The 57671-nt window shown below is 56.9% G+C and carries 53 protein-coding genes (1 of these 53 running past the window's edge); 18 read left to right on the top strand and 35 right to left on the bottom strand.

What is annotated here, in order from left to right:
• A protein-coding gene (locus HRQ60_RS07185) for an outer membrane protein assembly factor BamB family protein (RefSeq protein ID WP_172194977.1) crosses the window boundary here: on the top strand, positions 1–1271 show its 3' portion. Its footprint begins 1120 nt before the window's first position; only the last 1271 of its 2391 coding nucleotides appear in the window; the start codon falls outside the window, past its left edge; the stop codon is at positions 1269–1271.
• Positions 1272–1412: 141 nt separating this feature from the next.
• Here HRQ60_RS07185 and HRQ60_RS07180 read toward each other — a convergent pair whose 3' ends face one another.
• Positions 1413–2279: an MBL fold metallo-hydrolase gene (locus tag HRQ60_RS07180; protein WP_172194976.1), complete on the bottom strand. Its 867-nt coding sequence runs from the start codon at positions 2277–2279 to the stop codon at positions 1413–1415.
• A 270-nt stretch (positions 2280–2549) separates the two neighbouring features.
• On the opposite strand from HRQ60_RS07180, the gene HRQ60_RS07175 reads away from it, so the two are divergent.
• From HRQ60_RS07175 to HRQ60_RS07165, 3 genes are all read left to right on the top strand, one after another.
• Positions 2550–3635, top strand: coding sequence for a PQQ-dependent sugar dehydrogenase (locus HRQ60_RS07175; RefSeq protein ID WP_172194975.1), 1086 nt, complete (start codon positions 2550–2552; stop codon positions 3633–3635).
• Positions 3636–3723: 88 nt separating this feature from the next.
• Positions 3724–4911, top strand: a complete 1188-nt coding sequence (locus HRQ60_RS07170; RefSeq protein WP_172194974.1) for a PQQ-dependent sugar dehydrogenase — start codon at positions 3724–3726, stop codon at positions 4909–4911.
• A gap of 134 nt (positions 4912–5045) precedes the next feature.
• Complete coding sequence (locus tag HRQ60_RS07165) at positions 5046–6134, top strand: undecaprenyldiphospho-muramoylpentapeptide beta-N-acetylglucosaminyltransferase (protein ID WP_172194973.1); 1089 nt, start codon at positions 5046–5048, stop codon at positions 6132–6134.
• 139 nt (positions 6135–6273) lie between these two features.
• Here HRQ60_RS07165 and HRQ60_RS07160 read toward each other — a convergent pair whose 3' ends face one another.
• Both HRQ60_RS07160 and HRQ60_RS07155 read right to left on the bottom strand, forming a co-directional pair.
• Positions 6274–7245 carry an ADP-ribosylglycohydrolase family protein gene (locus tag HRQ60_RS07160; RefSeq protein WP_172194972.1) on the bottom strand — a complete coding sequence of 324 codons (972 nt, stop codon included), beginning with the start codon at positions 7243–7245 and terminating at the stop codon, positions 6274–6276.
• 60 nt (positions 7246–7305) lie between these two features.
• The gene (locus HRQ60_RS07155) at positions 7306–7785 is read right to left on the bottom strand and encodes a YfbM family protein (RefSeq protein WP_172194971.1); all 480 of its coding nucleotides are present in this window, start codon (positions 7783–7785) and stop codon (positions 7306–7308) included.
• A gap of 399 nt (positions 7786–8184) precedes the next feature.
• Here HRQ60_RS07155 and HRQ60_RS07150 point away from each other — a divergent pair, with 399 nt between their 5' ends.
• On the top strand, positions 8185–9495 hold the full coding sequence (locus HRQ60_RS07150; RefSeq protein WP_172194970.1) for an aminotransferase class I/II-fold pyridoxal phosphate-dependent enzyme: 1311 nt from the start codon (positions 8185–8187) through the stop codon (positions 9493–9495).
• 81 nt (positions 9496–9576) lie between these two features.
• Here HRQ60_RS07150 and HRQ60_RS07145 read toward each other — a convergent pair whose 3' ends face one another.
• The 10 genes from HRQ60_RS07145 to HRQ60_RS07100 form a co-directional block, all read right to left on the bottom strand.
• Entirely contained in the window at positions 9577–9906 is a 330-nt protein-coding gene (locus HRQ60_RS07145) for a hypothetical protein (protein WP_172194969.1), read from the bottom strand.
• A 49-nt stretch (positions 9907–9955) separates the two neighbouring features.
• Positions 9956–11299, bottom strand: a complete 1344-nt coding sequence (locus HRQ60_RS07140) for an ABC transporter permease (RefSeq protein ID WP_172194968.1) — start codon at positions 11297–11299, stop codon at positions 9956–9958.
• Entirely contained in the window at positions 11296–12057 is a 762-nt protein-coding gene (locus HRQ60_RS07135) for an ABC transporter ATP-binding protein (protein ID WP_172194967.1), read from the bottom strand. Before HRQ60_RS07135 ends, HRQ60_RS07140 begins: the two co-directional genes overlap by 4 nt.
• 101 nt (positions 12058–12158) lie before the next feature.
• Positions 12159–13604 carry a DEAD/DEAH box helicase gene (locus tag HRQ60_RS07130; RefSeq protein WP_172194966.1) on the bottom strand — a complete coding sequence of 482 codons (1446 nt, stop codon included), beginning with the start codon at positions 13602–13604 and terminating at the stop codon, positions 12159–12161.
• A gap of 150 nt (positions 13605–13754) precedes the next feature.
• Positions 13755–14174, bottom strand: coding sequence for a universal stress protein (locus HRQ60_RS07125; RefSeq protein ID WP_172194965.1), 420 nt, complete (start codon positions 14172–14174; stop codon positions 13755–13757).
• Positions 14175–14242: 68 nt separating this feature from the next.
• Positions 14243–15463, bottom strand: a complete 1221-nt coding sequence (locus HRQ60_RS07120) for an MFS transporter (RefSeq protein WP_172195105.1) — start codon at positions 15461–15463, stop codon at positions 14243–14245.
• A gap of 11 nt (positions 15464–15474) precedes the next feature.
• Positions 15475–15948: a MerR family transcriptional regulator gene (locus HRQ60_RS07115; protein WP_172194964.1), complete on the bottom strand. Its 474-nt coding sequence runs from the start codon at positions 15946–15948 to the stop codon at positions 15475–15477.
• Positions 15949–16133: 185 nt separating this feature from the next.
• Entirely contained in the window at positions 16134–16445 is a 312-nt protein-coding gene (locus HRQ60_RS07110) for a hypothetical protein (RefSeq protein WP_172194963.1), read from the bottom strand.
• 167 nt (positions 16446–16612) lie between these two features.
• Positions 16613–17386 carry an SDR family NAD(P)-dependent oxidoreductase gene (locus HRQ60_RS07105; protein ID WP_172194962.1) on the bottom strand — a complete coding sequence of 258 codons (774 nt, stop codon included), beginning with the start codon at positions 17384–17386 and terminating at the stop codon, positions 16613–16615.
• Positions 17387–17470: 84 nt separating this feature from the next.
• A complete protein-coding gene (locus HRQ60_RS07100; protein WP_172194961.1) occupies positions 17471–17929 on the bottom strand; it encodes a chemotaxis protein CheX in 459 nt (152 codons plus the stop codon).
• Between the two features lie 611 nt (positions 17930–18540).
• Here HRQ60_RS07100 and HRQ60_RS07095 point away from each other — a divergent pair.
• Together HRQ60_RS07095 and HRQ60_RS07090 are read left to right on the top strand one after the other, a co-directional pair.
• A complete protein-coding gene (locus HRQ60_RS07095; RefSeq protein WP_172194960.1) occupies positions 18541–19443 on the top strand; it encodes a LysR family transcriptional regulator in 903 nt (300 codons plus the stop codon).
• Positions 19444–19481: 38 nt separating this feature from the next.
• Positions 19482–20291: a histidinol-phosphatase gene (locus tag HRQ60_RS07090; RefSeq protein WP_172194959.1), complete on the top strand. Its 810-nt coding sequence runs from the start codon at positions 19482–19484 to the stop codon at positions 20289–20291.
• 291 nt (positions 20292–20582) lie between these two features.
• Here the strand turns inward: HRQ60_RS07090 and HRQ60_RS07085 are convergent, their stop codons facing one another.
• From HRQ60_RS07085 to HRQ60_RS07055, 7 genes are all read right to left on the bottom strand, one after another.
• On the bottom strand, positions 20583–21173 hold the full coding sequence (locus HRQ60_RS07085; RefSeq protein WP_172194958.1) for a GNAT family N-acetyltransferase: 591 nt from the start codon (positions 21171–21173) through the stop codon (positions 20583–20585).
• A gap of 27 nt (positions 21174–21200) precedes the next feature.
• On the bottom strand, positions 21201–21998 hold the full coding sequence (locus HRQ60_RS07080) for an AAC(3) family N-acetyltransferase (RefSeq protein WP_172194957.1): 798 nt from the start codon (positions 21996–21998) through the stop codon (positions 21201–21203).
• 110 nt (positions 21999–22108) lie between these two features.
• A complete protein-coding gene (gene sdhB, locus HRQ60_RS07075; RefSeq protein WP_172194956.1) occupies positions 22109–22897 on the bottom strand; it encodes a succinate dehydrogenase iron-sulfur subunit in 789 nt (262 codons plus the stop codon).
• Between the two features lie 343 nt (positions 22898–23240).
• Complete coding sequence (gene sdhA / locus HRQ60_RS07070) at positions 23241–24986, bottom strand: succinate dehydrogenase flavoprotein subunit (RefSeq protein ID WP_172194955.1); 1746 nt, start codon at positions 24984–24986, stop codon at positions 23241–23243.
• A 17-nt stretch (positions 24987–25003) separates the two neighbouring features.
• Positions 25004–25672, bottom strand: a complete 669-nt coding sequence (locus HRQ60_RS07065; RefSeq protein ID WP_172194954.1) for a succinate dehydrogenase cytochrome b558 subunit — start codon at positions 25670–25672, stop codon at positions 25004–25006.
• Positions 25673–26168: 496 nt separating this feature from the next.
• Positions 26169–26840, bottom strand: coding sequence for a potassium channel family protein (locus HRQ60_RS07060; RefSeq protein ID WP_172194953.1), 672 nt, complete (start codon positions 26838–26840; stop codon positions 26169–26171).
• Positions 26841–26855: 15 nt separating this feature from the next.
• Entirely contained in the window at positions 26856–28196 is a 1341-nt protein-coding gene (locus HRQ60_RS07055) for a TrkH family potassium uptake protein (RefSeq protein WP_172194952.1), read from the bottom strand.
• Positions 28197–28394: 198 nt separating this feature from the next.
• On the opposite strand from HRQ60_RS07055, the gene HRQ60_RS07050 reads away from it, so the two are divergent.
• Positions 28395–30182 carry a CPBP family intramembrane glutamic endopeptidase gene (locus HRQ60_RS07050; RefSeq protein ID WP_172194951.1) on the top strand — a complete coding sequence of 596 codons (1788 nt, stop codon included), beginning with the start codon at positions 28395–28397 and terminating at the stop codon, positions 30180–30182.
• 96 nt (positions 30183–30278) lie between these two features.
• Here HRQ60_RS07050 and mnhG read toward each other — a convergent pair whose 3' ends face one another.
• The 11 genes from mnhG to HRQ60_RS06995 form a co-directional block, all read right to left on the bottom strand.
• Positions 30279–30677, bottom strand: a complete 399-nt coding sequence (gene mnhG / locus HRQ60_RS07045) for a monovalent cation/H(+) antiporter subunit G (protein ID WP_172194950.1) — start codon at positions 30675–30677, stop codon at positions 30279–30281.
• Complete coding sequence (locus HRQ60_RS07040; protein ID WP_172194949.1) at positions 30661–30945, bottom strand: Na(+)/H(+) antiporter subunit F1; 285 nt, start codon at positions 30943–30945, stop codon at positions 30661–30663. The genes mnhG and HRQ60_RS07040 overlap by 17 nt, the downstream gene beginning before the upstream one ends.
• Positions 30942–31421 (bottom strand): Na+/H+ antiporter subunit E, encoded by a 480-nt coding sequence (locus HRQ60_RS07035; RefSeq protein WP_172194948.1) that lies wholly within the window; start codon positions 31419–31421, stop codon positions 30942–30944. The genes HRQ60_RS07040 and HRQ60_RS07035 overlap by 4 nt, the downstream gene beginning before the upstream one ends.
• Positions 31422–31427: 6 nt before the next feature.
• Complete coding sequence (locus HRQ60_RS07030; protein ID WP_172194947.1) at positions 31428–32915, bottom strand: Na+/H+ antiporter subunit D; 1488 nt, start codon at positions 32913–32915, stop codon at positions 31428–31430.
• Entirely contained in the window at positions 32912–33262 is a 351-nt protein-coding gene (locus tag HRQ60_RS07025) for a Na(+)/H(+) antiporter subunit C (protein WP_172194946.1), read from the bottom strand. The genes HRQ60_RS07030 and HRQ60_RS07025 overlap by 4 nt, the downstream gene beginning before the upstream one ends.
• A gap of 1 nt (position 33263) precedes the next feature.
• Positions 33264–36125 carry a Na+/H+ antiporter subunit A gene (locus HRQ60_RS07020; protein ID WP_172194945.1) on the bottom strand — a complete coding sequence of 954 codons (2862 nt, stop codon included), beginning with the start codon at positions 36123–36125 and terminating at the stop codon, positions 33264–33266.
• Between the two features lie 34 nt (positions 36126–36159).
• Positions 36160–36798 carry a universal stress protein gene (locus HRQ60_RS07015; protein WP_216671505.1) on the bottom strand — a complete coding sequence of 213 codons (639 nt, stop codon included), beginning with the start codon at positions 36796–36798 and terminating at the stop codon, positions 36160–36162.
• A 188-nt stretch (positions 36799–36986) separates the two neighbouring features.
• Positions 36987–39200 carry an excinuclease ABC subunit UvrC gene (gene uvrC, locus HRQ60_RS07010; protein WP_172194943.1) on the bottom strand — a complete coding sequence of 738 codons (2214 nt, stop codon included), beginning with the start codon at positions 39198–39200 and terminating at the stop codon, positions 36987–36989.
• Positions 39201–39429: 229 nt separating this feature from the next.
• Positions 39430–39750, bottom strand: coding sequence for a thioredoxin (gene trxA / locus HRQ60_RS07005; RefSeq protein WP_172194942.1), 321 nt, complete (start codon positions 39748–39750; stop codon positions 39430–39432).
• 210 nt (positions 39751–39960) lie between these two features.
• Complete coding sequence (gene dnaI / locus HRQ60_RS07000) at positions 39961–40908, bottom strand: primosomal protein DnaI (protein WP_172195104.1); 948 nt, start codon at positions 40906–40908, stop codon at positions 39961–39963.
• A 316-nt stretch (positions 40909–41224) separates the two neighbouring features.
• Entirely contained in the window at positions 41225–42733 is a 1509-nt protein-coding gene (locus HRQ60_RS06995; RefSeq protein ID WP_172194941.1) for a replication initiation and membrane attachment family protein, read from the bottom strand.
• Between the two features lie 442 nt (positions 42734–43175).
• Between HRQ60_RS06995 and hemQ the strand changes: the two genes are divergently transcribed.
• A complete protein-coding gene (gene hemQ / locus HRQ60_RS06990) occupies positions 43176–43922 on the top strand; it encodes a hydrogen peroxide-dependent heme synthase (RefSeq protein ID WP_172194940.1) in 747 nt (248 codons plus the stop codon).
• A 599-nt stretch (positions 43923–44521) separates the two neighbouring features.
• On the opposite strand, the gene HRQ60_RS06985 is transcribed toward hemQ, so the two are convergent.
• Complete coding sequence (locus HRQ60_RS06985) at positions 44522–45712, bottom strand: NAD(P)/FAD-dependent oxidoreductase (protein WP_172194939.1); 1191 nt, start codon at positions 45710–45712, stop codon at positions 44522–44524.
• A 448-nt stretch (positions 45713–46160) separates the two neighbouring features.
• On the opposite strand from HRQ60_RS06985, the gene HRQ60_RS06980 reads away from it, so the two are divergent.
• From HRQ60_RS06980 to HRQ60_RS06950, 7 genes are all read left to right on the top strand, one after another.
• On the top strand, positions 46161–47162 hold the full coding sequence (locus tag HRQ60_RS06980) for an FAD-dependent oxidoreductase (RefSeq protein WP_172194938.1): 1002 nt from the start codon (positions 46161–46163) through the stop codon (positions 47160–47162).
• Positions 47163–47480: 318 nt separating this feature from the next.
• Positions 47481–47681: a hypothetical protein gene (locus HRQ60_RS06975; RefSeq protein WP_172194937.1), complete on the top strand. Its 201-nt coding sequence runs from the start codon at positions 47481–47483 to the stop codon at positions 47679–47681.
• 21 nt (positions 47682–47702) lie between these two features.
• Positions 47703–48389 carry a TraX family protein gene (locus HRQ60_RS06970; protein ID WP_172194936.1) on the top strand — a complete coding sequence of 229 codons (687 nt, stop codon included), beginning with the start codon at positions 47703–47705 and terminating at the stop codon, positions 48387–48389.
• Between the two features lie 145 nt (positions 48390–48534).
• Positions 48535–48819, top strand: a complete 285-nt coding sequence (locus HRQ60_RS06965) for a hypothetical protein (RefSeq protein ID WP_172194935.1) — start codon at positions 48535–48537, stop codon at positions 48817–48819.
• 313 nt (positions 48820–49132) lie between these two features.
• A complete protein-coding gene (locus tag HRQ60_RS06960; RefSeq protein ID WP_172194934.1) occupies positions 49133–50170 on the top strand; it encodes an ABC transporter substrate-binding protein in 1038 nt (345 codons plus the stop codon).
• A gap of 277 nt (positions 50171–50447) precedes the next feature.
• Positions 50448–51368: an ABC transporter permease gene (locus HRQ60_RS06955; protein WP_172194933.1), complete on the top strand. Its 921-nt coding sequence runs from the start codon at positions 50448–50450 to the stop codon at positions 51366–51368.
• Entirely contained in the window at positions 51368–52162 is a 795-nt protein-coding gene (locus HRQ60_RS06950) for an ABC transporter ATP-binding protein (RefSeq protein WP_172194932.1), read from the top strand. Before HRQ60_RS06955 ends, HRQ60_RS06950 begins: the two co-directional genes overlap by 1 nt.
• A 102-nt stretch (positions 52163–52264) precedes the next feature.
• Here the strand turns inward: HRQ60_RS06950 and HRQ60_RS06945 are convergent, their stop codons facing one another.
• The 3 genes from HRQ60_RS06945 to HRQ60_RS06935 all read right to left on the bottom strand — a co-directional run bounded on the left by HRQ60_RS06945 (position 52265) and on the right by HRQ60_RS06935 (position 54630).
• Positions 52265–52915 carry a DUF421 domain-containing protein gene (locus HRQ60_RS06945; RefSeq protein ID WP_172194931.1) on the bottom strand — a complete coding sequence of 217 codons (651 nt, stop codon included), beginning with the start codon at positions 52913–52915 and terminating at the stop codon, positions 52265–52267.
• A 219-nt stretch (positions 52916–53134) separates the two neighbouring features.
• On the bottom strand, positions 53135–54049 hold the full coding sequence (hprK, locus tag HRQ60_RS06940) for an HPr(Ser) kinase/phosphatase (protein WP_172194930.1): 915 nt from the start codon (positions 54047–54049) through the stop codon (positions 53135–53137).
• Positions 54050–54267: 218 nt separating this feature from the next.
• A complete protein-coding gene (locus HRQ60_RS06935; protein WP_172194929.1) occupies positions 54268–54630 on the bottom strand; it encodes a HesB/IscA family protein in 363 nt (120 codons plus the stop codon).
• A gap of 405 nt (positions 54631–55035) precedes the next feature.
• Between HRQ60_RS06935 and mqnE the strand changes: the two genes are divergently transcribed.
• Positions 55036–56142 (top strand): aminofutalosine synthase MqnE, encoded by a 1107-nt coding sequence (gene mqnE, locus HRQ60_RS06930; protein WP_172194928.1) that lies wholly within the window; start codon positions 55036–55038, stop codon positions 56140–56142.
• A gap of 49 nt (positions 56143–56191) precedes the next feature.
• The gene (locus tag HRQ60_RS06925) at positions 56192–57256 is read left to right on the top strand and encodes an NAD(P)/FAD-dependent oxidoreductase (RefSeq protein WP_172194927.1); all 1065 of its coding nucleotides are present in this window, start codon (positions 56192–56194) and stop codon (positions 57254–57256) included.
• The last annotated feature ends 415 nt before the right edge of the window (positions 57257–57671 follow it).

The raw sequence follows: 57671 nt of genomic DNA, 5'->3' as shown, positions 1-57671 counted from the left end.
CCCTCCTGTATGCGCTGGACCGCCGTGACGGAAGCCTACTGTGGAAAAAAGACTTCGGCAAAGAGACCGTTCCCGGAGTGTCCGGTTCGGACGACGGAACGCTGACGCTGAACAGCACCGGGTCGGATCCGACTTCGCCGGAAGCCGCCCCCGGCATCTATACGCATATACGCGCCGCAGACGGACAGACCCTGTGGACGTATGCCTGGCCGGGTCTATCGGCACCCCGGTCTTATAAGGCGGGAGACGCGGTTATTCTGTCGGGCGAAGCGGCTTCGAATCGAGATACCGGCGCTTTGATCGCACTGGACGAGAAATCCGGCCAACAAAGATGGAAGCAGCAGGTCCGCGAACCGTTCGACGTGCTCAACGAAGGTTCCGGCGATCCCTATGTGCTGCTGGCGCAGGAAAAAACGCTCAGAGCACTCGATCCGGCCGACGGCCGGACGCTCTGGAGCGCCTCGGCCGAATCGGGCATAATCGATGTAGGCGAATCGCGAGCGTACGATCCGGCGGCCGTGCACCCGTTTGCCGAACCGGACGGTACGCGCTGGATCAAATTCGACGGCGAAGGCTGGCGCAAAATCGACCTGGAAAACGGCCGAACGCTCGCCCGTTACGCCATGCCCGATGAGCTGGCAAGCGGATCGTTCGAAGACCTCGGCAGCAATCGTCTGCTGGCGGTCCGCGCGAATCCCGATGCCGGAAACAGTCGGACCGAAGCCCGCAGTTTCGAAACGGTGCTGCTGGATGCTTCGGACGGAACGGTACTCTGGAGCCTCCCCGACAGAATCGAGCATGGCCGCATCGACAGCGGCACGCTGTATGCCGTCGTGAACGGAATTCCGGCGGCGCTGTCGCTGGAAGACGGACGCACGATCTGGCAGGTGCGAACCAACGGGATGGATCCCAACCTGAACTTCACGTACGGCGCGGGACACTTCACCGTGCTCGGCGATTACCTGCTGCTGCCGTACGATACGGACCTGTTGCCTTTTCACAAAAAAACCGGACGCCTGCTCGGGCGGATCGACGGATTCCGTTTCGGCTATCCCGAAATGCACGGCTCCTTGGTCCGCGATTCGCTGCTGAACGAGCACAACGGCAAACTTTACGTCGGCTCGGCTTCGCGTTCTTTCTCGGTACTGGATACGGAGAAGTTGATCCGTCTGCTGGATCAAGCTTTGGCGGACGGATCCGGTATCGAAGGCGTAACTCCGGCCGACCGGGAAGCGGAAGCGGCCGCATGGTATCCGGCCGAACCTTATTGAACCGGAAACCGCGGAACTGCCTGTGAACCTCGACTCCTTCGGGTATACGGCCTGTCCGATCGTGCCCGCACCAAAAAGGCTTTACCCGGCGCTGTCCGCCCTGGGTAAAGCCTTTTTTTGAATTCGTGCCCGCAAGCCCGCTTATTTGACCAGTCCGTTCATGAAATAACCGGCCGCTTCCGTCAAATCTTCCGGCAGCTCTTCTTCCGCGGCCATCCCCAGATCGGCGCGCAGATCGCGCAGAACCGCTTCCCGGTCGCGGCCGTGGCGAAGCACCTGGCGTGCCAGCAGCTCATACCGCCGCACATCGTTGTAGAAATCTTCGCGGGAGACCGGACGGCCGTGGGATTCGACCAGCACGTCCGCCCCGTAGGCAAAGACCGTGTCGAGCAGCGCCAGGAATTTGCCTGTCGTGTATTTCATCGGACCGCCGTACACGGAAGGAGCAAGCGCATCGCCGAGGAACAGCGTCCCTTCTTCTTTGACATAGACGACGCATGAATCCGCCGAATGATCGCCGCCGACATAGCGGATCTCGCAGGTCAAGTCGCCCAGATGCACATCGATGAAACGTTCGAATACGATATTGGGCTCTTCGACCCGAATCAGGCCCAGATCGCTGCCGTATTCGGCCCGCATATCGTTTCGGGTCTGTTCGCTGACGACGCCTTCCGCGATCAGCCGCGACAGCGTCTCCTCGTTCCACTCAAGCCCCGCGAAACCGCGCAGAATATCGGCCGTCTGCCGCTGCGCGATCGCCGGAAGGCTCCATTCGGCCACGCCGAAAGAGTGATCCCAGTGATGATGCGTCAGCACCATCACATCCGGCTTGCGCACGCCTTCTCGTTCCAGATACTCGCGAAAAGCCGCCGCATGCGCCGAAGAATTGCCGCCGTCGATCAGCAGCGTACGGCTGCTTCCGGCCACGGCCGCGAGCAGCGGACGATCCGTTTCGCGTTCGGCGTGCATCACATAAATATGTTCACTGATCCGTTCAAATTCGGACATCTTTTTAACCCCCAACCTACGAATTGACTGATGAAGGCGTTCCCTAACCAGACCCCGTTTGGTATACGCCACGCTTCATTTTACCATTTTCCGGGTCTTCCTCCAAACGGTCCGCCCCACAAAAATATCGGGTTCCGCGCGTTCGGGAGAGCCGAAGGCGATTTGGATTCCGCTCCGTACGGGTAAGGTCCCGTAAGCGGAATCACACCCCAAAAAACGGAATGCCCGGAGGCCCAGCCTCCGAAGCGCAAACTGAAAAAGGAGGAAGCTATGCCTCTCTCATGGAACAGAAAAGCCGCCGCTCTGCTGCTGATGCTGCCGATCGCGGCCTGCTCGGGACAAACCGGCGCACCTCCCGGATTGCTTCCCGCCGAGGAAAAGCCCGCACAGGCGCTGCAGGTCCTCGCCGATAATCTCGATACCCCGTGGGAAATCCAGTTTGATGGAGACACCGTCTATCTCACCCTGCGCGGCGGTTCGATCGTCAAGCTGGCCGACGGTCGACAAACGCTGCAGCCGGTCGCCCTGAATCCCGGCGTGCTTGAAGAAGGCGAAGGCGGACTGCTCGGCTTGGCCTTGGCGCCGGACTTCGCGGATTCGCGCGCGGCCTATGTCTACCACACGTACGGCAAAGGCGACGAAATGCGTAATCGCGTCATCCGGATCGAGGAAGAACCTTCCGGGGAAAGCTGGACCGAGACGGCGACGGTGCTCGACGATATTCCGGGCGCACGCGTCCATGACGGCGGACGGATCGCGTTTGGTCCGGACGGGATGCTCTATGTGACGACCGGCGACGCGCAGGACGACAGCTCCGCGCAGGATACCGAAAGCGTGGCGGGCAAGATCCTGCGCATGACGCCCGAAGGCGAAGTGCCAAGCGACAATCCGATCGAAGGGTCTTACGTTTATTCGTACGGCCACCGCAACTCGCAGGGCATCGACTGGCTGGAAGACGGAACGATGTACGCGTCCGAACACGGACCCAGCGGCAGCCCCGGCGGCCATGACGAAATGAACGAGATCAAGCCCGGTGCCAATTACGGCTGGCCAGACGTCATAGGCGGCGAGACGGGAGACGGCCTGACCCCTCCGCTGTACCACACGGGCGAAGACGCGCTCGCGCCTTCGGGCATTGCGGCCACGCTGGACGGTACGCTGCTGGTCGCCAACCTCCGGGGCGAGAGCTTGACGGAGTTCGACCCCGCCACCGGAGAAATGCGCGAAGTCTGGAGCGGCGGAGGCCGCATCCGCGACGCAGCGATTCATGAAGGGAAAATCTATATTCTTACGAACAATACCGACGGCCGCGGATCTCCGCAGGGCGATGATGATAAACTGCTTATTTTGCAATAGGCTATAAAAAAACGGAGCTTAAGCTTCGATTCCGATTGATCCTGCTCTTTCCGGGTAAAAATGGAAAAGAAAGAAGGAGGGATTCTTCGTGTCCATACTGAATACGAAAACCAAAACGCTGACGGCGGCCCTGCTGCTTGCCGTGCCGATCTCCGTGTATGCAGCCGACCAGCGCGAGACCGAGCAGACAGCCGGCTCGTCGATTCAGGCGGCTGCGGCCGCCCCTGTCAAAACGGCTGCTGTCGGCGCGGCGGCAAGTCCGGCCGGCGTTTCCCCGGTCGACTCGCTCAAAGGCGGGTACGAGGTGGCGGCATCCAAACTGAAAGTCCCTTGGTCGATCCAGTTTGCCGGTGAGACCGTGTACATCACCCAACGCGGCGGCGGCATTGTCGAAGTGAAAAACGGCAAACAGACCGTGCAGGAAGTCCGGACCAAGAAAAAGCTTCGGGTCGTCGGCGAAGCGGGGCTGACCGGGTTCGTGCTCGATCCGAAATTCTCGAAGAACAAGTACGCCTATATCTATCATGCCTATGAAGAAAAAGGCGAAGCGCTGAACCGGATCGTCAAGGTCAAACTCGTAAATGGCGTCTGGCGCGAGCAAAAAGAACTGCTGAGCGGCATTCCGGGGGGCCGTATCCATGAAGGAGGACGCTTGGCGATCGGTCCGGACGGCATGCTATACAGCACGGCCGGCGACACGAACCGGCGCGAATTGTCCCAGGACCTCTCAAGTCCCGGAGGCAAAGTGCTGCGCATGACGACCAGCGGCAAAGTGCCCGCGGACAATCCGTTCAAGAACTCGTACGTCTACGCGTACGGACTGCGCAATTCCCAGGGCCTCGCCTGGACGCCGGACGGCACCCTGTACGCTTCCGACCATGGTCCAAGCGGCGCACCGATTCCGGGCGGAGGCACCGATCTTACCGGACTCGACGAAATTAACGTGATCAAGCGCGGAGCCAATTACGGTTGGCCGAAGGTTCAGGGAACCGAGACCGCTCCCGGCCTGACCGCGCCTGTATATGTAGCCGGCGACCGGGCGATCGCCCCTTCCGGCATCGCGGCCGCGCCGGACAACAAAGTGCTTGTCGCCACGCTGGCAGGCCAGAGCCTGAAGCTGTTCGATCCTAAGACGCGCACGATGACCGACGTGCTGACCGGCGAAGGACGGATCAGGGACGTAGCCCTGCATGGCGGGAAAATCTACGTGCTGACGAACAATACATCGGGCGGGTCGCCGGGTGCGGACGACGACCGGCTGCTCATTTTGAAATAAAAGCCGGGATCTGTCGATTGGGCGGTTCCAGGAACGCGCCTTGGCTTTTGCTTCGGTGAAACGTACAATAGAGCTTGCGCATAATGAAGCTTGCGCAAGACGGAATCACCCGAAGCAAAGGAGAATCTAACGCAATGACTTCCCATTCCAATTCAAATAAACGCATCGTTCTGACAGGGGGCGGATCGGCCGGGCATGTCTCGGTCAATCTCGCCCTTATTCCTGTGCTCCGGGGGCAGGGTTGGACGATCGACTATATCGGATCGGAGACCGGCATCGAAAAAGAACTGATCGAAGGACTGCCCGGCGTTTCGTATCATGCGATCGCCACCGGCAAGCTGCGCCGCTATTTCTCGCTGCGAAATTTCACCGATCCGCTGCGCATCCTCAAAGGCGTCGGGCAATCCCGGCGCCTGATCCGCCGCCTGAAGCCGAAAGTCGTCTTCTCCAAAGGCGGATTCGTGTCCGTGCCGGTCGTGCTCGGCGCCTGGATGAACCGCGTGCCCGCCCTGATCCACGAATCGGATTATTCGCCGGGCCTCGCCAACAAGTTGGCTCTGCCGTTCGCTTCGGCGCTCTGCACGACGTTCCCCGAGACGGCCGCTTCGGTCAAGTCCGGCAAAGCCGTGCAGATCGGCTCGGTGGTCCGGCCCGAACTGAAGAACGGACAAGCGGCGCGCGGACTCGAATTTCTGGGCTTTGACGGAGTCAAGCCCGTGCTGCTGGCCGCCGGAGGCAGCCTCGGCTCCCGCGCGCTGAACGGCAACCTGCGGCGCAACCTGGACGAACTTGTGCGGCGTTTCGACGTGGTGCATCTGTGCGGGCGGGGAGGCCTGGATCCTCAGCTTGAAGGCCGAGCGGGCTACCGCCAGTTCGAATACGTGAACGAACCGCTGCCGGATGTGCTGGCGGCGGCCGATCTCGTATTCAGCCGTGCCGGCTCGAACGCGATCTTCGAGTTCCTGTCGCTGGGCAAGCCGATGCTGCTCTGCCCGCTTGGCCGCAAGCAGAGCCGCGGCGACCAACTGCTGAATGCGGATTCGTTCGTTCGCGCGGGTTATGCCGAACGCCTGGACGAAGACTCGTGGAGCGACGAAGCTTTCCTCGCCAAGCTGGATCTGCTGCACCGTGAGCGCAAGCCGTACAGCGCCCGGATGAGCCAAGCCGAAGCCGGCGATCCGCTGGATCTGCTGCTGCGGCGAATCAAGGATGCGGCAGGTTGAGCTTTGGATGCCGGAATGGGTATGACCTAGCGGCATACAAATGCTCGATATACGCCGACGACTAAAAGAGCGGGACCGCTTCAGCGATCCCGCTCTTTTTCCCATTCCTTTTTCGTGACGCTTATCTCCTGGCCTGGCTTTACTCCCGTTCCGCAAGCATGGACGAGAACCGTCCGCCAAGCGCCCGCAGCTCATTCAGCTTCGCCAGCTGCGAGATCCACTCGGCCGGAATACCGGCTTCGCCGTACAAGATCCCTGCCAGCCCGCCGACGACGGCTCCTGTCGTATCGGTGTCTTCGCCGAGATTGACCGCCTTAAGCGCCGCTTCGCGGTAGCTGCTTGTCGTCAGCAGACACCACAGCGCCGCTTCGAGCGTATCGACCACATAACCGCTGGAACGGATGTCTTCGCGCTTCAATGCCGCCAGACTCCCGTTCCATACCCGTTCGAACGTTTCCAATTCGGGATGGTCCGCATGGCGCTCCCGAACGGCCGCAGCCGCTTCGAGGCAGGCCTGCCCGGCCGAGCGGCCGTCCAGCAGCCGCAGGGCGATCTCCACATAGATCTGGCAGGCCAGAATAGAGCGGGGATGCCGGTGGGTGATCGACGAGACTTCGGCCACCAGCCGTTCGCGCTCGGCCGCTTCCATTCCCCGCACGTAAAAAGCCATCGGGAGGATGCGCATCAGCGATCCGTTGCCGTTGGAGCTTTCCCGCTCAAGACCGGCGAATCTCGCCCAGACCGCTTCCGTCCGGTAGCGTTCCAGCGCTTCGCGCGTCGCATTGCCGATATCGAACAGCTCCCCGTGCGGGGTCATATAACCGGATGTCAGCCAGCGCACGAAGCGTCCGGCCATGTCTTCGGTATCGCACTCTTTTTGCAGCGCCAGACTCTCCACCGTGCACCACATCATGGTACTGTCGTCCGACCAGGTGCCCGGAGGCTGGTTGTACGTGCCGTAGCCGAACATGTCCGTAACCGGATTGGCATCCAGATACGTTCGCGGACGGAACTCTACCGGCACGCCCAGCGCGTCCGCGGCGGTAAGTCCGAGCAGAGCGCCGTTCAGCCGGGATTGCGGTCCGTTCGCCGTATGGAGCTTATCTTGCATCGTCCGTTCCTCCTTGCCGGATCTCTGGCTTCCGGTCTTCCTTATTCCTGCTGACGCGGCTTACGAAACGTAGAGCAGCATGCCTTCGCCCGCCGCGGCCGCCGCCCGATAATGTTCGCGCATTGGCTCGTAATAGCCCAGCAGATAATCCAGTTCGCCTTCCTCGTTCCAATCGGGAGACGGATATACGCCCGCTTCGTTCATATCGTCTGGCTCGAATCCTTTGGCCAGCTCCGCAGGTCCCACGCTCTCCAGCGCCGACGCTACGTTGCGCACTTCATCCGGTGTCAGATAGCGCACGATGATTTCGCTCTCCTCTTCCGGATTAAGCGGTTTACCGCCCATTATGGCATCAAACAGCGGACCTTCTCCGCCGTAAGGGTCTCCGCACAGCAGATAATGCAGACCCTGCCAGGCTTTGTCGAGATCCAGCTCTTCGCCTTGTTCTCCGTGAATGTACGCGTACAGGTCCTGGCCCCCGTGAATCAGGGAAGACAGCGCCTGTTCCGTTACGCGTTTCAGATAACCGATCATGCCCATAACCAAATTCCTCCTCGGATTAAAAAAGAATACGTCAGCATGCGCTGCTTGGCCTTCATTTTCCATTGTACACATTTTTCCGTACGATTGAACCGTTGTCCACCCTCGGAAGACGCTCGATGGGACACTGCTCTGTGGGAAGACGAGGGAATGCTTCTTCAACGTGTACCCACAACCCGACAATCCATGACCCTTCCCGTTCCGCACAAAAACTTGACAAGGACACCCGAACATCCGGGAATTTTGATCGTGCGCAGGCCGGGGACATCTTTCGACTTTTCCGTTCACAAAGCGGGCAAGCAGGCGGGAAAAGCTGAAAAATCCTTGCTTTTCCCGTGACGGTTCGAGGGGAGAATGCTATAATTGACGCAATTCAGTTTGGAAGGATGACGACTCGCAATGAACCCAATGGCTGAACAATGGAATGACAAGATCAAAACCGCAAATGCGCATGTCTACGACATGCTGTCGGCACTTGGCCGGGAAATCTATTTCCCGAAAGAAGGCATCTTGAGCCAATCCGCCGAAGCGACCACGCACGCCAAGAAATATAACGCTACGATCGGGATCGCAACCGAGAATGGCGGACCGATGCACCTGAACGTGATCCAGGATAAACTTTCGGCGTACAGCCCGAAAGATCTGTACGGTTATGCGCCTCCTGCGGGCAAGCCGGAACTGCGCGCCGTCTGGCGCGAGAAAATGATCCGCGAGAACCCTTCGCTGGAAGGCAAAGCGTTCGGCAATCCGATCACGACCAATGCGCTGACACACGGCCTCAGCATCGTAGCCGATCTGTTCGCCGATCCGGGCGATGCGGTCGTCTATCCGGACAAAAACTGGGAAAACTACGAGCTGACCTTCGGTATCCGCCGCGGCGCGAAGATCGTTAACTATGAGCTGTTCACCGCGGACATGAGATTCAATACCGAAGCGTTCCGCAAAGCCCTGCTCGCGCAGAAAGAAGCGGGCAAAGCGATCGTACCGCTCAACTTCCCGAACAACCCGACAGGCTATACGCCAAGCGTAGCGGAAGGCGAAGAAATTATATCCGCGCTGATTGAAGCGGCGGAAGCCGGCATCAATCTGGTGGTCGTCAGCGACGACGCCTATTTCGGTCTGTTCTTCGAAGACTCGCTGCACGAGTCGCTGTTCGGCAAGCTGGCCGGCGTGCATCCGCGCATCCTGCCGATCAAGATCGACGGCGCAACCAAAGAAGAATTCGTCTGGGGCTTCCGCGTGGGCTTCATCACGTTTGCTTCGGATCAAGCCGATGTCCTGGCGGGCCTGGAGCAGAAAACGATGGGCATCATTCGCGCCACGATTTCCAGCGGTCCCCATCCGTCGCAGACTTTCGTGCTGGACGCGCTCAAATCGCCGGAGTTCGAAGAGCAGAAGCACGAGAAGTTCCTGATTATGAAAGGCCGCGCCAACAAGGTCAAAGCCCTGCTCGACAGCGGCAAATACGAAGGCTTTTGGACCTATTATCCGTTCAATTCCGGTTACTTCATGTGCCTGAAGTTGAATCCGGGTATCGAAGCGGAAGCGCTGCGCCAGCGCCTGCTGCACGAATACGGCGTCGGCACGATCGCCCTGGGCGAGACCGACCTGCGTATCGCATTCTCCTGCATCGCCGAAGAGAATCTGGAAGATCTGTTCGATCTGGTGTACAAAGGTGCAGCGGAACTGACAGATCAGGCAGCGGAGTAGAGCCGTTACTGAATCCCCATATAAAAAGACCAACCTACCGGAAACTTGGGCAGGTTGGTCTTTTTTTGATAGATACAAAGCTTATTTCAGCAGATCCGTCGTTTCGCCTTCGGCATCGATCAATTGAACCTGGGTCGGAGCGGCATTCAAATCAGCTCCGCCCATCCTCAATTTCCGCCCTCCTTCAACTTCGTACTCCCACAGATATAAGCCCGAGCCGATATCCGTATGCGTGTACTCGTTGAACGTATCCCAATCGGGCGCTTTCTTGGCTGCTTCCTCTCGGATCTCGTCCAGGGGAAGCACCGGTGAAGAAGAGCCCGGCTCTGCAGCAGAACCGCACGCCGCAGGCAGAACTAGAAATCCGCATAACATCGTCGACAGAAGTGTTTTCTGTTTCAACCGCTTCACGGGGATCACTCTCCGATTCAAAAGGGATAGACTTGACGGATACTTGGGATCAATCGTCTTCACTTTCCAGCTTGCGCCATTTCCGCTGCGCGGAGCCCTGCATCAGCCAGGCCAGTACGAGACCTGCGGCCAGTGCGCCGAGAGCCAGCAGCGGATCGGACGCAAGCGTGAGCAGGAATGGCAGCCACATGCAAAAAGCGGAGACCAGCAGCACGCGAAGCATCAGACGCAGACCGGCGCGGCGGCGCGAATCTTCCGGAATCGGATACAGCGCCAACCAGAGCGAATCGGCGTGGGTCCGGCGCAGTCCGTTCAGCTGCGTGCCGATCATGAACAGCAGCAGCAGCAGCAGAGCAATACCCAACCACGATACGCGGGCCAGCAGCAGCAGAACGAAACCGACGATAACCAGGCGCGCCACCATGCCCAGCAGATCGCTGCGGATAAACGACTGGGTCAACAGGAAGCGGTAAGCTTCTTCCTGCTTCCACGGAATCTTCCGGCCGAAGCCCGACAGCCAACGCCGCCGGTATACGCGCGGATCTTCCGTCGGCACATCCACGAACCAGCCGAGCATGCGCATCGAGCGGCCGACCTGAGCCCGTTCGACCGCGATCAGCCGTTCCCACGGTACGCGGTGCTTGGCCGGGAAACGCAGAACCAGTACGTAGACAGCGGCGCCGACCAGTATCGCCGGCGCAGCGTAAGGCAGCGGCAGCTGGAACCAGGCGACGACGGCCCCTGCGGCCAGAATCCAGCGCAGCAGCATGAATCCGTCGGCCAGCCTTGCGGAGACGAAACGATGTTCCTGCCAGGCCCCATAGGCCAGCAGCAGTTTCAAGCCGAGCAGCAGGGTAAGGCTTGCCCACAAGTTGGCATGGTCTCCGGGATGTACCCGGATGTAGACCGGCCAGGCGACCAGCAGCACCAACCAGACGAGCAGCAGCTTGTAGACCACCCCTCCGCGCCAGGCGGGGGCGAAATACGCGCGCATCTTCGTTTCCAGCGGCAGCAGAAACACGGTATCCGCCGGCTGCAGATAGGTACGGAAACTGCTCCACGCCGTCAGCGGAAAGAGCATCGCCGGCAGGATCCAGCGGATCGGCAGATCCGCCGGCATATTCTGCAGCAGGGACGTATACCAAGCCGAGAACAGGATCAGCAGCAGCATGACCGTGACGGCCAGACCGCTCTGGATTATGTACGGGGTATACGGCACAATGCGGCCGAGGAACACCGAGCGGCGTTTGCCCCGCAGCGCCTGCATGCCTTCCGTCGTCATCGGCGCGATCGTTCCGGCCGGCCAGGGAAGACCGCCCGAAGCGGGCGGCGAAGCGAACCTCGCGCCTACGGGTGCCTCCCCGCCGCGCTTGGACTCCTGAGGCCCGCTCATTGAATGCCCCCGGCGCCCTCTGCCCGGACGAGCCGATCGAACATATTCTCGAGCGAAGCGCCCGGCATATTCGATGCGGTGCGGATATCTTCCAGCGTGCCCTGCACGATAATCCGTCCTTTGTGCAGAATGACGAAGCGGTCGCAGTAGTTCTCGATCGTCGACAAAATATGCGAGCTGAGCAGGATCGAAGCGCCTTCGCGGTTGACTTCGACCATGTAGTCCAGCAGATCGCGAATACCGAGCGGATCGAGACCGAGAAACGGTTCGTCGATCACGTACAGCGGCGGACGCGCGATGAAGGCGCACATAATCATGACCTTCTGCTTCATGCCTTTGGACAGATGCGAAGACAAGCTGTGTTCTTTGTCTTTCATATAGAAGAGCTTCAGCAGACGCTCCGCGCGTTCTTCAAATACCGCGTTGTCGACGCCGTAGGCTCTTGCCGTAAATTCCAGATGCTCGCGCACCGTCAATTCTTCGTACAGCACCGGAGACTCCGGTACAAAAGCAAGGGAAGCACGGTAGCGGTCGGGATCGTCTTTTAGCAGGGCGCCGCCGATCCGAACCTCGCCTTCCTTGGGCGACATCAGCCCGAGAATATGCTTCATCGTCGTGCTTTTGCCTGCTCCGTTCAGTCCGATCAGGCCGACCATCTCGCCTGTTCCGACTTCAAAATCGACCCCGTGCAGAACCGGCTTGTTGATACTGTATCCGCCGGTCAGCCTTGCTACCTGCAGGGCGGCTTGTTCACTCATTGCGTTTCACCTCTTCTATGTCTGATGCGGCACGTACCGGTGCAGCAGGCCGCGCTTCTGCCGCCGAAGATCCGGCAGCTTGGCGGGCGAATCGATCGGGATCAGGAAGGGTCCTGCGGGGACCTTTTTTCCTTCAGCCATTTCGGCGCGCCTTTGTCTTTGTTCGGCTGCTTCTTGCCGCCTTTGGGACCGCGTCCCGCAGGCTTGGCGGCAGGTTTCGGCCGAACCGCGGCCGGACCTACGTCCGCGCCTTGACGCTCCGCTCCTTCAAGAAGCGTTTCGGCCGAACGGGCCGAAGGAGCCGCGCCGCTGCGCGCAGCCGGCTTCGCCGGAGCTTTCGCGCTGTCGCTGCGGCCCGCGGAAGGACTTTTCGACGTCCGCCGCGAGCGGCGCTCGTCGGCTTCCGCCGGATCGAGAACGACGCCGTCGTACATGGCGCGCTCTTGAATCTCGGTTCCCAGCTCGCGCGAGAATCTGCGCATGATGAACGCCTGGCGATCGGTCACGATCGAGACCGACAGACCTTTGCGTCCCATCCGGCCTGTCCGTCCCGCGCGGTGAACGTAATGCTCCGAGTCGGTGGCCGGATCGAGATGCACGACCAGTTCAAGACCCGGAATATCCAGCCCCCGCGCCGCTACGTCGGTTGCGACGAGCAGACGGAACTTGCCGGAACGGAACTGCGACAGTACGGTCGCCCGTGTCACTTTGTCCGAATCTCCGTAGAGCGTCCGTGCTTCGAGGCCGAGGTGATTCAGTTTCGCTTCCACTTCGGCAATCGTATCGGCCTGATTGACGAATACGATCGCCCGCTCCGGGTTGTAATGTCGGACGACGCGGCGCAGCGTATCGATCCGGTCCCGCTGCTGGCATTCGAAATACAGATGCTGCGTCAACTTGACGAGTTTCTGTTCGGGTTCGATTCCGACATCCACGGGATCGCGCATTTCGCGTTGGGCCAAGCCGCGGACATCGGGTCCGAGCGTGGCCGACAGGAAGACCAGCTGACGGTCGCGCAGGGCTCCCTTGAGCAGGGAACGCACATCGTCCGCGCCTCCCATCTGGAAGATTTGGTCGGCTTCATCCAGCACGATCGTACGCACTTCGTGCAGCTTCAGCTTGCGCGTCGACAGCAGCTCCCGCAGTCGTCCCGGCGTGCCGACGGCCAGATGGGGCCGCTGGCGCAGCTTCTCGATCTGCCGGGCCGCCGAAGCGCCGCCGATCAGACCGATCGTGCCGATCCCGAGAGCCGCTCCGTACTTCTCCCCTTCGCGTACGATCTGCATCGCAAGTTCCTGGGTCGGCGCAATCACCAGCACCTGGGTTTCTTTCTTCTCCGGGTCGATCCGCTCCAGCAGCGGCAGCAGATAACAGAGCGTCTTGCCTGTTCCCGTCTGGGATTGGGCCAATACGTCCCGCCCTTCGAGAATAGGCGGAATCGCTTCCGCCTGAATCGGGCTTGGCGTTTCGATCCCGTATTCAAGCAGCGCAGCCGTCAGCGCTTCGCCGATGCCGAGCTGCGCAAATTGTTCGATTTCTTTTGTCATTACTTGTTCCACCTTTATGTTCAGTCATGTCCTTTCTCCATTATAGGGGGAATCTCCGCAAATCCCAAATGAAAATCCAAAAGGCGGATACGCAAAAAAGCGTCCTCCCGCTTCATGATGAAGAGGAGAACGCTTGCCGGATCGTAAGGATCAGCGGATCGTGAGCACCGGGCAGGGAGCATGCTGGACGACTTTGTGGCTGACGCTGCCGAGCAGCAGTTCGGCGGCAGGGCCGTGGCCGCGCGTGCCTACCGCAATCAGGTCGCAGCCTTCGCGGCGGGCAAACTCGCAAATCTCGCGCGCCGGGTCCCCGCGGCGCACGGCCGTTTGATAATTCAGCCCGGAATCCGCGAGCAGCGCTTCCGCCGGACGCAGCTGCACCAGGCCTTCGGCCTCGATCCGTGCTTCGGGATCGAAGCCGATCGCGGGCTCGTTCATCGAGAGCGCCTGGTCGACGTGCAGCACCGTAATCGCCGGAGCGTCCTTCAATGCGGAAGCCAGCCGGATCGCTTCTTCCAAAGCCCGATCCGCACCCGGCGAACCGTCTATCGCTACCAGAATATGTTTCATGAGTTCCTCTTCCTTTCTATGGGGGACTGGAACCGGAGCTGCTTGACCGCATCCGGTTCACTCCGCTATCAATGGCTGATCGCTTCGTCGATATGCGACAGATGGCGGCGTCTGAGCAGCAGGGCGAACACGCCGATCACGACCATGACCGCACCGAAGTAGAACGGCATTTCCGCGCTGAACCATTCCGCCAGCTTGCCGGCCAGGAACGGCGACACCGCACCGCCCATAAAGCGGACGAAGCTGTAAGCCGCCGAAGCGGTCGAACGTTCGACCGGAGCGGATTCCATAACGGCCGTCGTAATCAGCGTGTTATTGATCCCCAGAAACGCACCGGCCACGATGACGCAGACGATCACGGTGGTCGGACTGCCCATGACCGTACCGATCGCCATGGCGAGCAGATCGACCGCGAACAGCGTCAGCATGACGGCCATCGAGCGGACCGTGCCGAAACGGGCCTGAATACGGGGGGCGACAAACACGGATGTGATCGCAAGCAGCAGTCCCCAGCCGAAGAAAACATAGCCGAGTCCGTGTTCGTCCAGTCCCATCACGTAAGGCGAATAAGCCATCAGGGTGAAGAAGCCGAAGTTGTACAGGAAAGCGACGATCCCGAGCGTCATCAGCGAAGGATAAGCCAGCGCTTTGAACGGATCGGACAGCTTGCTCGTCGTTTTCGGTTTCGGGATCTTCGGCAGCAGCACGGTGACGGCCACGAAAGCCAGAGCCATCAGCACGCTGACGCCGAAGAACGGTCCTCTCCAAGAAATCGAGCCGAGTTCCCCGCCCAGCAGCGGTCCGACCGCGATACCAAGACCCAGTGCCGCTTCATACAGAATGATCGCTTTGGCCGTACCGGAAGTCGACAAACCGACGATAGCGGACAGCGCGGTCGCGATAAACAGCGCGTTGCCGAGTCCCCAGCCGCCGCGGAAGCCGACGATCTGGGCGATCGTGTCCGACGAACCGGCCAGCGCCGAGAAGACGACGGTCAGGATGATCCCGCTCAGCAGCGTTTTTTTGACCCCGATCCGACTGGAGACGAAGCCCGTAATGAGCATAGCCACGCCGGTCACGAAGTTGTAGCTGGTGAACAGCAGCGAGACCTGGCTCGGCGACGCGTCCAGCTGCGTGGCGATCGCCGGCAGGATCGGATCGACCAACCCGATCCCCATAAATGAAATGATGCAGGCGAACATGACGGCCCAGACCGCTTTGGGTTGGGACAGGAATCCGCCTTCCCTCAGCGTTTTTCCTTCCGGAGGCCGCTGTCCGGATTGGGTCATTGATGCATTCTTCATGATTCCGTTCCCTCCATGTTGTCGGTTTTCGTTCGATTTGCCTGTTCCGTTTCGAGCCGCGCGATTCCGCCGCGTACCCGCTTGCGAAACTGTTCCAGTTCTTCTTTTAACAGCAGAATCCTGCCGATTTTCTCGTCAAGCTTGCGCAGCTGCAGCTCCAGCGTTCCGTCCATTTCCTGAAGCTTCGACAGCTGGAGATCCGGTTCGCTGAGCTGCGGATACAGCTCGCGCTGACCGGTCAGCTCTTCCGCGTAGGCCATATATTCCTGGATTTCCTGCAGCGAGAAGCCGAGTACATCCCTTGCCGAAATGACGCGCTGCAGATGTTCGATATGGCTGCGCGCGTAACGCCTCGTTCCACCTTCGCTGCGCTGCGGCGCCGGCATCAGGCCGATCTCTTCGTAGTAACGGATCGTCCGCTTGGTCAGTCCAGTCTCTCGGGCCACATCGTCGATTTTGTAATCGCTCATGCTTTACCCTCCCGTCTTTTCATGATTTTTCTGAACGTTCATTAATATTTCAACATTTACATATGAATATTACTACATAATAACGTTAACGTCAACGTTAGATTATATTTTCTATGGGATTCCGCTTCCGACAAGAAAAAAGCCGGATCCGCGAAAAACTCGCGGATCCGGCTGGTCTCGTTGCTCTATTCTATTTTTTCGCCAGGTTGTGCGGTGCCCCCGGGCATCGACTTGAAACGATCGATAAACGGACGCGGATCGGTATTAACGGTATAAGAGAACACGCCGATGCTTGTGTGCAGATACAGCATGCCGATTCCCCCGCCGATCCGCCGATACGACATATCGAACACATGCGTCAGGGAAAACTCCCGGCGGTGCGTCGTAATGCGGTCGTGATACAGATCGATCTGACGGTCCGACCGGCTCCGTTTCTGCTCGCCTTCGCTGACTTCCCGCTCTACCTGATAATAAGGCTGCGAAGCTACCCAAGCCACTGGATTCTCTCCTCCCCTCTTCTCCGCGGCTTCCGCCGGAAACCGCTTTGTTCGCTTCTTCTTTCTTTTCTTGTAATGTAACGCAAAAAAAGCCCCGCGAAAACCTTCTCCTCCAATCGGGAAAAAGAATTCCGCAGCGCTCTGCGTGTCGACCGTCCGTCCGCCTTCTACTTGAGGTTCAGAAAACGTCCCGCCAGTTTGTCCGCCGTTCGCGGCATCAGTCCGTACAGCCGGACAGCGAGGCCCAAATAACGCGGAAGATCGATCTCGTCTTTGCGCGTCTCCATCATTCGCACCATCTCGCGCGCGACTTTTTCCGGCGGCAGGATAAAGCGGCTTACGCTTTTGACGTAACTGCCGCCCGGATCGGCCGTCTCGAAAAACGGCGTATCGATCGGCCCCGGATTGACGGTCGAGACCGCAATCCCGCTCCCGCGCAGCTCCTGGCGCAGCGAGTTCATGAAGCCCACGGCGGCATGCTTGGAAGCCGCATAGCCGGCCGATTTCGCCGTGGCGAATTTGCCGGCCATCGAAGCGACCGTCATGATCTGGCCGCCGCCGGCGCTTCGCATATGCGGCAGCACCGCTTTCGTGCAGCGCACGACGCCAAAATAATTCACATCCATGATGCCTTCATAGTCGGCCATGTCCATCTCTTCCGCCGTCTCGAAGAATCCGTAGCCGGCATTGTTGACGAGGATATCGATTCGGCCGTACTCTTCCATGATCGAGCGCGCCGTTTCCTGCACCGAGTCCGCGCGGCTCACGTCAAGTACGCGAATGCCGTGCGGACCGGGTACAGCTTCCGCGGCGCGCTTCAGTTTGTCTTCGGAACGGGCGGACAAGATCGGGATCGCTCCGCGTTCCGAAGCCAGACGCGCAGCAAGCGCTCCGATTCCGCTCGAAGCGCCTGTAATCCATACGATTTTGTTGGTCAGCATATAGGCGAATGCTCCTTCAGAATTCCGGATAGGGGCGTTGAAGAGATCGAATCCCGGTCAACGCGGTAAGTTCGCCTTTTCAGTTTACGAAATCAGAACTTGAATATCCAGTTCGCCGATTCCATCCATCAACAGCGGAATCGTCAGAGCCTTGTCCGGCATGATTCCGGTGAAGTCCTGCCCGTGTACCACGCTCGGAGGCGTAATGTCGACGGTCACTCCCTGGTTGGAAAGCAGAATTCCGGCATTGCCGCTGATCATGTTGCCAAGTTCCGAGATTGCGCTGCGGCTCATGTCGTCCATCTCGGTAATGGTAAATCCGCCCATCATCGCCGATACGATCCGCATCGCGACCTGTTCATGCAGACCGAAGATGATGTTGCCGCTCAATTGTCCGGTCATTCCGATCTGAATCCAGATATGGTCGGCGACCGGCTTTACGCTCTTGACGGCAAGTGTGCCTGTCGACGGAGAAATCTGGATAAGCTGATGAAGGACCAGCTTCGCCGATTCCAAAAAAGGGTTGATTATTTCTGCTTTCATTCTATCCATTCGCCCCCTGCTGCCTAGGTTTTCGGAATCACGTCGTTTGAGATTTGGAACTTTAGCATCCAATGCCTTAAGTCCTAGTCTTGAATATCCCAATTATACGCGAGAGAGAAAAATAAAGCATCTTATTTTGAGTGTTTATTTTGTTCGCTTTTCTGCTACTTATCGACGTTTTTCGACATAGATCTGACACGTAAAAGACGCACAAGAAGGCAGATGGTGCTCTTCCGGGCGTCCGGCGTCGAACTTGATGAACTTCTGTACGTATTCGGCTTATTCTTTTATCGCCAGAAAGGGATCTTTATTTTATAGCCGAAGATTCATTTTTCAAAATTTTGTGACTAAAGACAGGGTCTTCCCGCCTTTTTTCACTCCTATGGCGCTTGCTTCGGCTTGAAAGTCGGGTTTTTTTGTCTGTTTTAACGCTGAACGCACCTATCCGCTTCTTTTATTCGATCATCCCGAACGGTTTGTCCCGGTTGGACATTTCGTAAACTCGGAGCTCTTGATTCTTTTGCGGAGAAGGCTCGGCTTATTCATTGCTTTTACTTTTGTTCTTCCCCTATAATTTAAAGAATCAAGTACGCGGTGGGAGGAGAAGTTTCATGAATATGAGTCAGCTGGAGACGCTCGTAACCATCTCGAAAACGATGAGTTTCCGCAAAGCCGGGGAACTGCTCAATCTGACGCAGCCTGCCGTTTCCGCACAGATCAAAAGCCTGGAAGACGAATTCAAGACCGTTCTCGTCGATCGCAGCCAGCCGGTGACGCTGACCGATCGGGGTCTGGTATTCCTCGAACATGCGGAGCGCGTGCTTTCCGTCGTGGAGGAGCTGAAGCAGAAAATGACCGATCTCGAAGAAACGCCCCAGGGTCATATTATGCTGGGCACGACCACTTCGATCGCCATGCAGATTCTGCCGCGCGTTTTGTCCTATTTTCAAAACCAGTTCCCGCTGATCCAGACCAGTATCCAATCGATGCCTTCTTCGCAGATCTACAGTCTGGTCGAAAACGGCTCGGTCGATATCGGCATCGGTTATCTGATCGAACGCAATCCCGATCTGGAAACCTCCGTCCTCTATTACGATACGTTCGAATTGGTGGTCTCGCCCAAGAACGAACTGGCGCACAAGTCCAAGATTTCGATCGAAGATTTAAAAGACGTTCCGCTTGTGATGCTGTCTCCGGATACGGTGGGGCGACGTTTCGTCGAACAGGTGTTCAAGCAGCACGGGATTGTTCCCCGCGTCGCGATGGAACTCTCCAGCAGCGAAGAAGTCAAACGGATGGTAGAGCTCGATCTGGGCGCGGCCGTCATCTCGAAACTGTCGATTGCGCGGGAAGTGCGTCAGGGCTCGCTGATCATGCTGCCGCTGAACGAGTTCGAAGTCAGCCACCCGGTGGGCGTCATCTACCGGTCGGGCAAATATCTGAACTCCGCCATACGCCAATTCCTGGCCGATCTCAAAGGAATGCCCGAAACGCAGTTCATCGGGTCCGAATAAAAGCTGCCTATCTGAATGAAGCAAAGGAGCATCCGTCCATGAAGTTCGACCTGCATACCCATCACTATCGCTGCGGACATGCGGACGGCGATATTCGGGATTATATCGAAGCCGCGATCCGAGAAGGTCTGTCCGTGATCGGAATCTCCGATCATATGCCGCATTTATTCAGCCCGCTGGACCATCCGGTTCCGACGGTCGCCATGTCGAGACTCGAACTCGGCGCTTACGTGGAAGAAGTGCTGGATCTCAAAAAAGAATACGAAGGCCGGATCGATGTGCTGCTGGGCATCGAAGCGGATTATTTTATCGATCACGAACGCGTTTACCGCGAAGCGATCGAGCGTTATCCGTTCGATTACGTCATCGGTTCCGTGCATATCAGCGGCGGCAAAAGTATCTTTGACCGCAACCGCTGGCAGGACGTTCCGGCAGAACTTGCGATCGAAGCCAAAAAAGAATATTACCGCCTGATCGAAGCTTCCGCACGCAGCGGCATGTTCCAGATTCTCGGCCATATCGATGCCATGAAAGGCTATTATCCGGCTTTCGCCGATATTCCGGCCCAAGAAGCCGTAGAGTCGGCGCTCAAGACGATCGGAGAGCTCGGTCTTGCGATCGAAGTCAACACCTCCGGCGGCACCAAGCACTGCGGAGGCTGGTATCCGTCGGACGCCATTCTCGAGCGGGCCCTGCACTACGGGGTCTCGATTTCTTTCGGTTCCGATGCCCACAAACCTTCGCGGGTCGGCGAAGACTTCGAGGCTGTCGCCGCGAAGCTGCGGGAGATCGGATTCAAGGAATGGATCTACGTCAAACAGCGCAAGCCGGTAGCGGTTCCCCTGTAAGGCAGGGCTGCCCGGCGACCAACTGTGCCGCGCACAATGTGTACGACTCAAACAAACAGACTTCGGGAAAAATCCCGAAGTCTGTTTGTTTGAGCGGAAGAGCTTATCCACCGTCCCCTAAACGTCCCTTAAACAAAAAAAGGGACCCGGACTTCCGTCCGGGTCTAATCACTTCTATTTCAAAAGGGGGTCATATCTTATTTATACCCTATCCATGTTAGAAAACAATTTCGCTTATATTTCAATTGTGTAACAAAGCCCATCTGCCGCGAAATAAAGAAATTCTCCGCTTCAGGCCTGGGCTTCCAGCTTCTCGCGGGTCAGGGTAAAGACCACAACACCCAACTCGTCGTCACGCCGCTTTACTCCGAAACCGAACTCCGGCCGATGCTGGCGCTCCATGCCGATCTTCTCCAGAACGCGAAGCGAAGCGGCGTTCTTGACGAAGCAGCGGGCCTGAATCCGTTCCAGCTCCAAATACCGAAAGCCAAAAGCCGCCAAGGCATCGGCTGCTTCCGTCGCGTAACCTTTGCCCCAATACTCGTGCGACAGCGCGAACCCAAGCTCGGCTTTGCCGCCCCGCGCATCCCAGCGCTGGAACGAACACAAGCCGATAATTTGGTCTCCGCCGTGCAAAAAGACCCCTAGATGCAGAGCGCTTAAACTCCGGTACGATTCTTCGATCTGCCGGTAGACGCGATCCGGATTGCCTATACCGAAAGTGCGTCCCGCCGAAGCTAGATAACGGTTCACTTCGGCATCGTCAGCGCTTCGGCTCCAATTCCGGATATCCTCATGCGTCAGAATACGCAGCTCCAGCCGTTCGGTGCGGATCGGCAGCCACTCGGGCAGGCTGTCCGCAATTCGTTCTTTGTCCGCCATGTCCTTTGTTCTCCCCTCGTTCTTCGCTCAGCGATACAATTCCAGCCATCTTACGGCGTAATCGACCATCACGGACTGCCGGACAAGCCTGCATTCCGCGCGGCCGATTCGGCCGCGCCGAATCTTGGAAGCCCGCTCCGTATCAAAATCGGCGCCCATTCGCTCGAAATCGTCCGAATCGAAATTAATATCGGCAAACGACACCCATTCGGGCCCGTTTGCACCGGGCACTTTGGCCGTTGGCCGCAGTTCCTTTTTGCCGCGGTACGCCGCCCGGTATTCGCCCAAATGAAACGACGTATTCGTTCCATAGCCGGTACCGAGCATCAGCACCCAGGCATCCAACTCATACAGACGGCCGAGCGGCGAATGTTCGCCCAGCCCGTATTCCAGCGGATGATGCTCCGTAATGTAAGAAGCCTGGGGGCCCCTCGCCGCAAAAGACAGATGGGGATGCGGACTGCGCCGCGTACCGCGCTGTTTGCGGAACGTTTCCGGCACCGCACCCATTCCCCGGGTAACCGTCAGATCCGGATCGTACAGAGGCATTTCCCGGCGTACCAGATCCCACCAGAGCGGATCAAGCGGCGGGCTCATCCAGATCGCGGGATCGGTCAGATCCGACGACTGTGTCGGCATCACAAGCGTGCCTTCGTCGCCCAGCGCATCTTCCAGCCCCAGGATCACAGCTTCGGCTCCTCCCGCAATCCATCCTCCGATCGCTTTGAGAGACGAATGTACGAACAGGACCGATCCCGGTTCAACGCCCAGGGCACGGGCTTCGTCGGCAATCGATGTTCGGGTATACGGTTTTTCGACAATCATGGCAATCAGACTCCATCCTTCATTTCATTCGTTACGCCAAAAATCCGAGGAGCCCGGCAGCGGGCTTCTCGGATCTATATTCCCGGTCGAAGAAGTCTGCCGGGCGCTTCTTACTGCGCAAACCAGCGTTTGAACATTCTCTTCGTCGTTTGCTTGTTCAGCTCGGCGATCGAAGTGGTCAGCGGAATCCCTTTCGGACAAGCGCGTACGCAGTTCTGGGAGTTGCCGCATCCTTCGATGCCGTCACTGCCTTCCATCAGCATATCGAGACGGTCGTCGGCATTCATCTCGCCGGTCGGATGCGCATTGAACAGGCGAACCTGCGACAGCGCGGCCGGACCGATGAAGTCCGTCTTGTCGTTAACGTTCGGGCAGGCTTCCAGACAAACGCCGCACGTCATGCACTTGGACAATTCATAAGCCCATTGACGTTTTTTCTCCGGCATCCGCGGTCCGGGACCCAAATCGTAGGTTCCGTCGATCGGAATCCAGGCTTTGACTTTCTTCAGCGCGTTGAACATCCGGCTGCGGTCGATGACCAGATCGCGTACAACCGGGAAAGTCGCCATCGGAGCGACGCGAATCGGCTGTTCCAGCTGATCCACGAGCGCCGAGCAGGCTTGACGGGGCTTGCCGTTGATTACCATCGAACAAGCTCCGCAGACTTCTTCCAGACAGTTCGACTCCCAGCAGACGGGAGCGGTAGAGCCGCCGGTTGCGTTGACGGGGTTCCGCTGGATTTCCATCAGGGCGCTGATAACGTTCATGCCCGGGCGGTAAGGAAGATCGAACTCTTCGGTGTAGGGCTTGGTTTCCGGCGTGTCCTGACGGGTGATCACAAATTTGACTCTTCTGGCTGTGTTCTGAGATGTTTGCGGCACGGTTGTGGTTTCCGCCATGGTCGTTTTCTCCCCCATTCACTTGATATGGACAAGGCTGCGCGTTTCTTCGAAATGTGCAGCCTGTCGAGAAAGTCCTATCCGTTCTGTAAGCTTAAAGGCTGCGGGAGAAATTCATTCCGGTCGCGTGTTGAAATTGAGAAAAGAGATTGAATTTCTGTGGGATTTTCTCAATTTCAAAGGCGAACACTATCGTTCCTACACTGAATTTCTCCCTTCGCTTCTTTGCTTCACTACGGATCAGAATTTCTCAACTATACTGCGCGTTTCTTCGAAACGCGATTAGGCAAGTTTCTGCGAAACTTCGCTGAGTCTGCGCGTTTCTTCGAAACGCGATTATACATTAATCTTTGGAATAGTCGCGGACGCGCGGAGGAATCAGGGATACATCGACTTCCTCGTAGGAAATGCTTGGACCTTCCGGCGTCCAGGCTGCTTTGGTCGTCTTCAGGAATTCCTCGTCGTTACGCGTCGGGAAGTCCGGTTTGTAGTGGGCTCCGCGGCTTTCGTTGCGCAGGAGCGCGCCTTTGGTCATCGCTTCGGACAGCTCCAGCATGTTCCAGAGCTGACGGGTGAACGCGACACTGGAATTGTTCCATTTGGCCGTATCCATCATGTTGATCTTGCTGTAGCGCTGCTTCAATTCCTTGATCTTGTTGATCGTCTGCTCCAACTTGTCGTTATAGCGTACGACCGTCATATTGTCGGTCATCCACTCGCCCAGTTCGCGGTGCAGCACGTACGAGTTCTCCGTACCGCCGTCCATGCCGAGCAGTCGGTTGTAATTGTCCTGGTGCTTGGCGGTGCTTGCGTCGAACAGCGAGCTCGACAGATCGGCCGCCGATTTTTTGAGACCTTTGATATACTCGACCGCTTTCGGACCGGCTACCATGCCGCCGTAGATCGCGGAGACGAGCGAGTTCGCGCCGAGACGGTTCGCACCGTGGTATTGATACTCGCATTCGCCGGCGGCGAACAGCCCCGGAATATTCGTCATCTGGTTATAGTCGACCCACATGCCGCCCATCGAATAGTGCACGGCCGGGAAGATTTTCATTGGAATCTTGCGCGGGTCGTCGCCCATGAACTTCTCGTAGATCTCGATAATGCCGCCGAGTTTGACGTCGAGTTCTTTCGGGTCTTTGTGCGACAGATCCAGATAGACCATGTTCTCGCCGTTGATACCGAGCTTCTGGTCTACGCAGACATTGAAGATCTCGCGCGTCGCGATGTCACGCGGAACGAGGTTGCCGTAAGACGGATACTTCTCTTCGAGGAAGTACCACGGCTTGCCGTCCTTGTAGGTCCAGATCCGTCCGCCTTCGCCGCGCGCGGATTCCGACATCAGCCGCAGCTTGTCGTCGCCCGGGATCGCCGTAGGGTGAATCTGGATGAATTCGCCGTTCGCATAGTGAACGCCCTGCTGATACACGGCGCTGGCCGCGGTACCGGTATTGATGACCGAATTCGTCGTCTTGCCGAAGATGATGCCGGGTCCGCCGGTCGCCAGAATGACGGCGTCGGCGACGAACGTCTGGATTTCCATCGTGCGCAGGTTCTGCGAACTCACGCCGCGGCAGACGCCTTCGTCGTCCAGCACCGCACCGAGGAATTCCCAGTTCTCGTACTTGGTTACGAGACCCGCGGCTTCGTAGCGGCGTACCTGCTCGTCGAGGGCGTACAGCAGCTGCTGGCCGGTCGTCGCGCCGGCGAACGCCGTACGGTGAAACTTCGTACCGCCGAAACGGCGGAAATCGAGCAGGCCTTCCGGGGTGCGGTTGAACATAACGCCCATCCGGTCCATCAGGTGAATGATGCCGGGAGCGGCGTCGCACATCGCTTTGACCGGAGGCTGGTTGGCGAGAAAGTCTCCGCCGTAGACCGTGTCGTCAAAATGCAGCCAGGGCGAGTCGCCCTCGCCTTTTGTATTAACCGCTCCGTTGATACCGCCCTGCGCGCACACGGAGTGCGAGCGCTTGACGGGAACGACGGAGAATAATTCTACGGGAACGCCGGCTTCGGCCGCTTTGACGGTTGCCATGAGACCCGCAAGCCCTCCGCCGACGATAATAAGTCCGGATTTTGCCATGTCTGATTAAGTCCCCCTTAGCCGATCATTGTTTTCAACGTGGTCATCACGCTGGCCGTATTTGCAAATTCTTCTCCGCGGAAAGCGAACAGCGACAGCATGAACAGGGCCGTTACAATCACGAACAGACCCAGGCAGGCGTAGGAAGAAATACGCTGTGCGCGCGGTCCCACCGTAATGCCCCAGCTGACGAGGAACGCCCATACGCCGTTGGCAAAGTGGAAAGTCGTGGCGATGACGCCGACCAGGAAGAAGACGAAGAATCCCGGCTGCGTAACAATGTTATGCATAAAGCCGCCGAGTTCGTCGTGAGTGGTATTACCCAACGTAATCTGGAAACGGGTCGAGTACACGTGCCACACGATGAACACGAAAGCGATCACGCCGCTTACACGCTGCAGGACAAAGCGCCAGTTGCGCTCGGTCTTGAAGTGCCCCAGGTTAGGCTGGGCCTGATACGCAATATAAAGTCCGTATACGCCGTGGAAGAGCAGCGGAAGCCAGATTGCGAACAGTTCAAGGAAAAAAACTAATGGTAGATCGTTGAGTGTGTGCACCGCCTTGCGGAAGCCTTCCTGCCCGCCGTCGAAAGCCGCATAATTGGTAATTGCGTGCTCGATCAGGAACAAACTGAGCGGAATTACCCCCAATAACGAGTGCACCTTTCTGGCGTAGTAACCTTTCATCTGCCCAACCGTCCCCTTTCATCGTTCGGCACTCCGCCGCTGCCCGGAAGCAAGTTCCTGCGCGCTGCAAAATGCCATTTTAGAACGTTTTCATAAATCCCTCGCGGGAAAATGCCGCCCTGCCGACCCGCCTGCCGAAGCAAACGAACGACCGGAATTTCAAACCTATTAGGGTTTTGTGAACAAAGCGGCTTCCCTTTTTATGTTACCCCAAATTTTCGTAGAATGGAACCAATATGGCGACTTTTTGAAAACAAAAAATTCCTGCATAGTATATGTAAGCGTACATAAAGGTTAACGATTCAACAACGACTTAAACGGTCCTGAAGGCCTTGAATCGGTCTCCAGGGCGCACCGCTGCGGCTTTTTTGGCCCGGCAAGCAAGTAAGCGTTTCCATGGTTCGGCACAGAAAAAATGCGGAAATCCGCCGGATTCCTGCCGGCTTTTTCCGCATTTTCTTCTTTCTTGGGCCCCCATTTCACGAACCGGCAGCCGTCATTCTTCGATATTGACCACTTCGCGTTCAAACTGTTCGATCCGGTCGTTCGGACCCGCAATGACCATGATATCGCCTTCGCGCATCTGGTCGAGCGCCGTAGGTGCGATCGTGACTCCCGCGTCGGTACGCAGCGCCACAATGCTGCAGCCGAAGCGGGTCCGCGAATTCAGGTCCGCAACCGTCCTCTCGTTCAGACAGGTCGGCACGCGCATCTCCACGATCGAATAGTCGTCCGACAATTTGATATAATCGAGCAGGTTTGGCGTCACGAGCTGGTGCGCCACACGGATTCCCATATCCCGCTCCGGAAAAATGACCTGGTCGACGCCGATTTTCTCCAGCGCCCGGCCGTGCAGGACGGTGATCGCTTTGGCCACGACCTTTTTGACGCCAAGCTCTTTGAGCAGGATCGCCGCCAAAATGCTGGTCTGCATATTTTCCCCGATCGCCACGATTCCGCAGTCGAAATTCCGGATACCGAGCGAGCGCAGCATCTCCTCGTCCGTCGCGTCGGCGACAGCCGCATACGTAAACCGGTCGCCGACTTCTTGGACGACTTCTTCGTTTCTGTCGACGCCCATAACCTCATAACCGAGTTCGATCAATTCTATGCCGAGGCTCATGCCGAAGCGCCCCAGTCCGATGACTACAAACTGCTGTGTACCCAATACGGACACACCTCCTTAACCGATAATGATTTTGCCTTCCGGATAGCGGTACTTCTCGGAATTCTTCTTGGGCTTGAGCGCATACACCAGCGTCAGCAGACCGACCCGGCCCGCAAACATGGTCAGCGCGATCATGACCTTGCCGAATGTCGACAAGTCCGGGGTAAGACCAAGCGACAGGCCGACAGTTCCGAAAGCGGACGTCGTCTCGAACAAGATGAGCATGAAGTCGCGTCCTTCGGTAGCCGACAGCAGCATCGCGACGCTGATCACAAGCGCCAGAGAAAGCAGAATGATCGTCAGCGCCTTGAGAATACGTTCGCGCGCCAGTCTTTGCCGGAAAAAGACGACATCTTCGCGGCCCCGCATCATGGCGATCATGGCACCGATCGTGACCGCGAACGTCGTCGTTTTGATCCCGCCGCCCGTGGATCCCGGCGAAGCCCCGATAAACATCAAGATGAGCAGCAGAAACTGGGTCGCCTGGTGGAGAGCGGTCAGATCGACCGAATTGACTCCTGCCGTACGCGGACTTACCGACTGCATGAGAGCTCCCCAGAACTTCCCTCCCCAGCCGTATTGGCCAAGCGTGCCCGTATTGCCCCATTCAAAAGCCAGAATAACGGCAAAGCCGAGCAGAATAAGAGCGCCGGTAGTCGAAAGGACGACTTTGGAATGCATGGACAATTTCTTGTGGCTGCGGAAATCCGCCAGATCGGACAGCACGATAAAACCAAGGCCGCCCAATACGATCAACGCGATCGCGGTCAGATTCATAACCGGATCTTCGGCATAACCGGTCAGACTGCGAAAATCGCCGAAAATATCAAAACCCGCATTGTTAAAAAAAGAAACCGCATGGAAGATGCCGAAGTACAGCGCTCTGCCGAAAGGCATATCAAAGGATAGACGCAGCGTAAACGCCAGCGCTCCTACCGCTTCGATCGCCAGCGAATAATAAATCACGCGCCGGATCAGGCGGACGATCCCTTCCACGGTGCCCTGGTTCAGCGCTTCCTGAAGCAGCAGCCGGTCGCGCAGCGAAATCCGGCGCTGGAAGACGAGCGCGAACAGCGTCGCCATCGTCATAAATCCGAGGCCGCCGACCTGAATCAGCACCAAGATGACCATCTGGCCAAACGCATTAAAAAAAGTCCCTGTATCCACCACGACCAGCCCCGTCACGCAGACAGCCGATGTGGCCGTAAAAAAAGCGTCGATCAACGGCAGATGTTTGCCGGTTTGGTTCGAGATCGGCAGCATCAGCAGAATCGTGCCGATCAGCACCATTACCGCATAGCCCATCGCCAGAATTTGCGGCGGAGCAAATCTCAATTTGGGAACCGCTATCGCCATTTGTTCGCGTCTCCCCTTTCCGTACAAGATCAAAGTGCAAGCAGTCGTCCTATTATATCCGCACCCGTACGTTTCCTACAACAGCGACTTCGGCGGAAGCGGATCCGAAACGCCGTTTTGTGGTATCCCCTTCTCGGAATATGGTATTTTAGATAAAGGTATCCGCACGGGATACGAAATTCGGCAAGGAGGAAGAAAATGACAGACCCGCAGCAGCGCATTTTGAATGTCAATTACAAGAAGCTCGGTTTGGCCGCGGCGATCGGCCTGGTCATCTATGTTCTGTTCAACTTTACATCCCTGTTCCAGAGCGATATGACGCAGCAGCAGGAGCCGTACTCGCTGGTCAGCCAGCAGGAAGCGCAGCGGCTTGCATCGGATTTCGCAGCTTCCGAACTCGGCATTTCCGCTTCCCTCGCCGATCCGTCCGTCAGTTATCGAAGCGAATCCGAGCTGTACGGCTATCTGTCGCGCGAAAGTCTCATCAGCGAGTACGACGAGACCTATCTCGATAAGTATCCGTACGAAATGTTCCGCGTGACTTACGATTACGAGGAACAGGGCATCGAACGGATTCTGACGGTGGACGTAGGCGGAGATCCCGGACGGGTACTCGCCTTCAACGATCTTCCGGCTGCCTATGCCCGGGAGCTGACGGAAGCGAATGTGATGCCGTCGCCGATCGAAGATTTGTCCCTGCTGCCCAAAGACAAAGAGCGCATCGCCCTGCCGATGATAAGGAAGCTCGGTCTGGATCCGGCCGAACTGAAACGGGTTACCCTCGACGGCGATCCCGGCTTGTTCTATACGTCCCCTTCGGTGAAGATCGGGGACAGCGCGTTGAACGTCAACGTCACTTTCGAAGGCGACCAGGTCGCTTCGGTCCGTTCGAACTTCGGCGTACCGGCCGAATATACCGCCTACATCAAGCAGCAGACGGACTGGGCGCAAATCATGACGTACGCAGGCTACATGCTGCTGACGTTCGTTCTGGGCGTATTGGCGATCATCTATGCTTTTGTGCTCAAAAAGTATGCTTCGTTCACGCGCGGCATTTTCCTTTCCCTGTTCTATTATGCCGTATCGGTGTTCGCCGTCTTCAACTCGCGTCCTTACTTCGAAGGCACCAGCTACTCCGATCTGCTCTTCATCGTATCGCTGGTGATCCAGGTCCTGTTCGGCCTCTTCATGGCGGCTTCGCTGTACTTCTCATTTGTCGCGGGAGACGCCATGTGGCGCAGCCAGGGACGCAATATGTGGGTGCGCCGAGGAGAACCCGCCTACGGGCGCCACGTCTGGGAATCGGTCAAAACCGGCTATCTGTGGGCGCTTATCCTGCTTGCGGTGCAGGCCGTTCTCTTCTTCGTACTGGAGCGTACGCTCGGCGTCTTCTCGACGACCGACGATTCCCAGTCCACGTATAACATGATGTACCCGTGGCTGTTTCCGATCCTGGCCTGGATGGCCGGCATTTCCGAAGAAGCGATCTACCGGCTGTTCGGGATTCCCATGGTCAAAAAAGTGGTGCGCAGCACCGTGCTGGCCAGTATCATCACTTCGCTGATCTGGGCGCTCGGCCATACGCTGTATCCGATCTATCCCGTGATCACGCGGCCGATCGAGCTGCTGTTCCTCGGCCTGCTGTTCAGCTTCATCTTCCTGCGCTACGGCTATATCACGGCCATGTTCGCGCACGTGGTGTTCGACAGCATTCTGATGGGACTCAGCCTGATCTTCATGGGCACCCTCAATTATGTGATCGTAGGCATCGTCTCGATCGTGATGCCGGCGATCGTCGCTTTTGTCATCTACATGATCTACCGCAAAGACAAACCGAGTCCCGCAGGCGGCGCTTCGCCGGGCGGAGGCGGTCTTCAAGACCGGGAAGCGGAACGTCCGCAGCCGGCCGTACCGGCCGATAACGGCATCGACCGCCGCACGCCGGGCTGGTCGCTGTCCAAAGACGATCGTCCCCCTTCCGTCTAGTCCGGAACCGACCGAAATCGTCCACGCAAACAAACAGGCTTTGCCTTTTTTCTTAGGCAAAGCCTGTTTGTATTGAGCATTATCCACAGAACACATTCAAGGAAGCTTCGGCTTTTCTTTTTCAAAAGCGGCATCGGGTGCAGGAGTCCCCGCTTTCTCCAGCACGTCCTTGAAATCGTCGCGTACACTGCCTTTCCACATCTTCACGCCGGAACGGTAAGCGGATCGGCCGTTCAGATGCCCGGCTACCGGAGAGGTCAGGAACACGAACACGATCGCCAGCAGCAGCCTCGCGTCCACCACTCCGTCCACGGCCCAGAAATACAGGAAGGCTCCGCCCAGAATAAACAGAACCCCCAGCGCCGCGCTTTTGGTGGCCGCATGCGAGCGCATATACACATCCGGAAAACGAATCAGTCCAAAAGCGCTGATCGCGCAGAATACGGCTCCGGCCAGCGCCAGCAGAACGGAGATCCATTCAACGATCGTCGCCATCTTCGATCACGCTCCCTCTCTCGATGTACCGCGCCAGCACGGTCGTGCCGATAAAAGTCAGAATGCCGATCACCAGCACGATTTCGATCAGGGCCCGCGTGTCGAGCAGCATGCAGAATACGGCGATCATGGCCAGCAGATTGATGCCGATCGTATCGAGTGCAGCGATCCGGTCCGACCGGCTGGGGCCGGCGATCAGCCGATAGGTACAGCCGAGTATCGCAAGCGCCAGAATGATCAGCGCAGCGGTCAATAGAGCGGTTATCACGATCGGGTCACCTCCATAATCGCTTTTTCGAATGTGGAACGGATACCCTCGGCCATCTCGTCCGCATCTGTAATGTTCAGGGCATGAATATACAGCACCCGGTTGTCCCCGGACACTTCAAGGGTCAGCGTTCCGGGCGTCAGGCAGATCAGGCAGGACAGGATCGTGACTTCCCAATCAGAGCGGAGCTCCGTGCGGTATTCGAAAACGCCGGGCTGCAGGTTCAGCTTGGGACGCAGAATCTGGCCCATGACGACGAAGCTTGAAACCAGCAGCTCGCGCATGAAGATCCCCAGCAGCTTCAGCACCGCCCACAATCTGACCAGATAAAAAGGCTCGGGACGGAATTTGCGGACCACGAGCAGCACGGCGATCCCAAGCGTATATCCGACGACGAATCCCGGGAGCGTCCAGTTTCCGTTCAGCATCATCCACAAGAAGGCGATCATCAGATTCAGCAAAATTTGAAAAGGCATGTCGATCTACTCCTTCAATACGGCTTCGATATAGAGCGACGGGTCGGCAAGCGTTTCTCCGGCCTGCGAAACGGGGCCGTATACGCCGTTCGCTCCCACGCCCAGTCCAATCACGAACAGCAGCAGCACAACGGCCGATACGTTCGCCAGGCCCGGACGGGCTTTTGACATCTCCGCTTCGGGCTCTGTTTGCGGCTCGACTCCCCAGAAGGCTTCGCGGAAAATCTTGATGATCGAATAGAGCGTCAGCAGACTGGAAGCCAAAGCGACCAGCGACAGCGTAAGCATACCGTCTTCGAGACCGCCTCGGACGATGAGCACTTTGCCCGCAAAGCCGCTGAGCGGCGGAATGCCCGTCAGTGCAAGCGCCAAAATGAAGAACATCCATCCCAGCCCCGGACGACGGCGGATCAACCCGCCCATACCGTCCAGACGATCCGTGCCCGCCGCCGCAATCAACATCCCTCCCAGGACGAACATAAGTCCTTTCGAGAGGATATCGTGCAGCATATAGAAGACCACGCCTTCCATCCCGTCGCGCGTGCCGGTCGACAACCCGAACGCCACAAATCCTACGCCGATCAGCACGTTGTAGTTCAAGATGCGCGGAATATCGCGGTAAGCGGCCGCCCCGATCCCGCCCAGAATCATCGTAGCCGCGGCCATTCCGGCGATCCAGGTATGCGTGAGCGAAGAATCGTACGGGAAGATCAGCGTAAAGGTGCGTACGATGGCATACAGCCCCACCTTGGTCAGCAGGGCTCCGAACAGCGCCCGCACCGCGAACGGAGGCGCCGCATACGAACCCGGCAGCCAGAAGAACAGGAACAAACCGGCTTTGAGCGAGAAGACGATCAGGAACAACACGGCGATGACATTCAGTACGCCGCCTTGTCCGGCTTCCGCAATCCGCTGCGACAGATGCGCCATATTCAGCGTGCCGACAGCCGCATACAGATAAGCGACGGCGGCCACGAACAAGGTCGAAGACAAAATGTTGATCAGCAGGTATTTGGGGGCTTCGCGCATCTGCTTTTTCGAACCGCCAAGCGTAATCAGCGCATACGACGAGATCAGCATGACTTCGAAGAAAACGAACAGGTTGAAGATATCGCCGGTCAGGAACGAACCGTACACCCCGACAAGCAGAAAATGAAAGAACGTATAGTAGTAATGCTCTTCCCTTTTCTGTCCGATCGTCGAGAACGAATAGATCAGCACGGCAAGCCCCGTAATCGAAGCCGCCAGCACCAGCAGCGCCGCGAACATGTCGGCCACGAACACAATGCCGTAAGGCGGCGCCCAGCCGCCGAGCTGCAGCGTCTGAATGCCGTGCTCTCGTACCCGGAGCACGATGATGGAGGCAATCCCGACGTTCGCAATCCCGCCGAGCAGGCCGATGACCCGTTGAAGCTGTGTTTTTGTACGGAAGAACATCAATAAGACGGCAATCGCCATAGGCAAAAGGACAGGCAGCACAAGCAAATTGTTCAAGATTCTTCCTCCTTGCCGCTGACTTCGTCCGCCGCATCGATCTCATCCGTGCCGCGGGTCTGGTATGCCCGGTAAGCGAGCACGAAATACAGCGCGGTCACGCCGAAGCTGATGACGATCGAAGTCAGAATGAGCGCCTGCGGAAGGGGATCCGCATAAGCGTCGCCACCGCTGCCGAGTACGGGAGCCGCTCCGCGTTTGAGACCGGCCATGGTCAGCAGCAGCAGATGGACGCCGTGCGTCAGCAGCGACGTGCCGAGAATGATCCGCAGCAGACTTTTGGACAGAATCAGATAGACGCCGATCATGAACAGCACACCGACGGCTACAGCCATAATCCATTCCATGTCAGTCTTCCCCCTTTATCGTGAAAATAATATTCATCACAACCCCGACGACCGCAAGGTACACGCCCAGATCGAACAGCACCGCCGTCGCCAATTCCGTATCGCCCAGAATCGGCAGATCGAAATGACCAAAAGCATGGCTCAGGAACGGAACCCCGAACAGGAACGAACCGGAAGCGGTCAGAATCGCAATCGTCAGTCCGATCGCGGTCATCAGCCGGTAATCGACGCGAATCACCCGGCGCACGGTATCCATACCGAATGAAACGGCCAGCAGGATAAGCGCGGAAGCGGTCATAAGCGCCGCGATAAAGCCGCCGCCCGGATTGTTGTGTCCCGCGAAGAACAAGTAGAGCGAGAACGTAATAATGATGAGGACGATGACTTTAGACAGGGTCCGCAGCACAACGTCATTGCTGACGAGCGGGAATCCCTGTTTGCGCATCGCGGCTTTTTCCGCGGCTTCCGGATCGGGCTTGGTCTTCACGCCCAATTGGATCATGCCGTAGATCCCGAGCGAAGCGATTCCGAGAACCATGATTTCGAACAGGGTATCGAATCCGCGGAAATCGACCAGAATGACGTTGACGACGTTTTTGCCGCCGGCCGACTCGTAGCTTTCTTTGAGGAAATATTCCGAAATGGGCGCAAACGGGCTGCTGCCCATCGCGGCCAGGGCAACCAGCGTCACCGTGACGCCTACCGCGGCCGCCACGATCAGGTTCAGCCATTTGAATGCGGGTTTTTCCGTCCGGTCTTTTTTTAACTTCGGCAGATATTTGAAGCACAGCAGGAACAAGATCACGGACACCGTCTCCACGATCATCTGGGTCAGCGCCAGATCGGGAGCCCGGAAGATCAAGAACAAGACGGTGACCATATAGCCGACCGAGCCGGTAAACAAGATGGCATTCATTCTCGAACGGGCAAACGGTACGGCTGCAGCCGAGATCAGCATCACGATCACCAGTCCGACTTCGTAGAAGGTAATCGGGGCATAATCATCCATGCCGAAACGGATGCCGGGCGAGAAGAACAGCGTACCGCCGACCGCCGCGACCAGAAACAGCAGGATATAAATCAGATAACGGCGAACCGAACCGGTCATATACAAATCGGTTCCGCGGCGCCCGCCGCTTTCCAGCAGCTTCAGCAGGCCGTTATAGAGCCGGTTGAACGTATCCCGGCCGCTCCATTCGCGGTCCAGCAGCCGAAAACGCGTATACGTGCGATAGAGAACGGCGCCCAGCAGCACGACGCCAAGCGTCATAAACAGCTCGGGGGTCCAGCCGTGCCAGAAATGAATCGAGACATGGGCTTCGGACGCCGTCAATCCGGCGCCGTTCACAGCCGCCACCGCCGGGTCGATCAGAGCATAAGCCAACCCGTTTGGAATGATTGCGAAAAAGACAGCCAGCACGACCAGCAGCACCGGTGCGGCCAGCAGGCCAACCGAAGCTTCATGAGGGGTATTATCCAGCTTTTCGCGCTGCAGTTTCCCTCCGAACGTTTTGAATACGAGTATCAGGCTGTACACGAAAGTGAACACGCTGGCGGCCCAAGCCAGAATCGCAAACAGAATCATCCAGCTCTCCGCTCCGGCCGAACCGAAATTGCGGATATTGACCATGGCCGTGAAGAACATCTCTTTGCTCAGAAAACCGGCAAAAGGCGGCAGCCCGGCCATCGAAAACGAACCGATCAGCGCAATGGTGAACGTGACCGGCATCAGACGCATCAATCCGCCCAGATTGCGAAGATCGCGGGTATTGGCTTCATGATCGACGATACCGACGACCATGAAGAGCGAACCTTTGAATACGGCGTGATTGATCAGATGAAAGACCGCGGCCGTCGTCGCCAGACTGAAGAAAACCCCTTGTTCGGTTCCGGGGAAAAAGGCCGATGCCGAACCCGCGCCGAGCAGACACATGATCAATCCGAGCTGACTGATCGTGGAATAGGCGAGCAGCGCCTTCAGATCGGTCTGCTTGATCGCTTTGAACGATCCGTACAGAAGCGTTGCCAGACCGGTCAGCGATACGATCCAGAACCATTCGGAAGCGCCGGCGAACACGGGACTCATCCGGGCGACCAGATAAAGGCCCGCTTTCACCATCGTAGCCGAATGCAGATACGCGCTGACCGGCGTCGGGGCTTCCATGGCGTCCGGCAGCCAGATATGGAAAGGGAACTGGGCCGATTTCGTAAACGCGCCCAGCAGAACGAGAATCATCGCCGGCAGGAACAGCGAATGGCCGGTCAGGTCCGCGGCCTGCGCCGCGATCTCCCGGATGCTGTACGAACCGGTCATCACGTACAGCAGGTTGAATCCGGCAAACATGGCCAGACCGCCGAATACGGTAATCAGCATAGACTTGAGCGCCCCGTAGCGGGAGCGCTCGCGGCGGTACCAGAACGCGATCAGCAGAAACGAAGCGACGCTGGTCAGTTCCCAGAACGCGTACAGCACCATCAGATTGTCCGACAGCACGACGCCGAGCATGGAACCCATGAACATCAGCAGGTAGACGTAGAAGCTGCGCAGCGATTCCATCCCTTTGCCCATATAAAATATGGAATACCAGACCACGAGCGCTCCGATGCCCGTAATCAGCAGAACGAACAGAAGGCTCCATCCGTCAAGAACAAGCGACAGATCGATGCCGAGACCCGGCATCCAGGGGATCGAGGCGAAGATTCCTTCTCCGCTTCGGGTACGCGGAAGCAGGCCGATAAAGAAAATGAACAGCGCGGCGGGCACAGGCAGTACGGCCCAACCCGGGTGTATGCGGGGCAGCCTTTTCATCAACGGAATCAGGGCGGCCCATAAAAACGGAAGTAAAATAGCGGCATGCAGCACGTTTAAGCGTTCCTCCTTTCACGATTGCGATTGTTTACGATTGTGATTTGATCCATTCCCCCTGCACGATTTTCAAATATTCGGCCTGTCCGTTCCGGTTCGTCTTGAACAGACCGCTGTCGAAGTCGGTATCCAGTTCCCGGAAAAAGATGCCCGGGATCGCGTCGTCTCCGGAAGCTTCCCTGCTGAGCGTGTATCGCCCTTTGCGGGGAACCAGATAGGCAGGGAAGCCTTTTTCATGCGTTTCTTCAAGCAGTTCCGGATAACGCTGCACCGCCACGATATGCAGATCGGTCGCACCGATCCGCTCCAGCAGTTCGTCGACGAAATCACCGTGCGCGATTTCGTGCCAGAACGACTGGATCGCGCGGCCAATCACGATCTGGGTGACGCCGAATTCTTGGGCCGCTTCCGCAATGACATCGGGAGCTTTGCTGCCTCCGCTGCATGCGCGTACGAGGAATTCGCCTCCGCACTCTTCCGTCTGTTTGCGCCAACCTGCCACATAACGTTCTTTTTCCAGATTGTATTCTTCCCGCTTGGCCGGAGCGACCGTCAATACCCGCAGCGGCGCGCCCAGCAGCTGGGCCAGACGGCTTCCTCGCTGGATCAAACGCTGCCCGTGCGGACCGTAATGTACACAGACCAGAATACTTTCCTGTTGATTTTCCATTTCCACTTTGCAGCCCCTCCACTTTGTTATTTTCTGTCTATTACCCTTTAAAAGTCTTTAAAAAAGCACAAAAAGAGCCCGCTGTTGGCAGGCTCCTCCGGGTAAATCCTATACAATTACTGACCATTATATCGAGCCCCTGTGCAAAAGTAAAGGCAGGCGAGAGCGGGGCTTCACCGAAACCGGACTTACTCGTTCGGGTTTGGAGCCGGCCCTTCCTTCAAGGCGTCCAGAATCTGGCGTGCCAGCTTGTCGCCGATCGACAGCGGACGAAAGTCTTCGACCGAAGCTTCGCGGATCTTCTTCAGCGAACCGAAGTGCTTGAGCAGCAGCTGGCGCCGCTTGTCGCCGATGCCCGGAATCGAATCCAGCTTCGACGTCACCATCGATTTGGCCCGCTGCTCGCGGTGGAACGAGATCGCGAAGCGGTGGACTTCATCTTGGATCCGCTGCAGCAGATAGAACTCTTCGCTGTCGCGGGCGAGCGGCACCACCTGCGGCGGATCTCCGCTCATCAGCTGGGCGGTCCGGTGCTTGGCGTCTTTGACCAGACCGGCAACCGGAATATTCAACCCCAATTCATTCTCCAGCACATCGATCGCCACCGAGATTTGGCCTTTGCCGCCGTCGACCAGAACCAGATCGGGCATCGGCAGATTTTCCTTGAGCACGCGTTCGTAGCGGCGGCGGATGACCTCGCGCATCGTCGCGTAATCGTCCGCTCCCTTGACGGTGCGGACTTTGTACTTGCGGTATTCCTGCTTCGCGGGCTTGCCGTCCAGGAACACGACCATCGCCGAGACCGGATTCGTGCCCTGAATGTTCGAGTTATCGAACGCTTCGACACGGTACAGGCTGTCGAACCCGAGCGCATGGCCCAGCCGATCGGCTGCGCCGCTTGTCCGTTCTTCATGCCGCTCGATCAGGCGGAACTTTTCTTCCAGCGAGACCCGTGCGTTCTCGCACGCCATCTCGACCATCTTGCGTTTCGACCCGCGCTTGGGCACGAGCGCCTTGACGCCCAGCCACTGCTGCAGCGCGGCAGCGCCGTTCACGTCGCCCAGCCCCGACAGACTTTGTCCGTCTTCCGGCTGCGCGGCCTCTTCGGCCTGCGGCCCTTCCGGCGCGGCTGCGTCCGCGCCCCCGGCGGAAGCAGCCGTATATTCCGCCTTCGCTTCCGCAACCTGCGGCAGCGCTTCGCCGGCTGCCGATTCGGCTGCGCCGATCAGGCCGCCTGTTCCCGCCGCGGCCCCCGCCCGGGCGGCTGCTGCGGCTTCGCCCGCCTCTGCAGCCGCGGATGCGTCATCCGACGAAACGGCTTCTTCGTCGTCTCCGTCCGCGTCGGCGGCATCGTTCGCCGCCATGATATCGGCCCGCGAAGCCGCCGCGGCCGGACGGGCTTCGCCGGCGGCTTCCGCGCCGCCTTCGTCTTCGTTCGCCGGCAGCAGAATCTCCTGCGGCAGCGCGGGGTTATCGCTGTAATACTGCGTCACGTAGGACAGGAAATCGGCGTACGCTTCGCCGTAGAACGGAAAGCTCGACGCGTGCCGTTCGATCATTTTGCCTTGGCGGATATAGAGAATCTGTACGCACATCCAGCCTTTGTCGACGGAATAGCCGAATACGTCGCGGTCTTTTTTGTCCGTGGCGTTGATCTTCTGCTTTTCCATGACCGCTTCGATATTCTGGATCTGGTCGCGCAGTTCTTTGGCCCGCTCGAAATACAGATCTTCGGCGGCTTCTTCCATTTTGCGGCGCAGTTCTTTCTTGATCTCTTCGTGGCTGCCGCCGAGGAAACGGGAGATCTCGTCGCGAATGCCGTCGTAATCTTCTTTTTGGATGTCTTTGACGCACGGCGCCAGACATTGGCCCATATGGTAATACAGGCAGACTTCCTTGGGCATGACTCCGCATTTGCGCAGCGGATACATCCGGTCCAGCAGCTTCTTGGTCTGCTGGGCGGCGTAGGCGTTCGGATAAGGACCGAAATAGCGCGCTTTATCCTTGAGCACGCGGCGTGTCACTTCAAGCTTCGGATGCCGCTCGTTGGTAATTTTGATATAAGGAAAAGTCTTGTCGTCTTTGAGCAGCACGTTGTAGCGCGGCTGGTGCAGTTTGATCAGGTTGCATTCCAGAATCAGCGCTTCCATGTTGCTTGAGGTCACAATATATTCAAAGTCACGGATATCCACGACCAGACGCTGCGTTTTGCCTTCGTGGCTGCCTGTAAAATAAGACCGTACGCGGTTGCGCAGGATCTTGGCTTTCCCGACGTAAATGATGGTGCCTTCCCTATTTTTCATCAGGTAGCAGCCCGGCAGTTCCGGCAGCAGCGCCAGTTTGTCCCGGATATGCGCGATCGCTTTCTCCTGCTCCTGAATCGTTTCGAGGTGCGTATCCACTCTGCCTTCGACCTCCCTGTATACTTGCCCTGCGATAAAGTTCTCTCGATGCATTACCCTTTTTATTATACGTCAAAAAGAACCGACATACACCTAAAGCCGAACACGCGCTCTCCCTATTCGCGGATCCGGCCGAACGAACGAAAAAAGCCCCGGCATAGGCCGGGGCTTTTCGCTGCCGAGCGTATAAACGTCTTGTGAAAAACGTCCGTGCGCCGGATACATCCAATTATTGGTGTTTGGACAATACGCCTTTCAGCGCTTCCTTGGAGTTTACGCCGATCAGTTTGTCGACCGGTTGTCCGTCCTTAAAGAAGATCATGGTCGGGATGCTCATTACGCCAAAGCGCGAAGCCGTTTCCGGGTTTTCGTCGACGTTGACTTTCGCGATTTTGACGTTTGCGCCAACTTCGCCGTCGAGTTCGTCCAGGATCGGAGCGAGCATTTTACAAGGGCCGCACCAAGGCGCCCAGAAATCAACCAAAACGGTACCTTCGCCCGCTTCCACTTCGGTTCCGAAGGTTTGGTCGGATACATTTACAATAGCCATGGAAAATTCCTCCTTATATATGCTTCTTATGTGCTTCAAGATTTATCTCGGCTGTGTGCGAATGCTCACACCGTAATCGCATAGTTAAAGATAACTTGCGTTTGTCTACATGTCAATTATAACACGGAATTGGACTTACCGAAACAATAAATTGTATGTTTTTATAAATATCTAACCTTTTGTAAGTGAAGATTCGGTGAAGAACTTTCCCTATCCGCGTTTGTTATCGCCGAGTACCCGGACCACTTCCACAAACGGAGAGACGCGGTTCATCAAGCGCTGGCCTTTGTACGCTTCCTCGCCGTCTTTGTTGGTGAAACTGAGATGCTTCTCCAGCGCGGACAGCGAATAGTTGGACGTATAGAAAGTCGGTTTGCGGTTCATCCGGTAGTTCAAAATGGAACCCAGCACGTGATCGCGCACCCAAGGTCCCATATTTTCCGCTCCGATATCGTCGAAGATCAACAGGTCGGTTTCTTTCATCAGCTCGACGGTGTCGCGCAGCTTCTCTCCATCTTGGATCATCGATTTGACGTCTTCGACAAAGTCGGGCATGTACACGATAACCCCCGAGTGTCCCTGCTTCGCCAGCTCGTGCAGCAGATAGCACATCAGGAAGGTCTTGCCTGTGCCGAACGGCCCTTCCAGATACAGCCCTTTGGCGGAGAGTCCCACGGTCTTCGTCTCGTTGATATAGCGGAACACGCGATTGACGGCCGGCGAACGCACCGGATCTTTCATCATGATCTCCACTTCGTCGTAGCCTTCCAGCAGGGCGCGTTCATCCACGTAAAAGCTGCGGATCCGGCTGCTGATCTGCTGGTCGCGCTGGTGGGCCAACTGCAGATTGCACGGTGCTTTGTGGTCGCGGATCCGCAGCTGTTCGCCGACTTCGTCGATGCTGAGTTTCGTGTAATGTCCCTGAAAATCGTTCGGACAATTCTCCAGACCCGGGCAGTTAGCGCAGTTTTGTTTTTCCTTCGTGTATTCGTACAAACGGCTTAGATTGCGGCTCAGTTCCTGTTCCGTCAGTCCGGGATACCGCAGCCGAAGCTGCCTAACCTCCGGTTCGTTGAAAATACGGTTCTTCAGGTCTTCCGTCTGCTGACGGATTCGGGAATTCCCGAACTGTTTCAGCACGTTGCCGATCGAATCCATGGTCATGGTTGGGGGCCTCCTCTCTGGGCGCTCCGCGATGCCGGGGCGGCTCCGGTTGGTTTCCTCCCTGCGAATCGGAGATTCTCGGGGAACGGGAAATCCAAAAGTCGCCGCCCCTCGACATCGCTCCGCTGGGGTTGGTGGTAAAAGATTAAGATCGTGCAGGGCCCAAGGGCAGGCAGGGCAACTGCGCTCAAGTTCAAAGGCGAAAGACCGTCAAGGCTCAAAGGCGCCGCTGTTGGCGGCTGTTTTCGCGTGAAGAATCTTAGGATCATCAGACACGGAATCCGGGAAATTCAAGAAGCGTCCAGCCGGTTTATTTCTGAGGCTTGGCTTTGCTTGCCTTCATCTCTTCGGCCATCCGGACGTACTCGGCGAACTCTTCGTCGCTGACAGCGGTCTGGACCGGCGAGTTCTGGACGATCGGCAGTTCCGGTTTGCCCCGGGCGGCTTTGCCTGCGGTGCGGGTACGCGTGCCGCCGCTCTGGGCGGCAGCCTGACGCTTCGGATTGGCCTGGTCGCGGATATAGCGAACGGCTTTCTCGTACGTATCGATCTGCCGCAGCAGCATGTTCGAAGCGATCGAATCGACGAAATTGCGGCTGATCCGCTGATCTCCGTCTTTGCCGAGCAGGGTCACCAGGTAATGGATCAGCACATTGATGACTTCCCCCGGCAGCTTGTAGCTGAGATCGATCTTGCTGAACATATCGAGCCACGGACCCGGAACGGTTCCCGGGAAAAAGTTGCGCAGAAGTCCGGTATACGGCTCGTTTCGCAGCAGCATATTGTATTGGTGAATATCGCACTTCGATTGGAACTGCGAAGGCACTTCGAGATAATATTCCATTTCCACCGCGTGTTCGACCGGCATTTCTTCGGCAGCCGGTTCTTCCGGCCGCACGGCGCGGGCCGCGCGTACCTGACGCTCTTCGGTCCGTTTGGCGGTCTGGCGGAACGTCAGATTGGCGCGGCTCTGAAGATTGTCCAGCAGCAGCTCCCCGTCGCCCGAGAAAATGCCTTCTTCGTCCAGCAGCCTCACGATATCTTCGACGTTCAGATCGAATTTGCGGGCCACATGGTTGATCATGCCCATCTGTTCGCGGTTGTGACGCAGTCCTTCCACGAACGGACGGTTGCGGGCTCCGCGCGGAAAATGCAGAATGACATCGGAATAATCGAACAGCGGATCTTCCGCCGGCATATTTTTGCTTTGGCGGCGCGCCGGCGAAGCTTCGGTCAGCGCCTGTTCCAACTCATAGTCGATCACATGCGTGTTCAATTCGAAAATTTCATAAAACGGCTGCGAAATATTTTCTTTTGCGGCCCGTCCGTTTTCGCCGAGCTCTTCCGGTTCCCCGTTCCAGAAGCGCTCCTGCAGAGCCAACACGGCGAACTTGCCGATCCGGTCCCGCAGCAGCAGCGTAAGATGCTGGGTCGCAAAAAAGTCGGACGGCGGCAGCGGCTGCTGCAGTTCGTATTCGTACATATATTGGTCCTGCTCCGGCATATACAGCCGATGGGTCTGCAGCAGGCCGACCGCTTCGAGCTTGGAAGCATTCTCGACCATCAGCGTTCTCCCGCGGTCGTTCGGCTCGATACCGAGCGTAAGAAAGAGCCCTCGTTGTTGTTCCGTTTTGGAGTATCCCGTTTGTTCAGACGGCAGGTGCTGGGCCAACAGCCGGTACAAAGCGACGGCGGATGCCCCGACCATCGGCTGGTAGACCAAGGTCAGCATGCGGTCGTCCAGACTGCTCAGGCTGAAATCGCGATACGTATAATAACGGTGATGTTCCGTGTAGTGCAGCAGGCTCTTCATGCGCATCTGCGGATGTCCCCCTCTTGTCCTTGCAAATTGCAGGTAAAAATAGACGTACTCCGCGGAACGCGCCCTTGGCTCTGGACAGGTTCGTTGGAGCCCCTTCATTTTACCACAATTCCTCCGTCAGGAAAGCTCGGAAAGAAAGCAAAATCATGCGAATACGAACCGGCCTCCCCACCGCATGAGCCCGGGCTTCGGAATGCTTAGCTTTTTGTGAACCCGTTCCCGCCGCCCGCACAGACTTTTCCGGCGCTCGAATTGCTCTTGCGTTCGCCCCTGCGTTACAATGGAAACTGGAAGCACCCGGAAAGAACGCCAAAGCGTCTTTGCGCTGCCCTCCTTTTGCATCCCGACGACCTTATGCCCTGATGAATGAGCCATGGATCTTTACAGGAAACCTTGTGAAAATCCCCACCATACAATCTGATTTGGGAGTGATCGATTCATGAACGAAGCTACACTGACGCTTGAAGGCTGGTATTGTCTGCATGATTTCCGTTCCATCGACTGGACGCTGTGGAAAGCGGCGGATCACGAAGAACGCGCGGGCGCGATCGAAGATCTGGAAGAGTTTATGAAAGAATTCGAAGTGACTGCCCAAAGCGGAACCGGCAGCACCGCCGTTTATTCGATCGTCGGCCAGAAAGCCGATTTCGTGTTCATGTACCTGCGCGAGACGCTGGAAGACCTGAACAAACTGGAGACCGCGTTCAACAAGACGGACTTCGCCAAATTCACGACCAAGGAATATTCGTATGTGAGTGTTGTGGAACTGAGCAACTATCTGGGCAAAGAAGGCGAAGATCCGATGCAAAATCCGCAGATCATCGCCCGCTTGAAACCGGCACTGCCGAAATCGGCCCATATCTGCTTCTACCCGATGAACAAAAAGCGCGAGCTGAACGATAACTGGTACATGCTGTCGATGGACGACCGCAAAGCGATGATGCGCAGCCACGGCCTGATCGGACGCAGCTATGCGGGCAAAGTCAAACAGATCATCAGCGGCTCGGTCGGTTTCGACGATTGGGAATGGGGCGTCACCTTGTTCTCCGACGATGCGCTGCAGTTCAAAAAGCTGATCTACGAAATGCGTTTCGACGAAGTGAGCGCACGCTACGGAGAGTTCGGTGCGTTCTACGTCGGGAATCTGCTGGATTGGGAAAAGGCTGTCGAGATGTTGAAGGTGTAACTTTCGGCGGGAAAAAGCTTATGAGAAGGAGCGCTTCGGACGAAGCATTGTCGTGGTCGGAGCGCTTCTTTTATGTGTGCGTGGTGAAGGAGCGTGCGTCCGGCGAAGAGTTCGGTTCCGTCGCTTCCTGCAATCGGGAAATTTTATTGCAGGAAAAGCTTCAAGGGGATTTCCCGATTGCAGAGGCGATCGCTCCGCTCTCCACTCGAACTCTTCGCCTCCCGCAGGCATGTTGAGTGTGGGCGGAGACTTAAAGCTTGACGCGAAGAGCCCCGGACTGTAATCGTCCGGGGCTCTTCGATTTTTCCCGCCCAAGTTGTGAGGGTGGGAAGGAATGGATCGGGCGCTGGCTGCGCAATCGCCCGGGGCGCGGCTGCGCGCGGGATTCGAGGCGCCGGGTTGCAATCCGGCTGTCGAATCGGAGAGAGCGGAATAGATCCCTCTCCGATTCATACGGCCTAACGAACCCTCATCACGCTATTCAGCAAAAAAGGCGTCTCTGCATCCCGTTTACACGGGGCAGAGACGCCTTTTTGGGCAGAGTCTATCAGACGGACCGGAAGACCGGCCTGTCCCGACTCTCTATATAGAAGCCCGGCTTACAGGAAACGTCCTTTTTTCAGAACCAGACCCATGCCGCCGATCACGAACAGGTAGCGGGCATCGACCACTTTTTTCAGTTGGGCTGCCGGCCAGCCTTTGATCTTCTTGCCGGCTACAACGGCAACGGCTTCGCCTTTGCCCAGGGAAGCGACTGTACCCTTGTTGCTGAACACGAATTTCTCCGTCGGCTGGTTGCGAATCGTCGCGACCAGGTTCTTTGCGACGCGCTCGCCCTGCTGCATGGCGATTTGGGCGGTCGGCGGGTAAGGACGGCCTTCAGGTCCGATCATGAGGGAACCGTCGCCGATAACGAATACGTTGTCGTGGCCCGGTGCTTTGAGGTACTCGTCGACTTTGACGCGTCCGCGCATGGCTTCGAAGCCTGCGTCTTCGATCAGATGGTTGCCGCGGATACCGCCGGTCCATACAACGGTTTTGGCTTCGATACGTTCGCCTTCGCCAACCGTTACGCCGTTTTCGTCGCAAGCTTTAACCGGTACGCCGATGCGGAAAGTTACGCCTTTTTTCGTCAGCGTCTCCATCGCGTAAGTGACCAGCTCCGGATCAAAGCCCGGCAGCGCGGAAGGAGCGGCTTCGACGTTGTACAATCCGACTTTCGCAGGATCGACTCCGTATTGTTTCGCCATCTCAGGCAGACGGTTCGCCAATTCGCCGACGAATTCGATTCCTGTGAAGCCTGCGCCGCCGACTACGAAGTTCAAGCGGGTTTCGTCGCCGTCTTTTTTGAATTCCTTGAACTGCGTCTCGATATGCTCGCGGATTGCGCGAACGGAGTTGATGCTGCGGATCGAGAACGCGTGCTCTTTCATGCCCGGGATGCCGAACGTTTCCGGATCGCCGCCCAGAGCGATAATCAGGTAATCGTACGACAGCGTACCGTCTTCCAGTACCACTTGACGCGTTTCCGGTTTGATTTCCGTTACGTTCGATTTCACGAGGTCGATCTTGAATTCGTCGACCAGGTTGGAGATCTTCTCGTAGGTCTTCTCTTCCGGCTGCGTGCCTGCTGCCGGCATGTGCAGTTCCGTCGTGAAGTAGTGGTAGTCGTGACGGTTAACCAGTGTAACGTCGGCTTCGTTGTTTTTGAGCTTTTTTTGCAGGTTTTGAGCCGCGAGAATACCGGCGTACCCTGCGCCCAGGATTACGATTTTGGGAATGCTGTTCATTGTTTTCCTTACCCCTTTTCGATTCATAGTCATTTATGGGATAACCTCTTGCAAGGTTGGAGCCTCATGTGAAAAGTTACACAAAAACGGAGAGAACTCGCCCTATTTTAAGTTTATCCCGTCCGCATCTTGACTGCGACTTTTATCACATACATTGTACGCTTTTCCGCTTGATAATACAAAGAAAAATTTGAAAAACAGACGCAAAACGGACAAAAAATATTCATACTTGTCAGAGAACCAAAAAATACGCGCCCCGGAACGGCTTTTTCTCGAGCTGCGGCAGACAATTGGCCGGCAGGGCTGCCCGCAAAGGCCGAAACAGCGAAAAAAGCCGGGAATACGCTTTGCAATCCGGGGAAAAACGAGTTTATAATGAGTGAGATTGCAAAAACCCATTCATTTCGATAGATTCATAACGATTCATACCTTCGGAGGTGCTTATCCAGTGACAGAGAACCATAACGGCGAACATCTTGCCGATATTTTAATCATCGGCGGCGGTCCTGCCGGTTTGTTCGCCGCTTTTTACGGGGGAATGCGTCAGGCGTCCGTAAAGCTGATCGAAAGTATGCCTCAGCTTGGCGGGCAGTTGGCCGCTCTTTATCCCGAAAAATATATTTACGACGTAGCCGGTTTCCCGAAAGTGACCGCACAGGAATTGGTTAACCAGCTTGTCGAGCAGATGAATCATTTCGATCAGGAAATTTGTCTCGAAGAAAAAGTCATCGCGGTCGACAAGGAAGAAGAACAGCGCTTCAAAGTCACGACCGACAAAGGCGTCCATTACGCCAAGTCTGTCATCATCACCGCGGGCGTGGGCGCTTTCGAACCCCGCCGCCTTGCCCTGGAAGGCGCAGAGCGTTTCGAAGGACAGAACCTGCATTACTTCGTCAGCGACCTGAGCAAATTCGCGGGCCGCAAAGTGCTGCTCAGCGGCGGCGGCGATTCCGCGGTCGATTGGGCGCTGATGCTGGAGCCGATCGCCGAGCAGGTGACGCTGATCCACCGCCGCGACAAGTTCCGTGCGCACGAACACAGCGTGGAGAACCTGATGGCCTCCAAGGTCAATGTGGTGACGCCGACGGAAATCACGGAATTGATCGGTGAGGAACGTATCGAACGCGTCGTCTTGTCAAACGTCAAAACGCAGGAAACGCAGGAGATCGAAGTGGATGACGTTATCGTCAACTTCGGCTTCGTCTCTTCCCTCGGTCCGATCTCCGAATGGGGCATCGAGATCCAGAGCCATTCGATCGTGGTCGATACGCGCATGGAGACGAGCATTCCCGGCATCTTTGCCGCAGGCGATGTTACGACGTACCCGGGCAAACTGAAGCTGATCGCAGTCGGGTTCGGCGAAGCGCCGACGGCCGTGAACAATGCCAAAGTTTACTTCGATCCGGAAGCCAAACTCTCCCCGGGTCACAGCAGCAACATGAAACGATAATTATCCACAGAATCGCCATATTTATGCCCGTCATGCCTCCCAGCGCCGCGGCGCCCGGTACGACGGGCTTTTTGTTTGCCTAAAAAGACCCGGTTATCCCCCGTTTCCTGTGGGCAGTTTGTGTATAATGTGGGTATAAGACGCAAAGAGGCTTCATATGACGCTGTGGATTTGGGGATAACTTTATCCACAAGTCCCGGCTTTCCCGTGTTTGCCCCCGGCATGGTATGATGGGAGCGAACGTGACAAATCTCCTTTTATCCTTGCCGTTCGATCTATAGACAGCACCGTTTTTATTATTTACGAGGAGGAACCCGCGTGGAAGGATTCGCCAGTAATCTCTATTTGGTCATTTCGATCGTCGAAATCATTATTTTATTGATGATTGCCGCTTTTATGGTTATGCTCGGCATCAAGTTTTGGAAAGAAAAACGCTTCGGTCCGGTGATCGCTTTTGCCGTATTTTTGATTGTATGTCTGACTTTGACCTGGTGGAGCCTGCAGGACAAGTTCCTATAGACGGCGAAAGGGGCTTGAAGCATGCAGCTGATTGCCATGATTACGATGCTCATCGATCATCTGGGCTATGTCTTTTTTCCGGATGAACGCTGGATGCGTATCGTCGGCAGGATCGCTTTCCCGATTTACTGTTACCTGCTCGTCGTAGGCTACCGGCGCACACGCAGTCCGAAACGCTACGCCCTGCGGCTGCTTGGCCTGGCCCTGCTGTCGCAGATCCCGTTTATGATGGCTTTTGTCATACCCGGAGTCAATGTGATCGGAACCCTGCTTGTGGCGCTGCTGATCGTGATGGCTATCGACTATTTCAAAGACCAGGCGGCGATTCAATGGACCGTCGGCATTCTGCTGGTTCTGCTGACCTACTGGCCGCTGGAAGCGCTGCAGTTCGATTACGCCACTTACGGCGTGCTGCTGGTGCTGATCTACCGGTATATGCCGAATGTCTGGTCGATGGCAGGCGGGCATTTTGCGCTGAACGTCCTGTATCTGATCGTGTCCCAGAGCGTCACCCAGTTCTACAGTATCGTAACTACGCTTTTTATTGCGGGAATTCAGGGCTCCGCTCCGGATACCCGTACCGAAATACGCCTGCCCCGCTGGCTGTGGCGTTCGTTCTACCCGGCTCACCTGGCTGTGATCGCACTGATCAAGTGGCAGATCGAGGATGTCCGGTTCGTCGATTTTTTCCAGACGATCACTTCCTGAGCACCGCGAAAGACGGTTCAACTCTTCTTCAGGTTTCAATTTCCAATAAGATGGGTATTATACCGTACTGTTTACTTTAAAACACATAAGGAATCTGGGGGAGTATCATATGGTGCTCGCACGCACATTTAAGGGAGTCAGCGGTTTGTTCGAGCTCATCCTCGGTCTTCCGCTGCTGGGCGGCATGGTCGTCATGGGCAGTGGTTGGGGTATCTCCGCGGTAATGTTCGCTCTGCACGCCGTCACACTTCTGATGTCGCTGCAGCACCGGCAGTCGTTCTACGGATCGGCGGCAGGGATCGTCACCTGCCTGCTGTTCTCCGTCCCGGTCTGGGGCATGTTCGGTCACTGGATCTCGGCCGCTCTGCTGCTCGTCAGCATGGTCGATCGTTACGGAGCGGGAATGCCCGGCAGCTTCCGCCGATCGTGACCGGCATGTCCTCCAAGCGGCTCGTTCCCGAAATCGTCGCGATTTCGGGAACGAGCCGCTTTTTATTTGCAAAAGATCCAATTTCGGATTGACTGCCGGCAAATGCTCAACGTAAGATAGGAGAAAACATTCGCCGGCCGCTTTTTTTCGGATCCACTCGCTTTTATCCTTTATCACATGGAAGCAACAATGCGGTTTCGCGGTCTTCCATTAAAAGAAAGCGGACGGCACCGGCCTCAAAGCCCGTTCGGTTCGTCCGCTGCACCGGTCGGGCGCCTTACCACAGAGAGTTATAGAGAGGGGTTCACGATTTATGCTGAAAAAGAAATGGCTTCCGCTCGTCCTGACCTTGTCACTCGCCGCCCTGGCAGGCTGCGGCCAAACGGAGTCGGCTACCGGTTCGCAAGGTGGCGGCACATCCGAGACCCCCGAAGCCAAAACCTACAAAGTCGCCGTCTCGCAAATCGTGGAACACCCTTCGCTCGACGCCACACGCGAAGGCTTTATCGCCGCACTCAAAGATGCGGGAATCGTTGAAGGCGAGAATCTGACGCTCGACTACAACAATGCCCAAGGCGATTCGACCAACAACCTGTCGATCGCCCAGAAGCTGGCCGGAAGCAAGAACGACCTGGTACTCGCAATCGCTACCCCTTCCGCCCAGGCCGTCGCCGCACAGGTCAAAGAAACGCCGGTCTTGTTCGCCGCCGTAACCGATCCGGTCAGCGCCAAGATCGTCGCCAGCATGGAGAAACCGGGCGCCAATATCTCCGGAGCGTCGGATACGAATCCGGAAGCGATCAAGCAGCTGGCCGATTTTATCGCCGAAGAAATGCCGGATATCAAAAGCGTAGGTCTGGTGCTCAACGAAGGCGAACCGAACGCGGTGGTCATGGCCGACCGGGCGGAGCAGGAATTCGGGGCGCACGGCATCAAGCTGGTCAAAGCGGCCGCGACCAATACTTCCGAAGTGCAGCAGGCGGCCCAATCGCTTGTCGGACAGGTCGATGCCCTCTATATTACGCTCGATAACACCGTAGTCAGCGCCGTCGATACGATTATCAAGATCGCCAACGACAACAAACTGCCGTTTTTCTCGAGCGACCGCGACACGGTGGAAAAAGGCGCTTTTGCAACGGTCGGCTTCAAGTACTATGACCACGGCTACCAGGTAGGCGAGATGGCCGCGGATATTCTCAAGAACGGAACCAAACCGGCCGATCTTCCGGTCGCCATGCAGGAGAAACTGGATCTGATCCTCAACCTCAAAGCCGCCGAAGCCCAGGGTATCACGGTAACGGACGGAATGAAGGGCAAAGTGCAGGACCAGGAGAACAATCTGATTCAATAAAAGATTCGACCCGCACAAACGGATAACGTATGCTGCCGGACGGATCTCGGACCGGACCCCCAGCCGAATGCAAACGGGATGAGCCTAGGCTTCATCCTGTTTTGCTTTACGGGGGCCTTTCTTTTCACGCAAATTCTTTGCCCTACTACCCTTTCAACTCTTAATCCGAGGTTTATGTTTTCCTGAAATGCACACGCTTTAGGTGCAATTCAGGGGAGCGTAACCTTACCTTTAGTGTTGACAAGGGACTACCCTTTTCATACAGGAGGCGTCATCCATGTTCGAAAACTTCGTCGGCTCAATGCCGGGCGCCATCTATCTGGGCCTGCTCTATGCCCTTATGGCGCTTGGCGTCTACATTACGTTCCGCATTCTCGACTTTCCCGATTTGACGGTCGACGGCAGCTTCACGACCGGCGCGGCTACCGCCGCGGTCATGATCTCGCACGGCATTTCGCCGTGGATATCTTCGCTGACCGCCATTCTGGCCGGTATGGCGGCGGGAGCCTGTACGGGTCTGCTGCATACCAAAGGCAAAATCAACGGTCTGCTGTCCGGCATTCTGATGATGATCGCCCTCTATTCGATCAATCTGCGTATTCTCGGCAGCCCCAATGTATCGATCATGGGCGAAGAAACGGTGCTCGGCACCTTTTCCCCGTTCCCGTTCATGATCGCGATCGTGCTGATCTTCAAGCTGGCGCTCGACGCTTTCCTCAAGACCGATATCGGTCTGTCGCTGCGCGCGACCGGCGACAACAAGCGCATGATTCGCAGCTTCGGCGCCAATACCGACAACACGACCATTCTCGGCATCAGCCTCTCGAATGGGCTGGTCGCCTTGTCCGGTGCGCTGATCGCGCAGCAGTCCTCCTTCGCGGATGCCACGTCCGGCATCGGCATGATCGTGATCGGCCTCGCTTCCGTCATTATCGGCGAAGCGCTGTTCGGTGCCAAGACCGTGTTCCGCGCGACGCTTGCCGTCGTGCTCGGTTCGGTCGTGTACCGGATTGTCATCTCGCTGGCGCTGCAAATCAAAGGCTTCGAGACATCGGACCTCAAACTGATTACCGCCATCATCGTGATTGTGGCGCTGGTCTTCCCGACCGTACGAAGCGCAGTCAAGCAGCGCGGCGCGGCCAAACGCCGCTCCGCGGAACTGCTCAAATCGTTCGAGACCGCAGGAGGTGACCGCTGATGCTGCATGTATCGGGTGTATCCAAGCTGTTTAACTCCGGCACCATCGACGAGAAAATCGCCTTGATCGGAATCGAACTGAATTTGGATCCGGGTGACTTCGTTACCGTCATCGGCAGCAACGGCGCGGGCAAATCGACGCTGATGAACATGATCTCCGGCGTCATGAGACCGGATACCGGCGATATCCGCATCGGGGATCGCTCTGTGACGGCTCTGCCGGAACACCGCCGCAGCCGCTGGATCGGCCGCGTCTTCCAGGACCCGATGGCCGGCACGGCCCCGCGCATGACTATCGAAGAGAACCTGGCCATGGCTTATCTGCGCGGCAAGCGCCGGGGCTTCTCGTTTGGCGTCAGCAGCGCACGGCGCAAGATCTTCCAGACCGAACTGAGCCGCCTCGGAATCGGATTGGAGAACCGCCTGAACGCCAAAGTCGGCCTGCTGTCCGGCGGCGAGCGCCAGGCGCTGAGCCTGCTTATGGCGACATTCACGCGTCCCCAGATCCTGCTGCTCGACGAGCATACCGCGGCGCTCGACCCTTCCCGGGCCGAGCTGATCACCTCGCTGACCGACGAGATCGTCCGCGATATGAACCTGACGACGCTCATGGTCACCCACAATATGGAGCAGGCTATCCGTCTCGGGAACCGTCTCGTCATGATGGACAAAGGACGTATTATTCTCGATATCGGGGAAGCCGACAAGCAGAACTTGACCGTCGAGCGCCTGATGAGCGAATTCGAGCGGATCAGCGGCAAGAAAATGGCCGACGACCGTACGCTGCTCGGTTAGAACTGCCGGGAGCCGCCTTTGGATCGCTGCCTTATGCTTTCCGCTCGACTTTTCTCTATAAAAAAAGCAGCCCGCCGCCTATCGCGAAGCGGGCCGCTTTTTTTATTTTTCCCCGTCCGGATACTCCGTGACAAACAATCCTTTTTCTTCCGACCATTCCGCGCAGAAAATTCTTCTCACATTGTTGTAGCCTTTTTCCCGCAGTTTCTCCCGCACCCAATTCTCGTTCATTTCTTTGTCGATATCGGCTTTGACAATCTCGCCCGTATTGACCAGCAGATAAGACGGTTTCTTCACCGGGTCTTCGTCTTTGCGGATCATGCTGAGGCTCCCTCCGGTCTCCAGGATCACATAAGAGACATCGCTCAGCGAGAATACGCCCTGCTGCCGCAGCAGCGATCGGAACTGTTCGACTTCCATTTTGTTGCTGAGGAACATCGGCACCCGCAGCTCGCCGTCCGCCATCAGCATGGCCGATCGCCCTTTGATCGCAATACGCGCTTTTTCTTTTTTTCGTACCAGGATTTCGATCGCGAACACCAGCAGGCTCCACAACACAATCCCGACAAGCAGATGCCCGACACCAACCTTGTCATCGTACAGCGATTCTTCCAGTATGCCGCCCAGCACCAGCAGATAGACCAGATCGAACGGTGTCGCCTGGGACAGCTCCTTTTTTCCAAGCAGCCTCACCACGATAATCAACGCCGCCAGTCCAATCACGATCTTCAGAATCAAAGTCAGCATCAGCATGGGTGTGCCTCCTCTTTTATCCGTATTTCTCCAAACCCCTTTACGGATCATATAACCGATTCAGCCTGTTCCAATCCGCTGCCCGCCCGGCCGCCCAGCCGAATTTCAGTAATCAGGAACGTCAAAAAGGCCTTCTCCATAAGCGGAAGAAAGCCCTGAATATGAAAAAAAGCGCTTATCGGCCAACGATTCGACAGCCCGGTACGGCCGGGCACAGGATCAATTCGTCTCGTCTTCGAGCCGGCTCATGAATTCTTCAGCCGCACTGTACCCCAGCTGCTTCAAGTACCAGTTATTCGCCGCCGCTTCGATCAGACCCGATGTATCCCGGCCCGGCTGCAGCTGAATTTCGATATGCGGGATCTTGACGCCCAGGTACTCCGTGAACTGATCCGCCACTTCCAGATCGTTGTTCAGCGCTTTGTCTTCCCACGGCGTCAGCTCGATATCGAGCACAATCCGGGTCTCGTCCTGGAAAGCGGTACGGCCGTACTGGCGCACCACATTGATCAGCCCGATGCTGCGCAGAGCCAGAAACTCCCGCGTAATCGTATTGTGCGTGCCCAGCAGCGTGGACGGGCCGAGCTTTTTGAGTACGACTACGTCATCCGCCACAAAACGGTGCCCGCGGCCGATCAGCGTATGCGCCGTCTCGCTCTTGCCGATACCCGAACGCCCCCTCAGCAGTACGCCAATGCCCGACACGTTGATACAGACGCCGTGGATCGACATTTCCGGTGCCAGCGATTTGAGCAGATACCCGTCGATCTTGGTGAGGAATTCGGTCGTTTTGTCGGGCGTGCGCAGCAGCGGAATACCTTCCTGATCGCAGAACATTTCGAGAAAAGGAATCTCCTGCTGCCCCGTCGTCACGACAAAACACGGCGGATGATACTTGACGATATTGCCGATATGAAGCTTTCTTTCTTCAACCGTCTGCTGGAGCAGATACGTGATTTCTTTGCGCCCAAGCACCTGCACCCGATTCGTCGGAAAATAATCGAAATACCCGACGAACTCAAGTCCCGGACGGTGGGCTTTGGAACGGGTAATTTCCCGGTCCAAATATTCGGCTCCTGCCAGCACTTCCAATTTCAACACTTTGACAATGTCTGCTACGGAAACGGATTTCATCCGATCTTCCTCCTTGAATCGTAAGATCGAATCCGGTACGCCTGTGCAGCAATAGACCGCGGTTCTACCCGGCGATTGCGCCCGAATTCACAACTTGCAGGCCGACAAAACGGAAAAAACCGCGCCGGACCCCTAAAAAAATAAAAAAAGCTTTCAACCCGGAAATGGCATCCAAGCCGAAAGCGTCGTGCTGATCGAGCAGAGAGAATGATGGAGAATCAGTCGCAAGGCTGCGCCAATACTTCATCTTCTTCCCGTGTACGAAACGATGATCCGCAGCCGCAGGTCGCGACCGCATTCGGGTTGAAGATGGTGAAGCCGCCGCTCATGCCCGACTCTTCAAAATCCACCTGAAGGCCGTTCAGATATTTAAGGTCTTCTTTGGAAACGACCAGCTTGATATTCTGTATCTCCATATATACGTCGTCCGCGTCGGACTCCTCATTGTCAAAGCCCATTGCGTACGAAAAACCGCTGCATCCTCCGCTGGCTACGCCCAAACGAAGAAACATACCCGGCGTTTCCTGCTGCTCCAGCATCTGCTTGATGCGCGAAGCGGCTGCTTCCGTGATTTCGATCATGGTTTTTCCTCCTTTACGCTTTCTCTTATGTATTATACGCCTCCCCGCCGCATGACTCAAGCCTTTCAAAGGGGGCTTTGCAAAGCGTAAATCCTGCGCCGCCGCCGCCTAAACGGTGATTTTGCGTAAACGTCCTGTATTGCCCCGATTAGCGAGTAGGTTTATAATGGGGGAGAATGACTCTTTAAATTTTCGGAATTTCGACACGAAGATGTAAAGAATTCGAACCAGCTTACCGATGTAACTTTTTTCACACTTTCCGAAACGGCTTGTCCGTTTCAGCCAGATAAGGGCCGCGGCACGCGGTCATGTTTTTGTCGTTTGTCAGTTCATCCGGCCCTATTCGGTCCGGCCCGTTCCGGTGCGGTTGCGCCGCCTCGGGATCAACGAGGAGGTTCTTACTAAATGTCTACAATCATCAATCCCACCATGGATAAGCGCATGGCCGAAATCGCCGAGAAGGTTCATAACGGGCAGCGTTTGAGCTTGGAAGACGGCGTTTATTTATATCAGAGCGAAGATATTTTGACCATCGGCCAGCTGGCCAACGAAGCCAACCTGCGCAAGAACGGCAAAAAGGTCTATTTTATCGAAAATATGAGCCTGTACTTCACTAACGTCTGCGAAGCGCACTGCGCCTTCTGCAACTTCCGCAAAGACGAAGGCGAAGAAGGATCGTATACCCTGAGCGGCAACGAGATGGTCCGCTACGTCGAAGAGAACATCACGCCGGGCGTGCGCGAGTTCCATATTGTCGGCGGCCACAACAACAATGTGCCGTTCCAGTATTACGTCGATTCCCTGGCTGCGCTGAACGAGCGTTTCCCGGAAGTGACGATCAAAGCTTATACGGCGGCGGAAATCGACTTCTTCACCCGCATCAGCGGTCTGTCGATCGAAGAAGTGCTTCGTGCGCTGCAGGCGGCGGGCCTCAAATCGCTGACCGGCGGCGGTGCGGAGATCCTGTCCGACGAATACCGCCAGAAGATGCGCGTCGACAAAGCCAACGTGGACCGTTACCTCGAAGTGCACCGTACCGCCCACAAAATCGGTATGCGTACGCACACGACGATGCTGTACGGTTCGATCGAGAGCCACGAAGACCGTATCAACCACATGATCCAGATCCGCGAGCTTCAGGACGAAACGAACGGATTCATGGTCTTTATTCCGCTGTCCATGCAGCCGAAGAGCCGCAACGCCAGCATCATGCGCCGCAACTCGGCCTACGAAGATCTCAAGACGATCGCGATCAGCCGTCTGATGCTCGACAATATCGACCATATCAAAGCGTACTTCATCAATATCGGCACGCAGCTGACCCAGATGGCGCTGACCTTCGGCGCTTCGGACGCCCACGGTACCATCGTCAAAGAACGGATCAGCCACGCCGCGGGCGCTCTGACTCCGGAAGGATTGACGCGCAAGGAACTGATCTGGTTGATCAAAGGCGCAGGGCGTATTCCGGTAGAACGCGACACCTTCTATAACGAGGTCGAAGTATACGAGTAAAGGCTTCGGGCCGGCCGCTTGACCATTCCACTTACAAGGAGATCTGCATATGAAAAATCTCGTTATTCTCGGCGGGGGCTACGGCGGCCTGACGATCCTTGACACTCTTACCGAACACCTTCCTGCGGACGTAAACGTAACCCTGATCGACCGTCTTCCTTTTATGGGCCTCAAAACGGAATATTACGCTTTGGCGGCCGGGACCGTATCCGATCACAAACTGCGTATCGCTTTCCCGAATCATCCGCGGATTACCAAGCATTTCGGAACGGTCGAAGAGATCGATCTGGAGAACAAAAAAGTGCTGCTGCAAAACGATGAGCCGGTCCCTTACGATCAGCTGGTCGTGGCACTGGGCTGCACCGACAATTACCACGGCGTTCCGGGCGCGGACGAATACACGTTCAGCATCCAGTCGCTGCATGCTTCACGCCGGACCAACGACAAGCTCAGCAGCCTGAAACCGTCCGCCCACGTGCATATCGTCGGCGGCGGCCTCAGCGGCATCGAACTTGCGGCCGAACTGCGCGAAAGCCGTCACGATCTGCGCATCACGCTGCTCGACCGCGGAGAGCGTCTGCTCTCGTCGTATCAGCCGCGTATCTCGCGCTACGTGCAGGAATGGTTCAAAAAGCACAACGTCGAAGTGTGCCATAAAGTCTCGATCAGCCGCGTGGAGCAGGACGCGCTCTATAATGGCGACGAGCTGATGCATACCGATGCCGTCGTCTGGACGGCCGGTATCCAGCCTGTCGACGTCGTGCAGAAGATGAATGTCACCAAAGACCGTTCGGGCCGTGTCGTGATCAACGAATACTCGCAGGTCGAGACCCACCCGGAAGTGTTCGTCTGCGGCGACTGCGCCAGCCTGGAGTTCGCACCGAGCGCCCAGGCCGCGGAAGCGCAGGGCGAGCAGATCGCCCATGTGCTGCTGGCCTTCTGGAAAAACGAGAAACCGAAACTCAAGCCGATGAAACTCAAAGGCATGCTCGGTTCCCTCGGCCAAAAAGCCGGCTTCGGTCTGAACGTGATCGGCGATACGTCGATTACCGGCCGTGTGCCGCGGATGCTCAAGAGCGGCGTCCTGTGGATGTCGAAGCATAATCTGGGTTAGGGAGTTCCGGCTTCTTGCATCCGGTAAAATCCAATTCGTTTGATCAGGAGCGCGAGGCTTCGGAGAACTTGATTCCGATCGAAGCTTACACCGATTTCCCCATATCAAGAAGCCGCACTCGATAACCGAGTACGGCTTCTTTTTTGTTGCTTGGCTAACAAGCTTTTTGCTTATAAAAAAGTAAAAAATACGCCCCTCAAAAAAAGGAGTGCGAAAGAGCGAAGCGCAACACTTTTGTTTTTGGAGGCGCAGCCGGCGGAGGAGGAAGTTTAGTGGAGGAGTGATCACGTTCGCCTTTGCAATCGGGAAGCCTCAACCTAGTACCCTTTCAACTCTTAATCACAGGTTACGTTTTCCTGAAACGCACACGCTTTAGGTGCGATTCAGGGGAACGTAACCGTACCTTTAGTGTTGA

Origin of the sequence: Saccharibacillus qingshengii (genome assembly GCF_013185195.1) — a bacterium.
GTDB classification, from domain to species: Bacteria; Bacillota; Bacilli; order Paenibacillales; family Paenibacillaceae; genus Saccharibacillus; species Saccharibacillus qingshengii.
This window is presented reverse-complemented; position numbering and strand designations above follow the sequence as displayed.

Excerpts from the sequence above, each read along its gene's own strand:
- HRQ60_RS06950 (WP_172194932.1), top strand. The coding sequence starts at position 51,368 with ATGCTGCATGTATCGGGTGTATCCAAGCTGTTTAACTCCGGCACCATC.
- sdhA (WP_172194955.1), bottom strand. The coding sequence starts at position 24,986 with ATGGCAAAATCCGGACTTATTATCGTCGGCGGAGGGCTTGCGGGTCTC.
- HRQ60_RS06985 (WP_172194939.1), bottom strand. The coding sequence starts at position 45,712 with ATGAACAGCATTCCCAAAATCGTAATCCTGGGCGCAGGGTACGCCGGT.
- dnaI (WP_172195104.1), bottom strand. The coding sequence starts at position 40,908 with ATGGATTCGATCGGCAACGTGCTGAAACAGTTCGGGAATTCCCGAATC.
- HRQ60_RS07175 (WP_172194975.1), top strand. The coding sequence starts at position 2,550 with ATGCCTCTCTCATGGAACAGAAAAGCCGCCGCTCTGCTGCTGATGCTG.
- HRQ60_RS07025 (WP_172194946.1), bottom strand. The coding sequence starts at position 33,262 with ATGGAATGGATTATGGCTGTAGCCGTCGGTGTGCTGTTCATGATCGGC.
- HRQ60_RS06955 (WP_172194933.1), top strand. The coding sequence starts at position 50,448 with ATGTTCGAAAACTTCGTCGGCTCAATGCCGGGCGCCATCTATCTGGGC.
- hprK (WP_172194930.1), bottom strand. The coding sequence starts at position 54,049 with ATGAAATCCGTTTCCGTAGCAGACATTGTCAAAGTGTTGAAATTGGAA.
- HRQ60_RS07150 (WP_172194970.1), top strand. The coding sequence starts at position 8,185 with ATGAACCCAATGGCTGAACAATGGAATGACAAGATCAAAACCGCAAAT.
- HRQ60_RS07105 (WP_172194962.1), bottom strand. The coding sequence starts at position 17,386 with ATGCTGACCAACAAAATCGTATGGATTACAGGCGCTTCGAGCGGAATC.
- HRQ60_RS07160 (WP_172194972.1), bottom strand. The coding sequence starts at position 7,245 with ATGCAAGATAAGCTCCATACGGCGAACGGACCGCAATCCCGGCTGAAC.
- HRQ60_RS07080 (WP_172194957.1), bottom strand. The coding sequence starts at position 21,998 with ATGATTGTCGAAAAACCGTATACCCGAACATCGATTGCCGACGAAGCC.
- HRQ60_RS07130 (WP_172194966.1), bottom strand. The coding sequence starts at position 13,604 with ATGACAAAAGAAATCGAACAATTTGCGCAGCTCGGCATCGGCGAAGCG.
- HRQ60_RS07180 (WP_172194976.1), bottom strand. The coding sequence starts at position 2,279 with ATGTCCGAATTTGAACGGATCAGTGAACATATTTATGTGATGCACGCC.
- HRQ60_RS07165 (WP_172194973.1), top strand. The coding sequence starts at position 5,046 with ATGACTTCCCATTCCAATTCAAATAAACGCATCGTTCTGACAGGGGGC.
- mnhG (WP_172194950.1), bottom strand. The coding sequence starts at position 30,677 with ATGGCGACGATCGTTGAATGGATCTCCGTTCTGCTGGCGCTGGCCGGA.
- HRQ60_RS06925 (WP_172194927.1), top strand. The coding sequence starts at position 56,192 with ATGAAAAATCTCGTTATTCTCGGCGGGGGCTACGGCGGCCTGACGATC.
- hemQ (WP_172194940.1), top strand. The coding sequence starts at position 43,176 with ATGAACGAAGCTACACTGACGCTTGAAGGCTGGTATTGTCTGCATGAT.
- HRQ60_RS07155 (WP_172194971.1), bottom strand. The coding sequence starts at position 7,785 with ATGGGCATGATCGGTTATCTGAAACGCGTAACGGAACAGGCGCTGTCT.
- mqnE (WP_172194928.1), top strand. The coding sequence starts at position 55,036 with ATGTCTACAATCATCAATCCCACCATGGATAAGCGCATGGCCGAAATC.
- trxA (WP_172194942.1), bottom strand. The coding sequence starts at position 39,750 with ATGGCTATTGTAAATGTATCCGACCAAACCTTCGGAACCGAAGTGGAA.
- HRQ60_RS07035 (WP_172194948.1), bottom strand. The coding sequence starts at position 31,421 with ATGCCTTTTCAAATTTTGCTGAATCTGATGATCGCCTTCTTGTGGATG.
- HRQ60_RS06960 (WP_172194934.1), top strand. The coding sequence starts at position 49,133 with ATGCTGAAAAAGAAATGGCTTCCGCTCGTCCTGACCTTGTCACTCGCC.
- HRQ60_RS07135 (WP_172194967.1), bottom strand. The coding sequence starts at position 12,057 with ATGAGTGAACAAGCCGCCCTGCAGGTAGCAAGGCTGACCGGCGGATAC.
- HRQ60_RS06945 (WP_172194931.1), bottom strand. The coding sequence starts at position 52,915 with ATGCTGATGCTGACTTTGATTCTGAAGATCGTGATTGGACTGGCGGCG.
- HRQ60_RS07120 (WP_172195105.1), bottom strand. The coding sequence starts at position 15,463 with ATGACCCAATCCGGACAGCGGCCTCCGGAAGGAAAAACGCTGAGGGAA.
- HRQ60_RS07085 (WP_172194958.1), bottom strand. The coding sequence starts at position 21,173 with ATGGCGGACAAAGAACGAATTGCGGACAGCCTGCCCGAGTGGCTGCCG.
- HRQ60_RS06995 (WP_172194941.1), bottom strand. The coding sequence starts at position 42,733 with ATGCGCATGAAGAGCCTGCTGCACTACACGGAACATCACCGTTATTAT.
- sdhB (WP_172194956.1), bottom strand. The coding sequence starts at position 22,897 with ATGGCGGAAACCACAACCGTGCCGCAAACATCTCAGAACACAGCCAGA.
- HRQ60_RS07050 (WP_172194951.1), top strand. The coding sequence starts at position 28,395 with ATGACAGACCCGCAGCAGCGCATTTTGAATGTCAATTACAAGAAGCTC.
- HRQ60_RS07125 (WP_172194965.1), bottom strand. The coding sequence starts at position 14,174 with ATGAAACATATTCTGGTAGCGATAGACGGTTCGCCGGGTGCGGATCGG.
- HRQ60_RS07095 (WP_172194960.1), top strand. The coding sequence starts at position 18,541 with ATGAATATGAGTCAGCTGGAGACGCTCGTAACCATCTCGAAAACGATG.
- HRQ60_RS07100 (WP_172194961.1), bottom strand. The coding sequence starts at position 17,929 with ATGAAAGCAGAAATAATCAACCCTTTTTTGGAATCGGCGAAGCTGGTC.
- HRQ60_RS06935 (WP_172194929.1), bottom strand. The coding sequence starts at position 54,630 with ATGATCGAAATCACGGAAGCAGCCGCTTCGCGCATCAAGCAGATGCTG.
- HRQ60_RS07055 (WP_172194952.1), bottom strand. The coding sequence starts at position 28,196 with ATGGCGATAGCGGTTCCCAAATTGAGATTTGCTCCGCCGCAAATTCTG.
- HRQ60_RS07090 (WP_172194959.1), top strand. The coding sequence starts at position 19,482 with ATGAAGTTCGACCTGCATACCCATCACTATCGCTGCGGACATGCGGAC.
- HRQ60_RS07015 (WP_216671505.1), bottom strand. The coding sequence starts at position 36,798 with ATGGAAAATCAACAGGAAAGTATTCTGGTCTGTGTACATTACGGTCCG.
- HRQ60_RS07115 (WP_172194964.1), bottom strand. The coding sequence starts at position 15,948 with ATGAGCGATTACAAAATCGACGATGTGGCCCGAGAGACTGGACTGACC.
- HRQ60_RS07140 (WP_172194968.1), bottom strand. The coding sequence starts at position 11,299 with ATGAGCGGGCCTCAGGAGTCCAAGCGCGGCGGGGAGGCACCCGTAGGC.
- HRQ60_RS07065 (WP_172194954.1), bottom strand. The coding sequence starts at position 25,672 with ATGAAAGGTTACTACGCCAGAAAGGTGCACTCGTTATTGGGGGTAATT.
- HRQ60_RS06970 (WP_172194936.1), top strand. The coding sequence starts at position 47,703 with ATGCAGCTGATTGCCATGATTACGATGCTCATCGATCATCTGGGCTAT.